Here is a 54,601-nt window from a genome sequence, read left to right as displayed (position 1 = left end):
TGCACGGAAAAGACGGCGCGCAGCTCTTCAAACGGGCCTTGCTCCTCGAAACGGGAGGTGCCGTTGAAGGCGTGGAACTGCCAGTCGGACTGGGCGACGCCGAACTCGAGCTCGCCGCCCCGGATCGCGTTGATGTTGAAGACCGAGCCGCCAGTGGACTCGGCGCCGCAGCGGATGCCGTGATCCGCGCGGCCCGGGCGCAGCATCCGGCAGATGGCGCCGCCGGTGGGATAATAGACCCCTGTCACGCCGCCGGTGCCGATGGTGATGAAGGTCTCCTGGGCAGATGCGACGCCCGCACCAAAGAAGGTGGCGGCAGCGACGAGCGCTCCGGTGAGATGCTTGTTCATTGGATTCTCCCTAGTGAACTTGTGTCACGGATGTGACGAGCGTGACGCAGAATCCCGTCGCACGTCAACCAGCGCGCCTCGGGGCCAAGGCAGCCGGGGGGGCAAACACATGGAAAATCGGGCACTTGCGCGGAAAGCGTGCAGCGGTCGGGCGCGATTCGCGTCACTCGTGCTGCTCAGGTGCCGGGGTCTTGGCCCAGTCCAAGCGTCTCCTCCCGCAGCCAGCTCACGAGGCCCCGCGGGTCTGCGGCCCAGCGCGTCAGCGCGTCGCCGCTGAACGGCGCCCCGATGAAGGGGCGCTGCGGCCTGTCGAGGGCGTGCTTCACCTCGTAGAGCAGGAGCCCTTGCCGAAGGGTCTGCGAGGTGAGGCTGGCGATCTGGTAGGCGCGGCTGTTCTGCCCGGGAAAGCGTACGGGCAGCACGGTCGCGCCGGAGCGCTGGATCATCTTGGCCGTGAAGGCGCTCCATTCTCGCTCGATTGCCGGGCCGAGAAAGCGATCCGCCGAGGCCACCACACCTGCCGGGAAGAGCACGACCGCCCCGCCATCCCGGAGGTGATCCATGGCGAGCTTGCGCATTTCCACGCTCTTTTCCACCGCGTCCGGATCATGGGCGAAGGGCACCGGGATCATGAACCGGTCGACCTCGCCCACACCGGTCAGCAGAGACCGTGTCAGGATCTTGTAGTCCTGCCGCACCCGTCCGATGAGCTCGGCCAGCACCATGCCGTCCACGAGCCCATGGGGGTGGTTGGCAGTGACGATGAGGGGGCCCGTCGCGGGAATGCGCGCGATCTCGTTCGCGGGCGTCTCCACGGCGATGCCCATGACCTTCAGCGCCTGGGTGAAGAAGGGCTGTCCCTGGGGCACGCCCATTGCTTCGAATTGCCGGATCTTTCGGAGCAGGCTGATCTTCGCCGTGCCGAGCTCGATGGTCCGGATCATCACCTGCTGCCAGGGGTTCGTGAAAGTGGTGGCATAGGAGAGCCGCCGCCCGTCATAGGGCTTGTCGCTCGCGAGAGAGCCGTCACCGACCGCGCTCGAGACCGCGGGCGGCTCCAGCATCATCCCCCTGCGGGGTCGTGTCAGTCGCGCCATGGAGCCAGGTCCTCGCGGGGCCGTCAGCGCTCGGGCCGCTGGATGAGCACGGAGCAGGGCGCGCGCCGGGCGACGCGAGCGGCCGTGGACCCGAGGAAGTAGTCCATGGCGGAGGGGTGATGCGCGCCGACGATAACGAGGTCGGCGCCGATCTCGCCTGCCACTTCCGAGATACGGACGCCCGGCTTGCCCGTCGTCACCATGCAATTGATATCGTCCGCGCCCTCGGCAATCGCCTCGAGCCTGCCGCGGATCTTTGCGGTCAGGTGGTTCTCGGGCTTCACCGTCACCAGCTCCGCGGCGAAGCCTGGGATGCTCTCGAGCACGGTCAGTAGCGTGATGATACCGCCGCGTTCGAGCATCGTGCGTGCGGTGACCAGCTTCATTTCCACCATGCCTTCATGGTCGAGCGCGACGGGGATGAGGATAGAGTTTGGCATAGTACTTGTCCTTTATGCGTCGTGGGGGGCGGCCGCCGTCCTGGCCAGCCTGCGCGCCTCTTCGACAAACGTCGCGGGGATATCGAGGCCGCGGGCCTCCGCCAATGCGCGTGATGCCAGCCGCCGGGCGCCGGGCAGCCGCGCGCCCTCCATGGCACTGATACTGTCGAGCAGCGCGGAGACGCGTGCGAGATAGTCCGCCTGCCCGCCGGGATCGATGGCGATCAGCGTCTGGCCCACGCGGGGCGCAGGGCCCTCGGCGGAGAAAAAAGAGCCCGCCTCCGCGCTGAAGGCACTCCCGGTGAGCGCTGTGGCCATGATCTCCACCATGAGGGCGAGGGCTGTCCCCTTGGCCTCGCCGATGGGGACCATGGTCCCGCCGAGCGCGGCCTCGGGATCTGTCGTGGCGTGGCCTTCTGCGTCGAGAGCCCAGCCTTCGGGAATGTCCTTGCCCGCTTTCCGAGCCGCCATCACCTTGCCCCGGGCCACCCGCGACAAGGAGAGGTCGATCACGAGCGGCGGGCCGTCCTGCCGGGGGGTGGCGAAAGCGATGGGATTGGTCCCGTAGAGCGCGTCGCGTCCGCCCCAGGGCGCGATTGCCTTTGGCGTGTTGGCGACCATCAGGCCGATCAGGCCCGCCTCGGCCACGCGCTCCACCGTTACCGACAGCGCGCCGCAATGATGCGAATTGCCCACCGCCGCGATGGCGATGCCGCATTCCCTCGCCAGAGGAACGACTGCTGCGATCGCCGCGTCGAGGGCTGGGAAGGCGAAACCCTGCCCGGCATCGACCGCGATCGAGGCGGGGCCGTGCTTCCGGATACTAGGCTCGGCCCGGGCGTTGATTTTGCCGCTTTTGACCTGCGCGGCGTAGTCGCCGAGGCGGCTGAAGCCGTGGCCCACTTGCCCCTCGGCTTCCGCGGCCACCAGCGCATGGGCGACCGAGGCCGCCGCCGGCGCGGGCACGCCGATGGCGGAAAAGGCCGCGGTGAGCAAGGCGCGGGCCTCTGGGATCGAAAGATTGACCACTGCCGCCATGGCGTTCGCCGCTCTCCCCCCGTTCCGTTACGCGCTGCGATAGAGCTTTGTCATGGAAAACTCGCGATGCCCGAGCGCTTCCGCAGCCGTGTTGCGTCCGTTGGCTGTGCGCCGGATCATGTCGATGAGCGCGTCGCCGGCCTCGTCGATTGTCATCTCGCGCCTGAGAATGCCGGAGACGTCCACGTCCACATGCTCGCCCATGGTGCGCACGGTGCGGGGATTGGCCGTGATCTTGATGACCGGCACGATGGGGTTGCCCACGACATTGCCCTGCCCGGTGGGGAAGGTGTGCACGACCGCGCCACCGGCTGCCATGAGCGTCACGCATTCGGCTGCCGCCGAAGACGAGTCCATGAAATAGAGACCGTCGCCCGATTTCGGCTGCTCGGCGGGCTCGAGGATGTCGATGTACTGCGAGGTGCGCCCGATCTTCTCGAGGTTGCCTAGCGCCTTTTCCTCGATCGTCGTGAGCCCGCCTTCGATGTTGCCCTTCGTGGGCTGGCTGTCAGAGAGGTCATCGGTCTGATGCGCGAAGATCACGTCGTCCTGGTAGGCCTTCCACATCTTGTACCACCGCTCGCCCACCTCCTCGTTGATGGCGCGCTTCTGGCAGATATGCTCCGCGCCCGTGATCTCGGAGGTCTCCCCGAAGAAGCCGGTGATCCCCTCGGGCAGGAGCTTGTCATACATGTTGCCCACCGTGGGGCAGGAGCCGAGGCCCGTCGTCGTGTCGCTCTCCCCGCACTTGGTGGAGACCCACAGCTCCTTCACGGAGCATTCCTCGCGCTGCACTTCGGTCGCCTTGTGCACGAAATCCTTCGCCGCCCAGGAGGCCGCGCGGATCGTCTCGAAATCGCCCTTCTGCTCGATGGAGAACTCGGCCACTTCCTTGCCGGTCTCGCGGATTCCGTCGGCGATGCGCTTCGTCCAGCCGGGCTCGATCCCGACGACGACTACGGAATGCACGTTGGGATTGGAGCCCGTGCCGATCATGGTCCGGAAATGGAGCTCCAGATCCTCGCCGAATTGCAGGCGGCCATAGGCATGTGGGATCGCGAGCGCGCCCTTCACGTTGTTGGCCACCGCTTCGCAGGCCGCGTTGGAGATGTCATCGACGGGCAGGATCAGGACGTGATTGCGGACGCCCACGCGGCCGTTCTCGCGGCGGTAGCCCATGAAGGTGATGTTCGAGTACTTGCTCATGGGGGCGCTCCTTACCAACGCTTGGTTTTGCAGTTGTGGGTGTGGACGTGGCCGCCCTGCGGCACGTCGGCGATGAACTTGCCGATATCCTCCCCGTACTTGATCGCGGTGTCGCCGTTCTTGATGTCCTTGAGCGCGATCTTGTGCCCGATGGGCACGTCCGCCCCGGCGGTCAGGCGGAAGGTGGAATTGTCGTGCGTGATGCAGCACAGCATGTCGGTGCCAGCGGTCAGGCCCTCGACGACGACCACGCCGACATTGTCGGCCTCTTCGTGAACAAGGAGGTGCGGTATCTCATTGGGGGCGGGGTTGGACATGGGCGTCTCCGGGGCTTGTCATGGTTTGAGAATGATCTTCGGGGCAGGCGCGAGGCCAGCCTTGATATCGGCAAAGGCGCGGGCGCCGTCGGCGAGGGCGCGTTCTTCGTACCAGTCTAGTGCACCGAGACGCCCGCTGAACATGGCCGCGCAGGCATCGCGAAAATCCTGCGCGGTGTAGGTGTAGGTCCCGATGAAGGTGATTTCCTGGAGCGTGAGCCGCCTGATATCGAGGCCGCCCTCGCTGCTGCCGAGGCCGATATGCACGATGACACCGCCCGGGCGCACAGAGGCCGAGGCGGTCGCGCGGGTCGCGGCATAGCCCACCGCATCGACGACGAGCGGCACGCCACCCTGCGGCGCGGTGTCGATCTCGATCCCGCAGCGGTCGCGCAGATAGGCGGCGCGGGTCTCGTTCGGTTCAGCCAACGTCACCGCGTCCACCCCCATCGCCCGCAGCGAGAGCGCCGCGGCCAGGCCGATCGCGCCGCCACCGATCACATGGGCGCGTCCGCGGTCCGCCGGATGCTGCGCCGCGAGCCCCAGTCGCGCCGCGTGCCAGCTCACGGCGATGGGTTCGGCGAGCGCGGCCATCTCCATCGATACGTCGTCGGGGATTGGGACGAGATTGCGCTCGGGTATGGCCACCAATTGCGCAAAGGCCCCCTCGCGCGGCGGCATGGAGATGATCTGCCGCGCAGGATCGAGGTTCTCGCGGCCCGAGCGGCTGGCGGGGCTCTCGGGATCGGTGACAAGGGGATTGATAGCCACACGCCGCCCGTCCCACGGGCCGCCCACCACCACGCCTGCCGCCTCGTGCCCGAGGATGAGGGGCGCGGGGCGTCGGTCATCGTGGCCCAGATAGGCGTGCATGTCCGATCCGCAGATGCCCACCGCCCCGATCCGCACGAGATGCTCGGATGCCCCGGGCGACGGGTCGGGCACCTCGCGCAGCTCCAGTGTTTCCACCGCGGAATAGACCAGCGCTTTCATTTCGCGGTGAACCCTCCGTCGACCATGAGCACCTGCCCGGTAACGTACCGGCACGCATCCGAGCAGAAGAAGAGCAGCGGCCCGTCGAGATCCTCCGGCTCGCCGTTGCGCCCGATGCAGGTTTGCGCCGCATTGCGCGCCGCGCGGTCCGGGTCGTCGAAGACCGCCGCCGTGAGCTCCGTCCGGAAGAAACCTGGCCCGATGGCATTCACGTTGATCCCGCGCGCTGACCAGGCTTCGGCCATGGCGCGCGTGAGCTGAGCGATGCCGCCCTTGGAGGCACCATAGCTCAGCCCGCCGGGAAAGGCGCGGGAGGATTGCAGGGAGGCAAAGGTCACGATGCGGCCCCACCCCTTCGCCGCCATCGCGCCAGCGAGGTGCTGGGACAGGAAGAAAGGCACTGCGAGGTTGAGACCCAGCGTGAGGTCCCAGCCGTGGACTGTGACGTCGTCAGCAGCTTCACGCGTGTTGACCCCGGCGGCATGGACGACGATGTCCGGCGCGCCGAACGGCAGAGCGGCTTCCTCGGCAAGCTCGGTCAGGCGCGAGCGGTCCGACAGGTCCCATGGCAATGCGGAGACGCCTTCCACCGCTTCCAGCGCCTCTGCGCGGCGCGCCACGCCCACCACCGCGGCCCCGGCGCGTGCGAGTACCTCCGCCGCGCGGCGCCCGAGGCCGGAGCTTGCCCCCGTCACGAGGGCCACATGGCCGCTGAGGTCTGGGTGAAGGGCAGACGACATGCTCAGTCTTCGGCGGTCAGATCGAAATTCTCGCCCGGGAAGAACTTGGCCAGCCGGATATCGGCGGTGCGCGCATGGGCCTCCATGCCTTCGAGCCGGGAGATCCGTGCCGTCGCTTCGGCGATGGGCTTCATGGCGTCTGCGTTCGAGCGCTGCCAGGTGACGATCTTCATGTATTTGTGGACGCTGAGGCCGCCGGTATAGGTCGCCGCCCGGGACGTCGGCAGTACGTGGTTTGTGCCCGATGCCTTGTCGCCGAAGGCCACCGTGGTTTCCTCCCCGAGGAAGAGCGAGCCGTAGCAGGTGAGCGTTTCGAGCCACCAGTCGAGGTCTTCGGCCATGACGGTGAGGTGCTCTGGTGCGTATTCGTCCGATGTCGCGGCCATGTCGGCGCGATCAGCGCAGAGGATCACCTCGGCATAGTCGCGCCACGCCGCCGTTGCGTTCTCGCGATTGAGCTCGGGCAGATCATCGATGAGCACGGGCACGAGGCGCATCACCTCTTCAGCCAGCGTGCGGTCGTCTGTGACGAGCCAGACGGGGGAGTTGTAGCCGTGCTCGGCCTGACCCACGAGGTCGGTCGCCACCACCATCGGGTCGGCGGTCTTGTCGGCGAGAACGAGGCTGTCCGTGGGGCCCGCGATCATGTCGATGCCCACGCGCCCGAAGAGGATGCGCTTCGCTTCGGCCACGAACTGGTTGCCCGGGCCCACGAGGATGTTGGCCCTGGGCAGCCCGAAGAGGCCGAAGGTCATGGCGGCGACGCCCTGCACGCCGCCCATGGCCATGATCTTGTCGGCGCCGCAGATATGCGCGGCATAGACGATCGCAGGCGCGATGCCGACGTCCGGGCGGGGCGGGGAGCAGGCGACGATGTGCTTGCAGCCCGCCACCTTCGCCGTGGTCACCGTCATGATCGCCGAGGCGATGTGGCTGTAGCGGCCGCCCGGCACGTAGCAGCCCGCCGCGTCCACCGGGATCATCTTCTGACCCGCGACCATGCCCGGCACCACCTCGACCGAGATATCGGTCATCGATGCCTTCTGTGCCTCCGCGAAGCGCTTCACATTGCCATGGCTGAACTCGATATCGCGCTTCAGCTTCTCGGGCACGCGCGCGATTGCGGCCTCGATCTCCTCGGCGGTCAGGAGAACGTTGCCGTCGTACTTGTCGAACTTGGCCGCGTATTCCATGGCTTTCGCGTCGCCGCCCTCCTCGATGTCACTGAGGATGCCGCGCACGATCTCGTTGACGTCCGAGGCGCCGCTGCGCGCGGTGAGGGAGGCTTTCTTCAGATACTCGCGGGTCATGGGGTCGGGTTCCTATCGATAAACATCGGGAAGAAGAGACGTGGAGAAGGCGGGAATGTAAGCGATCATAAGCGTCACGATCAGCATGAAGAAGACGAAGGGGATGGCGCGGTAGGCGATCTTGAGGATCGACTCCCCCGTGATGCCGGAGACCACGAAGAGGTTGAGCCCCAGCGGCGGCGTGATGAAGCCCACGCCCAGCGCCGTGATCATCATGATGCAGAACTGGATCTGGTTCATCTCGATTTCCTGCGCGAGCGGGAAGAGGATCGGGGCGAGGATCACGATGTTGGGTGTCGTCTCCATGACGCAGCCCGCTGCGACGAGGATCAGCACCATGATGGCGATGAGGGCGTATTCGTTGGATGTCATCGACGTCAGCGCCCCGACGAAGCCCTGCGGTACGCCTATGATGGCGAGCGCCTCGGCCAGCGGGATGGAAAACGCGATGATCGGGAGGATGACGCCGTTCACCTTGGCCGAGCTGACGAGCATGGCGGGGAAGTCGCTGAGCTTCAGCGTGCCCAGCATGAAGCCCATGGCGATGGTGACGACGACGGCGACGGCGCCCGCTTCGGTGGGCGTAAGGCGACCCGAGAAGATGCCGTAGAAGATGATGCCGGGGACGAGGAAGGCGTACCAGCCGCTCTTGAGCGCCCCCCAGAGGTTCGCGCGCCATTCCGCCGCCGTCATGATCCCGCCGCCCTCCCAGAGGTTCAGCCGGTTCATCACCACGTTCGTCACGAGGATAGAGATGAGGATGAGAAGGCCGGGAATGACCGCCGCGAGAAAGAGCGTGGAGACGGCGATCCCGAGGACGAGGCCGATGATGATGTAGGCAATGGACGGCGGGATCAGGATGCCGGTGCAGGCGCCCGCGGCCACAAGTGCGCAGGCATAGGGGCGGGGGTAGCCGCTCTCCACCAGCCGGTCGATGGTCATGCGGCCCACGGCAGCAGCCCCCGCCGCATCAGAGCCCGAGATCGCCGCGAACATTCCGCAGACGAGGACGGTGGCCGAGCCGAAACCTCCCTTGGCCCAGCAGGTCAGCGCCTCGGCCACGTCGAGGAATTTCCGACTGAGCCCCGTTCGGACGAGCACGTCACCTGTCAGGATGAAAAGCGGCACGGCCGTGAGCGCGAAGGCGTCGATGCCGGAGAAGAGCTTTTCGCCGACAAGGCTCAGCGGCAAGGCGCCGGACATGACGAGCATGAGCACAGTGGCGGAGCCGATGGCAGCCCAGACCGGCACGGCCAGCGCCACGAGGACGACGAAGAGAATGACGGAGGCGTAGAAATCCCAGCCAAGTTCGAGGGTCTGCTGCCCGAGTTGCTGCCACATCATGGTCCCGGCCCTCCCTAGTCGAACAGCTTGTCGCCTTCGTAGACGGGGCGCCCGTTACGAAGGTCAGAGATGTCGCGCAGGAAGCCCTGCACGAGGCGGAAGACGACGAGCGCGAAGCCAAACGGCACCGCGAAGAGGAAGAAGTACCGCCCGATGCGCAGGCCATCGGTGACGGACTGGAACTTCCACGAGACATGCAGCGCCTCCCACGACCAGTAGATCGCGATGAGCGCGATGATGAACATCACGATGTCCCCGAAGATGTAGAGCAGCGTCTTCAGCGTCCGCGGCAGGTAATGCATGACCACGTCGATGCGGATATGGCCGCGCTCCTTCACCGCCGCCGCCGCGCCGATCCAGGCGAGGTAGATGAAGGAATACCGCACGATCTCCTCCCCCCAGATGGAGGAATATGCGAAGACCTCCCGCCGCACGACCTCGATGAACATAGTGCCCACGAGCATCACGTAGAAGACGAGGAGGAGCCACCGTTCGGCATTGGCATCTATGGCGCGGTAGATCTGGGACATGGGGGCCTTCCTCCCGCCGCGCAGGCGCGGCCGGGCAAATGTGACGTCTGCAGAGTGGTGTGCGGGCCGGCGCGTAGGGCACGCCGGCCCGCAGGGCGCTTACGCGTCGTGGACGTAGTAGCGGCTCGCCGTACCGGCCGCTTCCTCGAGCTTGGAGAAGGTCTCCATGGAGCCCGCGAGATCGACCTTGAACTGGTCCCATTCGGAACGCTGGAAGCCGCCCGCCTCCTGCCATTCGGCGAGCTGATCGTCGGTCAGGGAGTGGAATTCCACGCCGTTAGCGATGAGCTGCGACATGGCGTAGGAACGCGCCGACGGCACCTTGGCGAGGTTCTGCTGCTGCGTGACTTCGCCTGCGAACTCGATGCCTTCCTTCACGTCCATCGGCATGGAATCGAACCACTCCGCGTTGACGGAATAGACCTGGCTGTCCGGCACGGCCTGCGTGAAGGTCACGTGAGAGAGGATCTCGCCGAAGCCGAAGACATGGAGCGCGCCCACCGACGGGTCGAGCGCATCGGCCACGCCCTGGCGGATGGCCGACGGCGTCTCGCCCCAGGCAACCGGCGTCGGGTTCGCGCCCACGAGGCCATAATACTGCTGAAGCATCGCGGAGCCCGGCACGCGGAACTTCACGCCCGCCATGTCGCCGGGCGTGATGATGGCGTTCCCGCCCTGCCGCACGGCCACGACGCGGGGGTCGATGACGATGTACATCAGCGCCTTGAAGCCCGAGGCCGCGATTTTGGGATCAACCTCGGATTTCCATGCGTCCGACGTCGTCAGGTTCGTAAAGCGCTGATTGGAGCCGCAGAAGTAGGGCAGGTTGATGAGGTCCACGACGCTCGCGAAAGGCGCGAAGTTCGACAGCGAGTGCTGCGCGCACTGGATCGTGCCGCCCTGCACCGCCTGCGCCAGCGCGCCACCGGCGCCAAGCTGTCCGCCGGGGGCGAGCTTCACGTAGACCTTGCCGTTGGTCATGTTCTGGATGTTCTCCTTGAGGTCCAGCTGCATGATCGGGTAGGAGCGCGAGGCCCCAAGCACATAGGCCGTCGCCAGCGTCATGACGTGGTCCGCTGCGGCCTCTCTGTCGCGCTCTTCAGCGGCGGTCTGGGCGGCTGCCTCACTGGACCATAGCGTCCCGCTCGCCCCGGCCAGAACGGCCGCCGTGAACGCGCCGGCCCCGCTGAGCTTCAGGAAATTTCGGCGCTCGGCCGAGGCCAGCTCCTTGTGGGTCTTGTCCATGTCAAATCCTCCCTTTGGACGCTTATTCTGTGTGGTCTTGTTTTGATTTTTCCCGCGCTTCGCTGCGCAGAATTCCGATGGAAAATGCGATGGCGGCCCCGAAGAGGATCAGCATCTCCGCGACGATCCCGACGGGGGCCGAAGGCCCAAAGGCGCCGAGGGCGACATTGGCGACAAAGGCCAGCACCAGCACGGCTGCGATCACGTATGGCATGTATCCTCCCGGACCCCCTGTATCAGGTGAGTCGTGACAAATGTAAGCGCTTACATAAAATCGGGCAAGCGTAACATTCCCCGTGATCGACCCGCCCCTTTTGTGCATAGCTCAGGCGGCGCGATCTGCGCGCAGACACAAGGCGAAGAGATCCATGGCACAGCCGACCTCAGACGGCGCAATCCCCACCCTGGCCGACGTGGCTGCCCGCGCGGGTGTCTCCACGGCCACGGTGTCGCGGTGCTTGAACTCGCCGGACCGGGTCGTGCCGGACACGCGCGAGCGCGTCCTCAAGGCGGTGCGCGATCTCGGCTATGCCCCCAATTTCGGTGCACGCGCGCTCGCGGCCAAGCAGACCAACACCGTGGGCGCGGTGATCCCCACCATGGAAAACGCGGTCTTCGCGCGCGGTCTTCAGGCCTTTCAGGAAGAGCTCGGCCGCCATGGAAAGACGCTCCTTTTGGCCTCCTCGGCCTACAACCAGACCCTCGAGGACGAGCAGGTGCGCGCGCTCGTGGCGCGGGGCGCCGATGCGCTCCTCCTGATCGGCTATGACAGGAGCGCGGAGCTCTACGGCTTCCTCGATACGCAGAAGATCCCGGCCCTCGTGGCGTGGTCCTTCGCCGAGAAAGAAGCGCGCCCGGCCATCGGTTTTGACAACGTGAAGGGGATGGCGGAGCTCGCCCGCTTGGTCCTGACGCGCGGCCACCGTCACATCGGCTGCATCACTGCGCCAACGGAGACCAATGACCGCGCCCGCGGGCGAGTGGAGGGCATCCGGCTGGCGCTCGGTGAGGCAGGGCTCGATCCTGCCTCGCTCGTCACCGTGGAAACCCCTTACGGCATCGAGAACGGCGAGACCGCTTTCCGAGAGGTCATGGCCATGGCCCCCGAGACGACCGTCGTGATGTGCGTCAACGACGTGCTCGCCATCGGCGCCCTGCGCGCCGCGCGCGAGATGGGGCTCAAGGTGCCTGAGGACGTATCGATCACCGGGTTCGACGATATCGAGATCGCAATGCTGGCCAAGCCCTCGCTCACCACGGTCCACGTCCCCCACCGCGAGATGGGCCGCCGCGCCGCCGGGATGCTGATCCAGATGCTACGCTCGGGCGAGGCGGGGCAGCGCATGGAGCTTCCGACCGATATCCGCCTGCGTCAGACCCTCGGCACCGCGCCCTAGCGCGCGACAGCCCGGTCTGGAGGGCGCATACGGGGCAGCCCGAGGCTCATCCGTAACTGCCTCCGCCAACATCTATCATTGCGTCATGACCGTCTCGGTGCCACGCATGATCCTGATCCCCCGCCCTGTATGTTCCGGTGGATCGGAAATGTGGCCATGACCCAGTTTATCGATGCATTTGCCCTGGCCGGCATGGTCGGCGTCTCGTTTTACCTCAGCAGCTATTTCTTGCTGCAGGCCGGCTATATCCGCGGCTCTGGCTTTGCTTATGTCTGGATGAACCTCGCGGCGGCCTCGTTCGTCCTCGTCTCCCTCTTCGCGAATTTCAATCTCTACTCCGCCATCATCCAGGTGAGCTGGATCCTCATTTCGGTCTTTGGTCTCACACGGCTCTTCCTGAGGTCGCGCGCGGTCAAGTTCTCACCCGAGGAGGCCGCCTTCGTGCAAGACAAGCTCGCCCATATGCCGCGCATCAACGCGCGCCAGTTCCTGAACGCCGGGCATTGGCTGGACGTGGCCGAAGAGACCGTCCTCATCGAGGAGGGCGCGCCTTCAACGGCGCTCTTTTATCTCAAGAGCGGCGCGGCCCGCGCAGAGAGCGAGGGCCGCGTGCTGGCCCATGTGGCGGCCGGGAGCCTGCTGGGCGAGATCACCGTGCTGAGCGACGAGCCCGCCACCGCCCGCGTGGTCGCCTCCCCGGGTACGCGGCTTTTCCGGATGAGCCGGACGGCCCTGCGTGCCCTCGTCGACAAGGACCCCGAACTGCGCGATCAGGTCCACGTGGCGCTGACCCTCGACACACGCAGCAAGATGATGGCCGTGAACCAAGCCACCAAGGAGGAGCAGCGCCGTAGCGAGCTGGCCATGGGTGAGCCGAGCCGAAGCGCAACGCCCGAGGCGTGAGCCTTCCAGCCCTTACTCAAAGCCGCGAGCGGGGCGCGCGATTGTGGGCGAGAGGTTGATCGGGCGTTTCTTTCACACTGGCCCACTGGACCCTAGTCAGCCGCGGAGGCCCTCGCTGCCGCCACCTGTTTCATGAGCTGGCGGGCATCGGCCGCAGTGGGCGGCGTGCTGTCCCCGGCGAGCTTAAGTCGGAAGGCAAGGCGCGCCGCCTCCACGTCCGACGCGAGCGCCCGGGCCCGCGCGTCATGGGCCGCGCGACACGCCCTATGGGCCTCCGCCACCCCCGGAAGCGCCATCAGGGCGTCGTAGGTCGCGCGGGTCGCGGGGAGCATCCCCGCGATGCTGCGCTCCTCCAGCATGTTCCAGTTGCGCTCCAGCCAATAGGTCACGCCGATCTCGCGCGCCTCGTGGTTGGGCAGCCCTCGGCTCCGTTTGACCATGAACTCATCCCGGGACCTGAGCGAGTAATGGTTGAGCCACGCCTGCCGTTTGCCGCGTACGAGCCCGTAGAGAGAAATGGCATTCTGCGCCGTGTCGAAGCCGCGGGGAAGGGGGGCACCGTCGGGCCCCGTCCAGACGGTCGCTTCGCCCTTTCGGCCACGCGGGCGGTGCACGCCGGGCTTCTGAAAGGCTGCCGGTCGATGCAGCGTCTTGAAGAGATGCGCGAGGGGGAAGTGCAGATCCTCCGCCGCCCCGCGCAGAAAGCGCTCCGGCGTGAGCCCATCGCGCCATGTCTCTTGCCCACCTGATCCGAAAAGCCGCCAGGGGAGGGCAATGGCATCGCCGCCGAAAGCCTCGATCAGCGCCGCGATGTCCGCCGACCCGTCGAGGCACAGGAATTCGTCCACATCGAAGAAGAGCGCCCAGTCGGCGGACTGGTACTCCGCGTGCCGCGCCGCATGGGCCAGCGCCTGCCACTGGACAGCCTTGCCCAAAGTCCGATCGAAAGGGACATGGGCGATCCGCGGATCGGCCGTGAGCGCATCCATCAGCGCATCTGAGCCATCCGTACAATCGTGGGTCAGGACGAGCATCTTCCCAAAGCCCGCCGCGAGGTGATGCGCCAGCCATTCCACGAGGTAGGGGCCGTCATCCTTCAGACAGGTGAAGCCTAGCGTCTTCACGGCGCGCTCCTTGATTGCATCCTTGCTGCCCCTGACTATGCCCTGCGCGTCCCGAGTGCGCGCACCCCGTCGCGCTGCGCCTCGCGCTGTGGCTTTTTTGTTGCGCCCGCGTGCCGTGCGGGCCGGTGACTGGGTGGCGTGGCGCGGTGCGGAGAGCCACGGCGAGATTGACAGAGGGCTGCCTCTCGCGACACACCTGCCTCCGGCGACCGACCCAACGAGACCAACGAGGCCCCGCATTTTCGCTCGAGTACAGGCACTCCTTCCGGGGATCATCCTCGCCGCCGTCGTTGCGGGGGCGGCGGCGTTCGTCTCCGCCAATGTGGGCGGCCCGGTCATGCTCCTGGCCTTGCTCATCGGCATGGCGCTGGCCCCGGCCATCGAAAAAGGCACGAAACCGAGCGCCGGGGTCCTCTTCGCGTCGAAGCGCATCCTGCGCGTGGGCATCGCCCTTTTGGGCGCGCGTGTCGTGTTGGGGGACGTCGTCGCGCTGGGCTGGAGCGTGGCGGCGCTCGTCATCGGCGGCATGGTCTGCGCGATCGCGATGGGCGTCTTCGCGGCGCGGGCGCTCGGGCATACGCGCCAGTTCGGTGTGCTTCTCGGCGGTGCCACCGCCATCTGCGGCGCATCGGCCGCGCTCGCCATCTCCGCGGTCCTGCCCCGGGGGCCTGAACTCGAACGTCAGACCGCGTTCACGGTCATCATCGTCACGTCGCTTTCCACGGCTGCAATGGTCATCTACCCGTCGCTTTTCCAGCTCTTCGGGCTCGAAGATCGCGCCATCGGGATCCTTCTGGGCGCCACGATCCACGACGTCGCGCAGGTCGTCGGGGCGGGCTTTGCCGTCTCCACCGAGGCCGGCGAGACGGCGACGATCGTGAAGCTTTTCCGCGTCGCGCTGCTCCTGCCGGTCATCTTCATCATCGGGCTCGTCTATGCCGCTTCGCGCGACGGGCCGGCAGGGGACAAGCCGCAGCTCGTCCCGGTCTTTCTTCTTGGCTTTGCCGCGCTTGTCGTCGCGAACTCCATCGGGCTCGTACCCGCCTCCTTCGAGACGGCGCTGCGCACCCTGTCCCAAGCCTGTCTTGTGACCGCCATCGCGGCGGTGGGCCTCGCGACGCCGATCAAGGACGTGACAGAGGTGGGCTGGGCGCCTCTCGGCGCCGCCGTGGCCACCACCGTGGCCCTCCTTGTCTTTTGCCTCGCTGGACTGCTCTTTTTTCTGCCCAGCTAGGGTCGCCGACGCTCCTCCCCGCGGCTCGAGATCGCGCGCGCGATGATGTGGCGCGCGGCGCCTGCGAGGCTGGCCGTACCTGCCAGCGCGAGGAGCGCGTTGCGGGGCCACGCCTCCAGCGTCGCGTTGCCGAGGAGCCAGAGCCCCACGCCGAGAAAGCAGAGAGTGGAGATCATGTCTCCCGTGGAGGGGCGGTGGGATGGGTCTGACACGGGGGGCAGCTCCCTTGCTGATTACCGGGAAGATCGGGACGGTCGGGACGCGGGGCGCCCGAACTCATCGAAGAGCAGCTCCTCGGGCAGGCTCACGGCCGGAAGCGGGCCCGCCATCCCGCGATCGAGGCGCCAGACATGGGCGAGAACGACGGCGACCGCGGCGTAGAGCGCTTCAGGAATCTCTTTCCCGAGGGTCCCGTGGAAGAAGAGCGCCCGGGACAGCGGCGGGACGCGCAGCGTTTTGACCGTCGCGAGACGCCCCCGGCGGATGAGTTCCCGCGCGAGGTCGCCCTTGCCCATGGCCACGATGATCGGCGCCTTGCCGGAGGCCGGATCATAGCGCAGCGCGACCGCGAAATGCGTGGGGTTCGTGATGATGGCGTTGGCACTCGGCACGTCATCGAGGGCCTTGCGCTCCGCGGCCCGGCGCGAGGCGTCGCGCTGTCGCCGACGCTGCTCGGCCTTCTGCTCAGGGGCGCCCTCGGCTTCCTTCACCTCGTCCTTGATCTCTTGCCGCGACATCCGGAGCTGCTGCGTGTTTTGATGGATCTGCCAGACGAGATCGATGGCCGCGATGAGCAGGAGCCCCACGAGCACACCGCCGAGAAGCCGCAGCATGGCCGTCCCGAGCAGGGCGATGGCATCGCCCGTCGATTGTGAGGCGGCGGTCTCGAAGGCCGGGTAGAGCGGCCAGACCGCGATGAGGCCCGCACCCAGAAGCAGGAGCACCTTGAGCGTTGCCTTAGAGAGCTCCACCAGCGCGCGCATGGAGAACATGCGCTGGAAGCCCTTGAGGGGGTCGATCTTCTCGGGCTTGAAGCCGATGGCCTTCGTCGCGAAGTTGAGCCCGCCCACGCCGGCCTGCGCCGCAAGGATCACGGCGATGAGCGGCAGACCGATCGCGGCCGCGGCGGCCGTCCATGCGAGAAGGTAGCCGGTGCGGGCGATCAAAAGACCATCGAGCGCCGTGCCCGGCGAGATCACGAAGCCCTGCGCCCAGAGCCCGGCGAGGCCGGGGAGCTGGGCTCTGCCCACGAGGTAGATGAGCGTGGCTGTCGCTAGCGTCACGAGAACGAAGACCTCCGTCGAGGTCACGACCTGCCCGTCCTTGCGCGCGTCGGCCCGCCGCTTCTCGGTTGGTTCCTCGGTCTTCTCCTGTCCGTCCTGAGCCTCAGCCATCCGCGGCGCCGAGGAAGAGAGCGGCGAGGCGGGCGAGCGCGTCGTCCGTCAAGGCGGCGAAGGCCGCGCCGAGGCCCGTGGCCGTGAGCAGCAGCAGCACGAGGGTGGCGCTCATGGTGAGCGGAAAGCCGAAGGCGAAGATGTTGAGCTGCGGCGCCGAGCGCGTGATGACACCGATGACGATGTTGAGCACGAGGAGGATGCCCACCACGGGCATCATCACGCGTGCCGCCCCGGCAAACATTTCGCGCGCGGCGTCAAGGCCCGCGCCCGTCAGTTCGGCGCCGTTGATCGGCGCGGCGATGGGGATGAGGCGGTAGCTCTCCAGCACGAGCCCTATGGCCGCGAGATGTCCGTCCTGGCTGAGGAAGATCGCCAGCAGAAAAAGCGAGAAGAATTGCCCGATGACCGGGGACTGCGTGCCGGTATTGGGGTCCACCTGCGCCGCGAGGCCCAGACCCGCCGTGTTGGCGATGCGGTCCCCGGCGATGACGGCGATGGCGAAAAGGATGCTGAGCACCAGGCCCGCGCTCAGCCCAAGCGCCATCTCGCGCAGGGCCCAGACCACCGCGCGCGTGCTCGCGAGCGTCTCGGGATCGGGGAGCGGGACGCGCCCCATGAGAGGGAGCGCGAGACAGACCGTCAGAACGATGCGCACCTGCAGCGGAATGAAGCGCGCAGCAAAGAGCGGCGCGGCGAGAACGAACGCCCCGATGCGCAGCATCGCGAAGAAGAATTGCAGCAGCACGCCGGACACCTCGCTCAGGGCGAGGCCGGGAAGGCCGGAGGCACTTGGCGTGAGATCCAGCATCCGCCTCACCGGATCGACGCGATAGTGTCGAATATATGCGAGAAGTAGTCGCTCAGGGTTCCGAGCGTGAAGCTCGACATGAGCGCCATGGTCAGGATCACCACCCCCATCTTCGGCACAAAGGAAAGCGTCGCCTCGTTGATCGACGTGGCCGCCTGCAGGATCCCGATCAGGAGGCCCACCCCGAGCGCCACCAGCAGGACCGGCCCCGCCGTCAGCAGGATGTTCCAATAGGCCAGCTGCAAATGCTCGATATTGGCGTCGAACTCCAAGGCTCAAAGCACCCCCTGAAAGGACGACGCGAGGGAGCCCATCGTGAGCGCCCAGCCATCTACGAGCACGAAGAGCAGGAGCTTGAAGGGCAGCGAGACGATCATGGGCGACAGCATCATCATGCCGAGCGCCATGAGGATCGAGGCGATGACCATGTCGATCACGAGAAACGGCAGGAAGAGCAGGAAGCCGATCTGGAAGGCCGTCTTTAGTTCGGAGGTGATATGCGCGGGCAAGAGCACCGAGACAGGTACCTGCGTCGGATCGGCGAAGGGGCCCGCCTCGCTGAGCTCGGAGAACATGAGCAGATCGTTCTGCCGCGTATTGGCGAGCATGTAGCCGCGCAGGTGGCCCCAGGCCGTCTCGATGGCCACGTCGGCGGGCATCGCGCCGTCGAGATAGGGCGAGACCGCGCCGGTGTAGATGGCGCTGAGCACGGGCTGCATGATGAAGAAGGTGAGAAAGAGCGCGATCGCGATCAACACCTGGTTCGGCGGCGTCTGCATGGTGCCCAGCGCCTGCCGCAGGATCGAGAGCACGATGATGACACGGGTGAAGGCCGTCATGCCGAGCACGAGGCCGGGGAGGACCGTGAGTGCCGTCATCAGCGCGAGGAGCTGGAGCGAGAGCGAATAGGTGGTTCCGCCCTCGCCATCGAGCGAGAGCACGGGCAGGCCGGCTTGCGCGGCGGCAATACCGGGCAGCGATGCGATCAGGGCCGCGCCCACCAGCGGGACAAGATGCCGGGCGATCATTGCGTGCGCTCCGCCAGCCCACCCTCGCAAAGCGCCGGAGCTTCTGCGTCGTCGAGGGCGTGGATCGCCGTGCCCGAACGGGGCCCGGTCACGATGAGGAGCCGCGCGCCATCCACATTGAGCAGGACGGCCCGCGCGTGGCTTCCGAGGCCTTGCACCTCCGCCACCTCGAGCCTCCGGCGCTGCTTCAGGCGCTGGGCGATCGGTGCCCGGTTGAGCCGCACATAGAGCCATACGCCCAGCAGCACGGCCAGGAAGGCAGCTATCGTCAAAAGGCGGTCGGGGCTCAGAACGTCCACGGTGCGGCGGCTCTCTGCAGGGGCGGGTCGATGGCAAGCCTGCAGAGTCCGTGCCATTTGGCGGCAGTTTTAGAGATTTTCGAGGCGTTCTCTCGCTTCCACGATCTCGCCGAAGCGGATGCCGAATTTCTCGCCGACCACGACCACTTCGCCGCGGGCGATCTTGGTCCCGTTGGCGAGGATATCGAGCGGGTCGCCAGCCATGCGGTCGAGCTCGACCACCGCCCCCTCGTTGAGGCGCACGAGGTCCTGCAGGCTCATCTGTGCCTGCCCCACCTCCACGGTGACATTGACCTTCACGCGGGCGAGGAGGCCGATGTCAGGGAAGCGCGGCTTCTGGTCCGGCATGACCTCGCCGTCCTGCAGATCGTTGGGAGCGTCGGGGCTATCGGTCATTCGGGATCCTCCTCGGGGCGTGGGGCATGGCACTTGTGAAGCAGGGAGACGGCCGCTCGGCCGCCCTTCTCGCCGGGCTCCACGTCAAAGAAGGGCATCCCCTCGACGAGGAGCTGCGGGCGCAGGTGAAGATCGATGGGGATGACGAGCCCGGGCGCGATCTCCATGAGCTGCTCGAGCTGGATTTCCGGAGTCGCCAGCCGCGCCGTGACCGTGAGCGGGACCTGCATCACCGCCTGCGTGAGCCGGGACTGCCAGAGGAGATCGGCCGTTGCAGGGTCGGTCTGCATCGGCGACCGCAGCTTCGCGGCGAGGGGCTTGAGCGCCTGCACCGGGTAGATCATGTCGAGCGTGGCGGGCTCGACGCCCGGTAGCTGCACGTTGAACGAGGTCACGACGACCTGCTCATCCGGCTCCACGAAGCTCGTGAACTGCGCGTTGTCCTCGTGGACCGGACGGGAAAACGTGAGGCGGTAGAGGTCAGACCATGCGCTTTCGAGCGCGCGGTGAAGCGCTTCGGTGCAGAGGCGGACGACCCTGTTCTCGCTTGCCGTGAATTCCGAGCGGCGATTGCCGAGATAGGCGATATCTCCGCCATAGTAGCCGTTGGTCATCAGAGAGACGAAGTCGGGCTGGAGCACCGTGAGCTGGCTGTTGCGCAATTCGTCCATGCGGGCGGTCGTCAGGCTCACGAAGCTGCCAAGACCGCGCGAATAGTCGTCGAAGGTCCGGACTTCGGGGGCGGAGGCCGTGATCCGCGGCTGCGTCCGCAAGAACGGGACGAACACGGAGCGCGCGAGGCGGCAGAAGCGCTCGTTGACCATGCGCAGGCCCTGATAGTTGCCCATGACGGCGAGGTCGTCGCTGCCAAAGGTGAAGAGCTCCACCCGCTCGTGCCCGATGGGCTTGGCGCGGTCAGGCGACGTGTCCTTGCTGCGCAGCTCGTCCACGAGCGCATCGAGCTGATCCGTACGCAGGCCCTGCGTCGCGCTGCCCGCGGTCTCTTTTTCCTCATCGGCCATGGCGGCTACTGCATCACGAAGCTCGGGAAATAGACGCCCTCCACGCCACCAAAGCCCTCAAGTGCTTCGAGCCGAATATTCATGGCGTCGCGCAGCGCTTCGGCGAGCGCGTCGCGCCCGTTCTGCCCGGTGACATCGTCCTCGGTAAAGCCACTCATCACCGCGAGCATGTCGGACTTAAGCGCGAGCTCGTGGGTCTCGATGTGGGAAATGACGGTGTCATCGTACTGCGTGGAGATACCCACCCCGATTTGCAGGAAGCGCCGCGAGCCGCGCAGGTTTGTCGTCAGGGGCTCGGCGAATTCATGGTAGCGGGTCTCGAAGGCGGACCGGTCCGGCAGCGCGCGCGGGACCCGCTTGGCGCCATCCGCACCCACCCCGCCTTCGCTTTCGATCAGTTGGAGGATGTCACCGGAGGCAGGCTCCTGCTGCCCCGCATAGAAGATGCCGCCCGCGAAGCCGCCGCCGCCGAAGAGCAGGCCCACAACGAGCACGATGAGAAGCGTCTTGAGGAGCCCGCCCTTCTTCTTTGGCGGCGCGTCGGCGGTGGTATCGGTCATGGTGATCCTCAGGCCAGAAGATTGACGCTGGCTGTGTGCCTTGATGATGCAGTCGCCGCGGCGGAGGGCCCGCCCGGTTGCAGCCGTTCTTGGGTAGCCGTCGCGCTCTCGGGCAGGGCATCTGGGCTTGTGTTTTCGTCGTGGGTGCCGTGATCGCTGCCAGATCCCCCGTCGGCTTGACCATGGTTCTCGCTGGCGCTGCCGTCGTGGCGCGCCTCGTGGTGGCCCAGGGCGAGCCCCGCCTGTTCCAGGGCTTGCGCGAGGCGCGGTTCGGCCTGCTGGAGCGCTGCTGCGGCTTCCGCCGTTTGCGCGAGGATGAAGAGCTGGGCCTGCCCGTTTTCGACCGCGAGCCGAACCTGAAGCGTGCCAAGGCGCTCGGGCGTGAGCGTGAGTGTCAGCGTGTCCCCGTCTGGGGCAAGATGCGGCGCCAGGTCCTGCACGATCGCCTCCGGCCAGTTGGGCGTGGTCAGGTCGAGCGGAAGCGTGGTGCTCAAGGTCGGCGCGGTGCCCTGCGGCACCGGCGGCCCGTCTCCCGTGCCTGCCGGGGCCGCCACCTGCGGTTGCGTCATGTGGAGTGGAGCGTTGGAAGGTTCAGGGTCTTCGCCGGAGCCGATGAGTGCCCCAAGATTGAGTCCCTCCGCGTCTCGCGCCGCGACCTGCGGTGCACCATCCGGCGTGACCACCACATCGCCACCGTTGCGCCCCCTGCTCTCCGGCACAACAGCCCATGCTGCCTCTCCCGCGTCCAAGGCTGCGAGGCGTCCGGCCCTCAGGGGCTCTGATCCCGCCGCGCGGCCTTGGTCGCTCTGCTCGATGGTCGGTGGTCCGCCCGTCGCGAATTCTGAAGCAGGATGCTCCGCCAGGTGCACGCTCGGCCCGGGAGCGTGCGCCGTGCCCTCGGCAAGGGGGCCGTCAATCGGTGGCGCCCCTGCTGGTGCCGCAGCGCTCTCCCGATGCGGGAGCGAAGACAAAGACCCTGCCGTGTGTGAGGGCATCGCATCCGCCAAGACGGTATCGTCGGCCCCTCTGCCAAGCTCCGGACCGCTTGCTGCATGAGCCGTCATCGCGGCGGGCACGATCAGCGCGCCCTCAGTGCCGGGCGATACCAAGGTCGCTGCGGCTTCCTCATGCACCGCAGGAGCTTGAGCGACCTCTTCGGTCAGGCCGCCGAGGATGGCCAGGAAGGACGTCTCCACCGCCCCGTCCTCTCCCGACGCTGCAGCGGGAGGCGCCGTGGAGGGTCCGCCGGAGGGGCTCAAGAGGTTCGAAGGGATCATGGATGCGGCCGCCGAATGGAACTCGTGTCTCCGTGCTCCTGCAAATGCGATGCCAGCCCGCGGTGGGCCGTGGACGCGTCGCCATGGTCGGCGGTTTGGCGCCGGGCGACGCGAAGGGCCTCCGCGCGCTTTTCCTCGAGGGATGTCGCGCGCTGGGCCACGCGGGCGAGTTCCGCCTCCCGCTCAGCGCGCTCGGTCCGGATACCCGCGAGATCCTCCCGTGTGGCGCGAACCTGCGCGCGCAGCGCATGCGCCATGGCCCGGGCAGAGGCCAGAGCGCCCGGTGTAAGTGCACTGGCCTCTTCCTGCGCGATCTCCGCGAGAAGCAGGTCGAGCTGGTCCGCCTTCTCGAAGGTCCGCAGCTCCTGTCGCCGCAGCGCCTCCACCGCGCCGGTGCAACGCCGGAGCTCGGTTTGTGTCTTCAGGTGCAGGAGACGGAGGAGATGGGCATGTCGGCGGCTCATGCCTGTCTTCCCGCGCCGGGCCCCGCAACCGCCTCGAGCGCCGCGTAGCTCTCCTCCAGCGAGACGCGCTCCCCGTGGGCCTGCGCGAAGAATGTCTCGATGCGGGGCCAGGCCTGCACCGCCTCGTCGAGCGCCGCGTCATGCCCGGGCGCGTAGGCGCCCATGAGCATCATGTCCCGGTTTTCGAGGTAGAGCGCGACGAGGCGGCGGAGGCGCGCGGCCTGCGCGTTTACGTCGGCTGGCACGATGTCCTTCATGACCCGGCTCACCGAGGCCGTGAGATCGATGGCCGGATAGATGCCCATCTGCGCCTGCTTCCGCGAAAGGACGATGTGCCCGTCGAGGATCGCCCGCGCCGTATCGACGACGGGATCGTTGGTCGTGTCATCGCCGTCCGCGAGGATCGTGTAGATCGCGGTGATGCTGCCCTCCCCCGCGAGGCCGGGCCCGGCCCGTTCAATGAGTGTCGGGATCATCGAGACGACCGAGGGCGGGTATCCCTTCGCCGTGGGCTGCTCGCCGAGCGCCAGCCCGATCTCGCGGCGCGCATGGGCCACGCGGGTGAGACTGTCCATGATGAGCAGCACGTCGCGCCCCGCCTCGCGAAAGTGCTCCGCGATGGCGGTCGTGCGCTGGGCGGCGCGTAACCGCAGGAGCGGGGAGCGATCGGCCGGCACGGCCACGACGCAAGTGCGCGCCTGCGCCGGGCCGGACATGACCCGGCTGACGAACTCGCCCACCTCCCGCGCGCGCTCCCCGATCAGGCCCACGAGGATCACATCGGCCTCTGTGGATCGCGCGATCATCTCGATCAGGACGGACTTGCCCACGCCTGATCCTGCCACGATGCCCACGCGCTGGCCGCGCCCGAGCGTGAGCGCGGCATTGATGAGCCGCACCCCGCAATCGAGGGGCGTCGTGACCGGCTGCCGGGCCATGGGATTGAGCGCCGCGCCGCGGATCTTGCGGTGCGCGGTGCAGGCCGGCGGCGGCTTTGCGTCTAGGGGCGCGCCATCGGCGTCGATCACCCGCCCGAGCAGCGCTTCACCTACGGGGATGTCGCTGCTGTCCGGCAGCCGGTGGACCGCGCAATTCGTCACGACACGCGCGCCCGGTTCGTCGAGAAAGAGGAGGTTGCGGCCATGGGCAAAGCCCACGATTTCGCCCGTCACGGTGCCGCCATCCTCCGTTTCCACCGCGCAGCGCGTGCCCGGCGCCGCGGAGAAACCGGCGCATTCGGCGATGAGCCCGTCATAGCGCAGGACCCGGCCGCTGAGCGCTGGGCGCGGCGGATGGGAGAGGCGCTCCACATGGTGTGACAGGCGCGACAAGAGGCTCGGGGACGCGGTCACGGGGCCTGCCTCGTGAGCGTGTCCACGCAGATCACATCGCCGAGGATCAAGCGCAGGTCGCCCCGCGCGAGGGTATCATCGGCCTCGAAACTTGCCTCGCCCAGCCCCTTGGCCTTCTCAAGATGGGGCGCGATGGCGGCGAGATCGTCGGGATTGAGCGCGATCCGGGCCTCGGACGTGGCATTGGCCAGATCACGGCAGAGCGTTGCAATGCGCGCGAGGAACGCATCGGGCAGGGCGTCGATCGCCTGCCCCGCTCGGTCGCTGGCGAGGCGGAGGACGGCCTCCTCGATCCGGGCCGCCAGCGTGGTCTCGGCCTCGTGGATCGAAAGCGTGAAGCTCTCCATGAGCGCGGTGAAGGCATCCCGCGCTACCTCCAGGCGAGCCTCGGCCTCTGCCTCCGCAGCGGCGCGGGCGTCTGCGGCGGCGGCGCGCGTTGCGGCGTCGATCTCCGCGAGCGCCAACGTTCGGCCCTCCTCCCGCGCGGCTGCCTTGATGGCTTCGAGATCGAGCGTCGCGGCGGCGGGCTTGGCCTTGAAGTCCGGCTCGCGTTCTTCGGGGTCTGGCGTGCGGGGCGGGGCGGCGCCCGCCTCTGAGGTCGGCGTCGAGGTCTCGAACGTCAGAGGTGTGAACCGGTGGGCGGGCAGCGGCGGCAGGGTGGGGCCACCCTCGGCCGGCGTATCGGGGAAGAAATCGGCCTTGTTGCGCTTCAGAAGCGCCCGGATGTCACGCGTGGAAAGGAGCTCCGGCCCTGATCTGTCCTCTCCGGTGGCCGCGTCCTCGTGGGCGTTCTGCGCGTCTGCCTTCGTCGACATGGCCCCGCGCGCCCTAGATAAGCTTTTCGCCGCCGCGACCGGCGAGCGTGATGGTGCCTGCATCCGACAGGCGCCGCGCGATGGCGATGACCTGCTTCTGGGCCTCCATGACCTCGCTGAGGCGGACCGGGCCCATGGCTTCCATCTCGTCGCGCATGTTGGCCGCCGCGCGCTGGGAGATACAGCCGAGCAGCTTCTCTCGCAGCGCGGGCGCGGCACCCTTGAGCGCGAGCACGAGGACGTCGTTCTCCACCTCGCGCAGCACGGTCTGGAGCGCGCGCTCCTCCGACTTGATGAGGTAGTCGAAGACGAAGAGATTGTCCTGAAGGTCGTTCGAGAGGCCTTTGTCCTGTTTGCGCACGTCCTTCATGATGCGCTCCTCCATTTCCTGGCGAGTAAAGTTCATGATCCGTGCGGCGGCCTTCACACCGCCCATCTGGGAGGCCCGCAGAGTGGTGTTGTCGTTGAACTTGGCCCGCATCACCTCTTCGAGCGAAGCGAGCGCTTCGGGCTGCACGGTGTGGAGCGTGGCGATGCGCTGGATGATGTCGGGCTGGCTTTCATCGGGCAAAAGCGTGAGCACCGCTGCCGCCTGCGCATAGTCGAGGGAGGCCACGACGAGCGCGGTGATCTGCGGGTGCTCGTCCACGATAAGCTCGGCCACGGCGGCGGGATCCATCCAGTCCAAGATCTCGATGGGCCGCTCGCTGTTGCGCGGCACGATCCGGGAGAGGACCGATTGCGCCTTGTGGCTGCCCAGGGCGGTGTCGAGGACGCGCCGGACATAGGTCCCGGTGCCGACGCCGAGGCCGCTCTGGCCGCCAACGAAGGAGAGGAATTCGTCGAGCACGGCGTTCACCGTCTCATGGCCGGCGCCCTCGACGGTGTACATCGCCTCGCCGAGAAGCTGCACCTCGTTGGGCGAGAGCGTGCGCAAGATTTGCGCGGCCGTCTCTTCGCCCACCACCATCATGACGATGGCGGCTTTCTGGACGGCGGTGAGCTCCTCGCCGCCGCGTCCCGAGGGCGCGGGCAGGGCGGCTGTCATCGCGCGGCTTCCTCTTTGGGCGTGAGCATGCCCTTGAAGACACCCGCGATCCGGTTGGTGTCGTCATCGGTGAGCTGGCGGACGACATCGATCTTCTCTTCGTAGCTGAGCGCGCCGTCGAGGTCCTCCACCGTGGGGGTCGCCGTTTCGATCCGACGGCGCAGCGCGCTGAAGCTCTCCCCCCGCTGAACCTCGATGGCGTCGCCATAGGCCGTATCCTCGAGCCCCGGCGCGGGCGGCGGCGGCAGGAGCCGGGTCATCAGCGGGCGGATGATGCCGAGAACGACGATGGCGATAATGGCGATCTGCGCAAGGGCACGGCCCAGGGCCGGGAGCCAGGCCGCCTCGTACCAGCGCGCGCCCGCGACGAGCGGAGGCGCAACGACGAAGGGCGCGGAGGCCACGGTGACCACGTCCCCGCGCGCCTCGTCAAAGCCGATGGCGCTTTTCGTCAGCGCTTCTATGTCGGCGCGCGCATCCGCGGGCGTGGTATCAGGGGGCTCCGTTCCCGCGGTCGCCTCGGCGGGGGCCTCATGGAGCAGCACGGCGGCGTGGACCCGGGTGACACGCGCCACCTGGGGTTGGCGGGTCTCCACGCGGCGGCTCACTTCGAAGTTTCGCGTGGTGGAGCTAGTCGTGTTCATTGCCTGCCGCGCCTCGCCTTGCTCGGCGGCCTCCGCGAGCTCGGGCTCGGGTGGCGGCGTGTTGGCGACGGCCCCCGGGATGCCGATGGCCCCGGGGTTGGAGCTCGATTGTTGGGAGGCCTGCTCGCTGCGCAGCGCCGTGTCGGGCGAGAATTCCTCGCTCGTGATCTCGGAGCGCGTGAAATCCATGTCGAGCGTGATCTCCACGGCCGCATTCCCGGCCCCGACGATGGGCGTCAGCAGCGCCAGGACACGCTCGCGGTAAAGGCGTTCCATACGTTGCCGGTGTGCAAGCTGGCGATCGGCGGCGGCCTGGAGTGGATCGGCTTCCTCAATTGTCAGGAGCGTGCCGGCCTGGTCGACGACGGAGACGTTGCCCCGCGGCATGTCGGGCACAGCGGTCGACACCATGCTGACGATGGCCTGCACCTGGCCCTGGTCGAGGGTAAGGCCCGGGGCAAGCTCGAGCACCACCGACGCGCGGGGCGGCTCGGTATCGCGCACAAAGGCCGTCCGCTCGGGCAGCGCAAGGTGCACCCGCGCTGCTCGTACGGGGCGCAGCTCTGCGATCGTCCGGGCGAGATCGAGCTCCTGCATGCGTCGCAGGCGCGCGGCTTCCACCTGCCGCGACGTGCCCATGGGCATGTTCTCGATCGCTTGGAGCCCGTCGGCACTGCCCTGGGGCAGACCCTCCGTGGCCAGAAGCATCCGGGCTTGATGAAAGCTCGTGGCCGGGACCGTCAGCACGCCCGAGGCCGGGTCGAGCCGCGCGGAAATCCCCGCGGCCACGAGCGTATCGAGCGCGCGGGCCTTTTCCGCGGCGGGCAGGCCTGCCTGCACCTGCACGCGCTCCGGCGGTGCCAGAAGGAGCCACGCCGCGAGGGCCAGCACGGCGGCGCCCAGGACAAGGATCGCGGGCAACGCGCGGCGGAGCGCAGGCTGCGTGATCAAGGCGTCGAGCCGTCGGAACACCGCTGGAGCCCTCGGGCCGAGAAGAGCCGGGGCAGCCGTGGGGACCGCGGCAGGCGGTGTGGGGGATGCGTCCATGGACATGGCGTCTCCGGAAAAGATCGTACGTTGTGACGGCGGCGCGGGGTGCTCAGACCGGCATGTTCATGATGTCGCGATAGGCCGAGAGCGCGCGGTTGCGGACCTGCTTGGTCATCTCGAAGCCCAAGGAGGAAATCTGCTGCTCGACCATCACCGAGACGAGATCGTCCGTGCGCCCGGTCTCGAAATCGCGGGCTGCGGCGCTGGCCCGGAGCTGCTGCGTGTTCACGCTGTCGAAGGCCTGTCCCATCCGCGCGCTGAAGCTCGGCCCTTCGGGGGCCGTGGGCGCCGCAGGGGCCGGCCGGTCGACGGCGTGCAGTGCAGAGACCGCGGGGGAGACACCCGTCAGCGCCATCGGAGCCTCACGCCGCCTCAGCGAGGGCGCGGGCTGCTCCCGCCGCCGTCAGCATGATGTGACAGGCCTCGAGCGGCGCGCCATCGGACAACACGAGCGCGCGCTGAATAACATTCTCGAGCTCGCGCACATTGCCCGGCCAGTCATGGGCGGCGAGCGCGTCGAGGGCGGATGCCGTGAGCAGCGGCGCCGGACCGGGCCCGTGACGCCGGACAAACGCCTGGGCGAGGGCCGGTATATCCGCACGCCGCGCCGAGAGCGGGAGGCTCTCGAGTGGAAAGACGTTGAGCCGGAAAAAGAGATCCTCCCTAAAGCGCCCGGCGACGATCTCCTGCGCCATGTCCCGGTTCGACGTGGCGAGGATGCGGATGTCCACGGCGATCTCCTTCTGGGTGCCGAGCGGTGTAACGACCTTTTCCTGGAGGACACGGAGCAGCTTCGCTTGCAGCGCCAGCGGCATCTCGGAAATCTCGTCGAGGAGGAGCGTGCCGCCATCCGCGGCGCGCAGGTAGCCCTTGTTGGCCCCGGCCGCGCCGGTGAACGCGCCCTTCTCATGCCCGAAGAGCATGGCTTCGAGCATGTTTTCCGGGATCGCCGCGCAGTTCAGCGCCACGAAGGGCGCCTCGGACCGCTTGGAGCAGTGATGAATGTACTTCGAGAGCACTTCTTTTCCGCTGCCCGTGGGGCCGTTGATGAAGACGCTCACGTCATGAAGCGCCACCCGTTTTGCGAGGCCCTTCAGCGCCCGCGCCGCTGGATCGACAGCCAAGACCGGCGAAAGAGGCGTAGCAAGCAGATCCGAGAAGGCGAGTTGGGCGGCGGCGTCCTGCCCGGGCAGATGGACGCGTAGCAGCCGGCCGCCGAGCTCCTCGCTCAGCGTCCAGCGTCCCACGCCGGTGCCGAGGGCAATGATCCGACGTGCCCCTAACGCCTTGGCCTGTGCGACGAGCTGCGCGGGCTCGCCGTCTCCCGGCGCGACGAAGGTATGGCAAGGGGAGTGGCCAGCAGTGCCGGGTCCTGATGCATCCTCCTGCGTGCGGGCATGGGTCAGCCCGCGCGCCTCGAGGGCCGTGAAGACAGGCGCGAGCTCCGCTGCCTTCTCTTCGGCCAGATCGCGATCGAACATGAAGTCGGTCAAGACGTCCTCCCACCAAGGTCACGGAAAAAGGGAAGCAGGGTTCGTGCCAACTGCCCGCAGCTTCCGACGCATCTCCCAAAGCCTGATTTTTCGAGGCGGACACGGCGGCACGGCCAGCGTGAGCGTCGAGATCTCGGCGCGGGATGTCGAGATTTCGACGCTCGCGACGTGATCTCGACACCCAAGATGAAAGTGCCCCGCCTCCCGCGCGAAAAGCGCGGTCCCGCCTAAAAGTTTCTCCGGATCGCCCGTTGCCTCTTTCAGCCCGTGCGCGACACGGAGGAGCCCATGAAGGAAGCAGCGATGAGCTTTGCCCGCACCTTTTACCAAGCCGCCGACCAGGCCCTCGCAGAGCCCGCGCCGCATCCTCACCAGATCGTCTTGGTGACGCTTCGCGAGCTCACCCGCGCCCTCGATGTGCTGGCCACCGCGCAGGCGCAGGGCCGGACTTTCCCGCCTGCGCCGCTCAATCGCGCGCTCACGGCGATCTACATCCTTCAGTCAAGCCTCGATTTCGAGGCGGGCGGTCAGATCGCTGATGACCTCTTCCAGCTCTACGAATTCACGCGTTTTCACTTGCTCAAGGCTTGGCGCGGAGAGGAGGAGGCACGGCTCCCTGAGGCCCGTGATGCGATGGACAATATCCTCTCGGCCTGGGGCGACATCGCGCCGGATGCCGACAAGGTGCCGGCATGAGACCTGCGATCGTGGAGCGCATGCTGGCGGCGTCCTGGGAGGCGCGGATGGAGCGTCTGCTAGAGGAAATCGATACTGCACGCGCGGCCGGTGATGCCGAGCGCGTGGCGCGGCTCGATGCGCTGCTGCGGGCCGAGGCGCGTGCGGGTGGGCGCGCGCTCGAACCGCGCCAGCGCGACGCCGTCTTTGCCCGTCTCATCGAGGCTCTGAAGGCACTGGCCGATGCGACATTGTCGGAGCGTGAGGGACGGCGTGCGCAAGAGGAAGGGGCCTTGGCCTATATCCGTGTCGATCGGCGTAGCCGGTAGCGCGGAGCGGTGGTGACCGACTGCCAAACATGCGCCCGGCTGCGGCTCTTTCTGCCTGCCTCGCTCGCGCTTATCGCTGCGATCTACGCGCAGCCGGACTGGGCCACCAGGCTCGCCGCGCTGATGCCGCCGCCGCTCGCCATCGGTCTTCTTCTGCTGGGCGCGAACGTGGCCGGTGTCGCCTGGGGGCTTTGGCGGTCGCGGGCGCGAGTCTCAGCTGGCGCGCCCGAGGGTATGCGCTGTGCCGCCCTCGCTGGCGGAGCCGACGGCGAGGGGACCGCGCGCAAGGAGCCGCGCGACAGGGGTGCAGGAGATCTCGGGCAGGCCGCCTTGCGCATCAAAGCGTGTGACGCGGATGGCGGGCAGGGCGGGGGTGTCGCGCAGCGCGCCGCCTAGGGCTCTTTGACCGGCGCCCTGCGCCATGGAGGTCGCGCGCATGCTCATAGGGTATCGAGCGGCGTCGAGGATCGCGCATCCCCGCGTGCATGTCCCCAATCCATGATGAGCACTTCGAGGATCTCCCGCGGCGGCTCCAACAAACCGAGCTGGCGGTTCATCTCCGCCCGCAGCGCGTCGGGCAGTTCCTGGCGGTAGAGCGTCAAGTCCGTATCGAGCCCTGGTCCGGCGTCGCGGCGTTCCGCCACGCGTAGCGCCACCTCGGCAAAGCCGCGCTGCGCGGCTTCGAGCAAGGCGGTCCAGTTCTCATCGGAGGTGGCCGGGTCGCTGGCGTCGATGGCCACGGCCAGATCCACACGGACTCTCCCCAGATCGCGTGGGAGCGTGACGTCGAGCGGGATGCGCAGCGGGACATATTCGATGGGGCGCCCGATCACGGCGTCTTCCGCTGCCGCGGCTGTGCCAGGTACCGCGTCCTTTGCGGGATCGGCCGCCAGCGGAGCCGCGGGCGAAGGCGCGCGCAGCGCGAGCATGCTGCCCACGCCCATGAGGAGCGGCAGGAGAAGGGCCGGTGCAGCGAAGAAAGCGATGGCGCGCAGGTTCATGACGACGATGGAGCAAAAAACACGCCAAGTCCCTAAAACGCGGTGCGCCGGGGCCGTTTTCTCCATTGAGACGAGAGCAGGTGAGGATCGTGGCTGAGCAGACAGGGCAGACGCCACCGGACGACAGGACGGTGGCCGAAGAGGAGGCTTGGCCATGTTGAGAGGGCTCACGCGGGGGAGCGCGCCACAGGACGGCGCGGCCCACCGGGGGCACGACCGGCGCAGGGACGACTTCGCATTAGTCCGCCAGGTCACGCGGCTCGAGGATGTGCCGGAGGTGGAACGCCACCTGCCGGACATCCTCGGCCGCGCCATGGCGCGGAGCTGGATCGACGCCGCCTTCGCAAAGGAACTCGCGCGCGATCCGGCGGGGCTTCTCGCCCGCTACAGCGTGCATTTGCCCGAGAGTGTGGCCCTCAGCGTGGAGCATTCAGCCGCGGAGCGCCCCCGGATCGTGGTGACCGAGATTCTTCCCGGCGGCCAGAGGCGCCGCCTCATGTACCTACAGCTTGTGATGATGGCCGGGCGATGATGGTGGCCCCTGGCAGAACAGCCCGCCGCGCGCTGACGGCCTTCATGCTCGGGATGAGCCCCGCGCCCGCGGTCTCCGCGCGCGATCTAGAAACGGCCCTCGATCATGTCCGTGCCGGCGAGGCGGCGGAGGCCGTGGCCATCTTTCGCGATCTCGCCCTGGCCGGAGACAGCGCGGCGCAGGTCAATCTCGCGGTGATGCATGCACGTGGTGAAGGTGTCCCCCTCGACATCGAGGAGGCCAGCTACTGGGCCTGGCGCGCGCGGCTCATGGGCGAGGCCCGGGCCGCTGGGCCGAGCGAGGCGCTCATCGCGCGGCTCCCGGAGCGGCAGCGCGGCACACTCGCGACCCGGCTGGCGGCAGACCTTGAAATGCTGGCCGAGCAAGGGAGGTTTCGTGCCTTCGTCGGGCTGGGCCTTGTGGAGCTCGAGGTCCGCATGCCCAAGGACCCACGGCGCGCGGCGCTGTGGTTCACGCTCGCCGCGGCCTTCGAGGAGCCGCATGCGATCCGTCTGCGGGGATACGCCCTTGCCGAGGTCGCGGAGCCCGATCGGCTCGCCATTCAGGCCGAGGTCCGTACTCTCTTTGCAGAATGGTGCGAGCGGTTGCCCCGCGAGAGCGTCCCCCCAAGCTGCCCGGTGATCATGGCGCGGAACGAACCCTAGGCTTCGTCCCCTGCGCTAGCGGAGCCCTCCGGCGCGGGCAGCATGATGGTGCCTGACTGAAACGGCGCCTTCGCGCGCGGCGCTTCGCGCGCTGATGGGCTGCCTTGCACTCGTTCTGCACCCTCTTCATCCGCATTGGCTGCGTCTGGCGGTGCGTCGCGGTCGGCCGCTTTTGAGGCTCCCTTTTTCGCGCTCTTTCGGGGCGGGGGCTTCAGACCTTCCTCTATCATCTTCAGCCGCAGCTTGAGCGCGAGGTGCCGCGCGGCGCCGCTGGACTGCGCGACGTAGGCCTCTTTCAGCGCGTGGAGCGCCTCGTCTCTCGGCATCCCCTTCAGCCGACGTACCAGCGTGCGAAACGACTGGGGTAGCTCGATTTTCCGGCGCGCGCGCGTGGCTGCCTTGCCAGTCTTTGTCCCGGCCTCTGTCTGGGTCATCGGAGCGCTCCTCGTGTCACTTGGCACCGCCTTTGCAGACTGCCCTCGGAGACAGCTTGCCTGTGCGCTTCCGTGCAAGACGCGCGCCAAGGCAGCCGAGATGAACGAGGGACCCGCCATAGATGGAAGCCACCTTTCGAAACCACCTCAGCGTCTTTGCCCAGGCGCTCTCGCTGCGCGAAACCCGCGGCCAGATGCTGGCCTCCAACATCGCCAACGCGGCGACACCGGGCTTCAAGGCGCGCGATATCGACTTCAAGACCGAGCTCGCCGCCCGGACCGGTGACGGTGATCTGCGCGTCAGCCACGCCCGACACTTCGCCACCGCGCAACCGGCCGCTTTGGGCGCCGCGTATCGCAAGCCGGTGAGTGCCTCGCTCGACAGCAATACCGTCGAACTCGCCGTCGAACAGATGGAATTCGCCGAGAATGCCCTGCGCTACCAGACGTCCCTGACGCTGCTCAACAGGCGCATCTCCGGCGCGCTCAATGCCATGAGAGGGGAGTGACCCATGGAAATCGGAACGATCTTTGACGTGGCGCGCCATGCCATGTCCGCCCAGATGGTGCGCCTGAATACGGTATCCTCCAACATCGCCAATGCAGGTTCGGTCAGCACGACCGAGGAGGGCGCCTACCAGCCCATGCGCCCGATCTTCGAGACGGTCTACGCCGATCAGCACGGCCAGTCCGGCCTGTCGACGACGCGCGCGCGGGAGGTGGTGACGCTCGACCGCTCCCCCAACCGGCAGTTCCGCCCCGACCACCCGATGGCCGATGAGGAGGGCTACATTTTCCTGCCGCAGGTGAACCCGGACGAGGAGATGGTCGAGATGCTGGAGGCCAGCCGCCAGTACCAGAACGTGCTCGAGACGGTCTCGACCATGCGCACACTGATGGCGCGCACGGTCAAGATGGGCCAGGGCTAGGAGGGCCAGAGGTGACTGACGTGACAGTGCTTGGCACGGCCCCCGCCACGCCTACGGAGCCAAGGCCCGTGGAAGCCCCAGATCTGGGGCAGGCGGATTTTCTGAAACTCATGACCGCGCAGCTGGAAAACCAGGACCCGTTCAAGCCCATGGAAAACGGGGAATTCCTCGGACAGATGGCGCAATTCTCGACCGTCTCGGGCATCGAGCAGCTCAACGCGACGATGGAAGACATCGGCGCCGCGTTGGGCGCGGGCCGCGTGAGCGACAGCGCGAGCATGATCGGGCGCGAGGTCCTCGTACCGGGGACCGTGGCCCGCGCAGGCGCAGACGGCACCCTCCGGGGCTCTATCGTGCTCGATGCTCCGGCGGAGGCGGTCACTGTCCGCTGGAGCGATGCGCAGAGCTTCGAGACCCTCGCGGAGACGACGCTCGGGCCGCAGCCCGCCGGGCGCCTCGACCTGGCCTGGAGCGATCCGCCCGCCGACATCGTCGATGCGCGCCGGGGCGTCCGCATCACCGTGGAGGCCATGGGCGCAGAAACGCGCGAGCCCCGCGTCTTTGCGCGCGTCGATGCCGTGAACCTGCCGGCCTTCGAAGGTGCGCCGTTGGTCTTCGACGTGGAGGATTATGGTCTCCTGAACGAGCCGGACATCGCGTCTATTCGCTGATCCGGCCACGACACACTCATCTGGAAAGGGAGACATCCCATGAGCTTCTTCACCGCACTCTCGGGCCTCAACGCCGCCCAGCAAGACATCTCCGCCACCTCCAACAACATCGCGAACGTGGCGACGCTCGGCTTCCACGGCAGTCGGCCCGAATTCGTCGATATCTTCTACTCGAGCCCGCAGAGCCAGCCTGCCCGGCAGGTGGGCGCGGGCGTCAATATCAGCCGCATGGCCAGGGATTTCGGCGCTGGGGCGACGATCTCCACCGGCAACGTATTCGACCTCTCCCTGCGCGGGCAGGGCTTTTTCCTGACCCAGATCGGCAGCGATGACGGGGCCGAGATCGGGTATACCCGCGCGGGTGCGTTCAACATGCTGGCCGATGGCCGCGTCTCAAACGCCACGGGCAACCTGCTTCACGTCTTCCCGACGGCCGAGAACGGCGAACCGCTCAGTACCCGCATCACGGAGCCATTGCAGATCCCGCAGACCTTCGGGGTCCCGGAGGCGACGACGGGCATCGACATCGCGGTGCAGGTGTCGCTTACAGATAATGGCGGCCTCGGCACTCAGGCCGCGCTGCCCGCCGCCGCCTTCGATCCAGCCGATCCCACGACCTATGCGTTTTCCACCGAGGTCCCCGTCTTCGACGATACCGGCGTGTCCGTCCCGGCACAGGCCTTCCTCGTCCTCGAGACCGCGCCCACTCCCGCGGATCCCAGCATCGCCTACAGCATCCAGCTCGTCCGCAACGGTGAGGTCCTCGCTCCGCCCGCCCCGGCGGAGACCCTCTCCTTCGATGCGGCGGGCCTGCAGACCGGCGCGCTCACGCCGCAGGCCTTCACCGATGCAGGCGGCGGCACGCTGAGCCTGAATTTCGGCAATTCCAACGTGACGCGTGATGACTTTGCGGTCACCGATATCTCGGGCGACGGTGCCCAGGAGATGCGCCTTTCCTCGGTCGACGTCAGCGATGACGGCACGGTCTTTGCCAATTTCGGCGCGGAGGCGAGCTTTGCCGTGGGCAAGATAGCCATCGCCACCTTCACCAACCTTCAGGCGCTCAACAGCATCGGCAGCTCCACGTATCTTGCGACGCAGGACGCCGGCGAGGTGCGGCTGGGCATAGGCGGCACCACGGGCTTCGGTGCGGTGGAGTCTGGCTCGGTCGAGCAATCCAATGTCGACCTCACCGAAGAGCTCGTGCATCTCATCATGGCCCAGCGCAACTACCAGGCCTCCGCAAAGGCGCTGGAGACGAACGGCACGCTGGCCGAGACCGTCATGAACATCCGGACCTGAGGCAGCATCGGGAGCGGGCCATGGACCGGATGATCTATACCGCGCTCAATGCGCTCGCCGTGGCGCGCAACGAGCAGGTCAAGGGCGCCCAGAACCTCGCCAACCAGAACGTGCCGGGCTTCCGGCGCGACTTGCCCGACGATGGCGGGTCGCGGTTTCTGTCGCAGCTGGAGGGCCTGACCACGCGCGCCTTCCAGCTGGAGACGGGCCCCGCCCGCTTCTCGGATGCCACGGGGTTTCTCGAGGCCACCGGACAAGAGCTCGACGTGGCAATAGCGGACCGTGGCTATTTCTATGTCGAGGCCGAGGACGGCACGCCCGCGCTGAGCCGCCGGGGAGATCTACGTCGGGAGGTGGACGGCGTTTTGCGCAACGGGGCCGGGGAGGCCATGCTCGGCCCCGATCTCGCGCCGGTGGCGATCCCCGAATTCGTGTCGCTGCGTATCAGCGATATCGGGGAGATCTTCGCGGATCCAGTGGACGAACCCGGCACGGCGCAGCGGCTCGTGGGCCTTCTTGCCACCACCATTCCTGATCCCGAGCTTGTGCTGACCAAGGGTGTCGACGGGCAGATCCGCGACGTCGAGGGGCAGGTGCCGCCCCCCAATCAGCAGGCCCGCGTGCTGGCCGGCACCCTCGAGGGGTCAAACGTGAACCCCGTGGAAGAGCTGCTCAGCACCATGGAGATCCAGCGCAGCTTCGAGCGGGGCCTGCGCCTCGTAATGACAGCGCGCGAGATCGACGAGAATGGCGCGCGTATCCTGCAGGCTCCGGAAGGCTAGATCCGCGCAGCGCCCGTGTTCTGGCATGGGCATTGCACAAACGTCCACGACACACCGATTTTGAAAGGGGTCTCTCGCATGTCCTCGAACGTGATGCATGTCGCCAAGACCGGCCTGAACGCGCAGCAGATGCGCATCCAGGTGATTTCCAACAACCTGGCCAATGTGAACAGCACGGGCTTCAAGCGGGACCGGGCCAATTTCGAGTCGCTCCTGTACCAGACCTACCGGCCCGCTGGCGCGCAGACCTCTGAAGCCACGGCGTCGACGTCGCCCAACAATCTCGGCACTGGCGTGCGCCTTGTCAGCACGGAAAAGATCCACAGCCAGGGCACCGTGACCACGAGCGAGAACGCGCTCGACCTCGCCATCGAGGGCAATGGCTTTTTCCAGGTGCTGCTGCCCGACGGGCGGATCGGCTATACGCGCAACGGCACGTTCTCGCAGAATGCAGAGGGCACCGTCACCACGACGAGCGGCTACGTGCTGCAGCCAGAAATCCAGATCCCTCAGGGCGCGCTGTCGATCTCCATCTCGCGCGATGGCATCGTGAGCGTCGTGGAGCCGGGCGGCGTCGGCGCCCGGGAGGTGGGGCAGATCACGCTCGCTGCTTTCACCAATCCGCGCGGCCTCGCACCCGTGGGAGAAACCTTTCTCGTCGAGACCCCCGCGAGCGGCGCGCCCGCAGTGGGTGCCCCCCTCGACGACGGGCTGGGCGACCTGATGCAGGGCGCGCTCGAGACCTCCAACGTCAACGTCGTGCAGGAATTGGTGGAGATGATCGAGGCCCAGAGGGCCTACGAGATCAATTCGCGATCGATCTCCGCCTCCGACGAGATGATGAGCTACCTGGCGAACAAGCTGTGAGGCGGAAGACGAGGCATTGCGCGCTGCTTCTCGGCGCCCTCGCGTTGGCCGGATGCTCGACGCAGATCGAGGAGGCGGAGAGCGAGTTCTTCGCGCCGGTCTTCCCGGTCGCGCCCGCCGCCCTCGACCAGGGTCTGCCCACGGGGGCCATCTACGGCTCGGGTGCCAAGGGTCTCTTTGCCGCCGATCGCCGCGCCAGCGCCGTGGGCGATATCCTCACGGTGGACTTCCAGGAGGCCTTTGCCGCGTCCAAGAACCAGGCCGCCGGATCGAACAAGACCGACAGCTTCGCCGTGGACATCCCCGACATCCTGCCGCTGCCCTTCGATGACGAGGATCTCACAGGCTCCACCACGCGGACCTTCTCCGGAGATGGCAGCGCCACGCAGTCGAACTCGCTCACCGGGCGGGTCTCGGTCTCCGTGGTGCGCGTCCTCCCGGGGGGCAATCTCGAGATCTGGGGCCAAAAGAAGCTCACGCTCAATAACGGGCACGAATACGTGCGCCTGCGGGGCATCGTGCGGCCCTCGGATATCTCCGCTGACAACGTCGTGCCCTCCGATCGTATCGCGAATGCGGAGATCAAGTATGTCGGCGCGGGCGACGTGGCCGACAGCGCGCGCAAGGGCTGGCTGCGCCGGGGCCTCGACGCGGTGTCCCCGCTGTGAGGCGCGTGGGCATACCCTTGCGTGTCCTCGGTCTCTGCCTGTCGCTCCTCGCGACCGGGGTGCAGGCCGACAGGCTCAAGGACCTCGCTGACGTCGCCGGGGTCAGGCCCAACCCGCTGGTGGGCTACGGCCTTGTTGTGGGCCTCGTGGGCACGGGGGATGGCAATTCCGACCTCACGCGCCAATCGATCCGGTCCATCGTCTCCCGTCTGGGCCTCGAGACGGATCCCGACAGTTTGGACGCTCGCAACACCGCGGCCGTCATCGTCACGGCGGAGCTCGGACCCTTCCTGAAACCCGGCCAGCCCGTCGACGTGACGGTGTCCACCGTCGGGCGCGCGCGCTCGCTGCAGGGCGGGCTCCTCCTGATGACGCCGCTTCTCGGGGCCGATGGTGAGGTCTACGCCATCGCGCAAGGCAATCTCGTCGTGGGCGGTCTCGGGGTGGCCGGGGGCGACGGGTCCTCCGTCATCGTCAACGTGCCCACCGTGGGCCGCATTCCCGGCGGTGGCACGGTTGAGCGCCTCGTGGAGACCGCCTTCCTCGAAACCGATTTCTTCCTGCTCAATCTCCGCCGCCCGGATTTTTCGACGGCGAGCGCGGTGGCGGAGGCGATCAACGAGACCTTTGGTGCCGGGGTGGCGATGCCCCTCGATGCGAGCTCCGTGCGCGTGCGCGCGCCCCATGAGCCGGGCGCGCGGGTCCCGTTTCTCGGCCTACTCGAGCAGATCGAAATCGAGCCCGCCACGCCCCGCGCGCAGGTCATCGTGAACGCGCGCACGGGCACGGTCGTGATCGGGGGTGAGGTGCGCGTCACCCCTGCCGCGGTGTCCCACGGCTCGCTGACGGTGCGCGTGAACGAGGACTTCAACGTCGACCAGGGCACCACCGTCGTCACGGGCCCCGATGGCAATGTCGCGGTGCCGGGCGATGTCGTGGTCACGCCCGACACAGAGATCGAGGTGGAACAGGAAAACAATCCCGCCTTCGTCTTCGACCCGGGCGTCTCGCTCTCCTCGCTGGTGGACGCCATCAACGCCGTGGGGGCCAGCGCGGCGGATCTCGTGGCGATCCTCGAGGCGCTGCACCGCGCGGGCGCGCTCCGCGCAGAACTCATCGTCATCTGAAGGAGGTCGCCATGATCGATCCCGCCTTGCCCGGTCTTCACGTCCACAGAGCCCCCGAGGCCGCCACGCGCGCAACGCAGGCGCTGCAGCCGGACCTGCTCGAAGCCGCGCGCGGCTTCGAAGCGCTCTTTCTCACGCAGGTTCTAAAAACGGCGCGCTCGGCGTCGTTGGGAGAGGCATTGGGAGAAGGTCAGGGGATGGACACCACACGCACACTCTTGGATCAGGCGCTGGCCGATGCGGGCGCGCAGCGCGCGGGCCTCGGCCTCGCCGAGGCGATCCACCGGCAATTCGCCGGGCGCGGGTAGGGCGGCCAGGTGTCGGACATCATCAATATCGGGCGAAGCGGCCTGCTCGCCGCGCGCACCGGCCTCGCCGTCACCGGGGAGAACATCGCGAACGTGGAGACCCCGGGCTATGCGCGGCGCGACATGCTCACGCGCGCACAGCCCGCAGGCGGCGGTGTCGAGGTGCAGGACATCCGCCGTGCGTTCGACGGGCTCCTCGCAGACCGGCAGCGTGACGCGGTCTCGACGCAGGGCGCGGCCCGGGCCTATCAGTACCATGTTTCGAGCCTCGAGGACCGCCTGCTGCCCGGGCCAGGCGGCATTCCGGACACGCTCGACAGCGTCTTCGACGCGCTCGATGCCCTGGCCCAGAGCCCGCAGGACGAGGGCCTGCGCCTCGCCTTCATCGGCGCGGGGGAGGCGCTTGCCACCCAGGTGAATGATCTCGACGCCGGGTTTCAGGCGCAGTCACGCGGGATAGAGGCCGAGCGAGGCCTCGCGGTAAACGAGGTCAACGAGCTGCTCGACGGGCTCGCCGTGCTCGAGGTGGAGATCGAGCGGACGCCGGAGCCCGCCGATCGCAATCCGCTACTTGACCTGCGCGAGGCGAAGTTCGCCGAGTTGGCCGACCTCCTCCCCGTCAGCGTCGAGACCGATAACAGGGATCTCGCCACCATCCGGATGGGTCCCGGAGGGCCGCTCCTCCTGTCCGATGGCCGCGCCGCGCGGCTTACGCTGGCCGAGGAGGGCCGCGTGACCTTGATCGCGGCTGAAGAAGACGCGGCGCCCGTCTCGCTGCGGCCTGCCAACGGGCGCCTCGCGGGCCTTGCCGACGCGGCGGATGTCGCGGCCGAGGCGCGGCGTGACTTCGGGTCCTGGGCGGCGGAGCTGGCCGATGAGTTCAATGCCATTCACGCCACGGGCCTCCAACCCGACGGCACCGCCGGCGGCCCGCTCTTTCTCGCGCGCGGCTGGGATGCCGCGCTCGGCGCACTCACGCGGGGGGATCCGGTGGCGGATGTGCGGGTCCTCGACGAGGCGCTGATGCCCGACGGCCCGGTGACGCTCATCTACGATGATGTGACGGCCGCTTGGCAGGCCGTGGATGCAGGCGGCACCCGGCTGGGCGAGGGGACGGACCGCATTCTCTTGCCGGGGCTCGAGATTGCGCTGTCGGGCGCGCCGCTCAATGGGGACCGCATCACGCTCAGCCAGAATGCCAATGCGGGCTTCTTCCGCATGGCCCTCGCCGACCCCGACGAGATCGCGGCGGGAGCGCCCTGGATTACCGGCGCCAATGCCGGCAATGTCGGAACAGCGCGGCTTTCCGCGGCCACGATCGAGGCACCGCCCGGTGCGGCAGCCCTCGCCGACCTGGCGGCAGAGCTCGAGGCAGGCGCGGTGAGCTTCGTGAGCGACGGGCCTGTCGGGGTCATTCCCCGCGGCATCGGCGCGGCGGAGCTCAGCGCACAGGCACGCCCCGCCACCATGGAGTTTGCTCCCCTTTCTGGCGCGGATCTCACCGCGCTGTCCGTCAGCATCGGTCCCGACACGTTCACGTTCACGCCGCCGGGCCCGCTCTCGCCCGGTGACCTCGTGTCGGCCCTCAACAGCGGCGCGTTGCGGAGCGGCACTGACGAGGCTTTGGACGATCTGGGTTTCGTGGCAGCCTTCGACGGGGCGGGCGCCGTCACGCTCCTCTCCCGCACGGGCGCCTCGCCGGACAGCGCGGACCTGACGACGACGGCGAGCACGCTCCCCGGCATCGAGATCGCCACCGCCGCTGACGCCGCCGAAATCGCGCTCTTCACGCGGGACGGGCGCCAGATCTCCGGCGCGCCGCTCTCTCCGGCGGAGGCCGCCGCGCTGCTGCGTCCGGAAAACGGCTTCGCGGAGGATGCCGTCTATGTCCCGCCCGGGGCAAAGGCCGCGGGGCTCAGCCGCACCAGCGGACCGGGAGATTTCGCGCTCCGTGTGCCGGAGGCGGGCAGCGGCATCGCGACCTGGCCTACCGGTACCGCCCGCCCGGAGACGGCCGCGCGTAGCTTTTCGCTCGATGACGGCCTCGCCAGCACCGCGATCGACGCGCCCCCCGGCGCCAGTGCGGCGTGGCTCGCGGATCTCCTGAGCGCCAGCGGCGCGGTGACGGCCCAGGCAGAGACGCGGGTCGCGCTCGATGTACCGCCGGCGGGACAGCTCGATTTTGCCTTGGCCGGTCAGAACGGGACGGGCGTGCCCCTGAGTGTCGATCTCTCCGGCGGTCCCGGCGCGCTGGCGGCGGCCGTGAATGGGCAGACGGGCACCACGGGGATCCGGGCCGAGCTTTCCCTCGACGGCGCGCGCGTGGAGCTCGTCCAGGCTGGCGGCGCGGATATACGCTTCGAGGGGCTCACCCATTCGGCAGGCGATCCTGTCACGCTCACGCGGCGCGCGGCGGATGGCGCGGTGCTCGGAAGCGCGACTATCGCGGCCACGGGAGCAGAGAGCGTCGCCATAGCCGGGTCCGTCACGCTCAGCCGGGGGTCCGCCTTTTCTCTCGGCGAGGGCGGCACTGTCACGGCGGCGGCGCGGGACGCGTCCATCGGCGGCCTCGTCGACGTGTCGCGGCGCGCCGCCGGAAGCGAGGCCACGCTCACCCTCGCGCTCGCGCTCAGCGATGATATCGCGCTCCGCGAGGTCGTGATCACCGGGGCGGATGGACGCCTGCGGACCGCCTCCGGCGATCCAGCCTCCGGCACCACGCTCGCCGCGAGCCTTGCCGCCGACCTCCGCGAGACCTCGCCGGCCAGCCGCATCGAGGGCGCCGTCCTCGGCGCGCCGCCGGAAGACGGGGCGCGCATGGTGGTGGGCCTCGGCTCCCAGAGCTACCAGATCACCATGCGCGACGGCGCGCCCGTGGTAGAGGGCCCCGAGCCCGACCGCATCACCGCCCGCTTCGACACGTCCGGACGCTTCGTCATCGAGACGGTGGGTGGCCATCTCGACGGCGCGGCCCTCCGCCTCACGGATGCCGCGGGCGAGGCCGCGCGCTTTGGCATGGGGCCGGTGGACGCCCCGCAGACCACCGTCATCGGGCAGCCGTTCGACGCCGCCAACCTTCCGGCAAGCTTCGAAGTCGTCCTCGCGGGTACGAGCTACACCGTGAGCGTATCGGCGGGCGCGGTCGTGCTGCCGCCCACCTTCCCCGGCACGGGCTACATCAACACCGGGTTTGGACGCGTGGAGATCGCCTTCGATGCCCGGGAGGGGGCATTCCGCGTCCCGGCCGACCCCGCGGGGGCCGATGCCGGATTTGACACGCTGGGTGCGGAAGCGTCCGTCACCGAGGCAGCTCTGGATCTCGTGGCGACTGACGGGCGCGCCCTGGAGATCGCGCCGCAGGCCTCGGGGACAGGCACATCGCTCCGTCTCACGGCGCTCCCCGATGAAGATGTGATCGTCGTTCTCGACGGGGCCGCCAACCTGCGCCTCGCGGGGTCCTTCATCGAAGGCCCGCCCAGCGCGCCGGAGCGCGAGCTCCGGGTGCTCGACGCCGAAGCGGGCCTCGTCGGACTTTTCGATACGCAATCCGGAGAGAGCCTCGGCACCCGGACGCTCGACGCGGCTGGTCGCGCGAGCTTCGGCGCACTCGAGGTCACTCTCGAAGGGGCCGCGGAAACAGGAGATGCCTTTTCCATCCTGCCCGGCGATGGCCGCCCGGGCGACGGGCGCACCATCGGCGCGCTCGCAGCGCTGCGGTTGGAGGACGCCGCCACCGGAACAGGGGGCTACGGCGCGGGCTTTGCTGCGCTCCAGCAGGATGTCGGCGCGCGCGTGGCGACGGGCGAGATCCGCATGGCCAGCGCGGAGAACGCGCTCGAGGCGGCCGATCGTGCGGTCTCCTCCCTCAGCGGGGTCGATCTCGACGAGGAAGCGGCGCGCATGATCCAGCAGCAACAGGCCTACCAGGCCAATGCGCAGGTCATCGGCGTCGCGCGCGACATCTTCAACACGCTCCTGCAGGCCCTGTGAGGAGGCACCTAGACCATGACCATCGGCACCTCCCTCTTTCATAGCATCTCCCGGGCGGACATGACCCGCCTGAGCGCGGAAATCTCCGAGATGCAGGCGCAGATCTCCTCGGGAAAGAAGGATCCGCGCCCGTCCTCCGATCTGGTTTCCGCACTCAGGCTCTCCGCCGCCAAGACACGGGAGGACGCGCTCGACAGCTACGCCTCCAACGTCGATCGCGCCAGGTCGCGCCTTGACCAGACGGATATCGTTCTCGGAGAGGCCACCAACATCCTGCGCCGCATCAGCGAGCTCGCCATTGGCGCGTTGAGCGACACGGCCTCGCCTGGCCAGCGGGCCAGCGTCGTGGCCGAGGTAGAAACCCTGCGCGGCGCGCTGCTCGGGGCCGCCAATGCGCGTGATGAGACCGGGCGCGCGCTCTTCGGCGGCTTCTCGGATGCACAGGATCCCTACGTGGACCAGCGCGGCGTCGTGACCTTCGCAGGCGACGCGGGGCAGGCGACGCTGCCTGTCTCGGAATCGCTCCGGCTCGCCACCGGCGTGAACGGTCAGGATGTCTTTGCCAGCGGAGAGGCGCGGGGAGCCTTCGAGGCCGTGGACGCCTTCCTCACGCTCCTGAAAACCGGGGTCGATGCACCTGGGGAGATCACCGTGGCGGGACCCGCCACTCTGGATTTCGGATCCGGCACGGCGCCGGAGGCTTGGCAACTCACTCTTGAAGGACCGGCTGGCACGGCCCGGATCGGGGCCACCATCGCGGAGGGTGCGCAGGAGGGCATCGTGGCCGCGATCAACGCGGAAAGCGCCGCCACCGGAATTTCCGCGAGCCTCGACCCCGTTTCGGGGGCCGTCGTGCTCAATGCCGCGGGCGAGATCCGGATTTCTGATATCCAGCGGCCTGACGAGGTCCGCGGCACGCGCCTTACCGTCACCGATGGCGCTGGCGCGCGGGAGGCCTTGGTGGCCGATGCCGACACCCGCGAAAGCGTGCTCACCCGCCTCGCCGCCGGGACGGAAACCATCATCGACCAGCGCACCCGCGTTGGGGCGCTTTCCGCCGATGCCGGGCGGCAGCGCGAGATCATCACCTCGCGCCAGACGGAGATGGAGGCCGCGATATCGGGCCTCGAGGATCTGGACCTCGCTGCCGCGCTCACCCGGCTGCAGGAGGCCTTGCTCACGCGGCAGGCCTCGCAGCAGACCTACGCGCAGATCACGCAGCAGAGCCTGTTCGACTTCATCCGGTAGGCACATTCTTAAGGCTTTGCGCGTACCGCCTGGTCCGAGCGGCCAGGAGGAACGCCCATGCGTGATTTGCAGACAGAGGATGTGAGCCGACACCTGATCGGGGAGAGCCCGCCCATGGCCACGTTGAAGGCGCGCATCGCAGCGGTGGCACCGTCTCGAGCGCCGGTGCTGGTCACAGGCCCCACCGGCGCGGGGAAGGAACGCGTGGCCGAGGCGGTGCATGCCGCATCCGGGCGCGGCGGCGCTCACGTGGCCATCAATTGCGGGGCGCTGCCGCCCGACCTGCTCGAGGCAGAGCTCTTCGGCCACGAACGCGGCGCCTTTACCGGCGCCGTGGCGCAGCGGATCGGCCTCATCGAGCAAGCGGACGAGGGGACGCTCTTTCTCGACGAGGTGGGAGAGATGCCTGCCGCCCTGCAGGTGCGGCTTCTGCGCGTGCTGGAGACGAAGACGTTCACTCGCGTGGGGGGTCGCATGACACTGGCCTCGGATTTCCGCCTCCTGGCTGCCACGCATCGTGACCTCCGCGCGGCGGTGGCTGACGGGCGCTTTCGCGAAGACCTGCTCTACCGGATCGACGTGCTACGCCTCGAGGTCCCAAGCCTTGTGGCCCGCAGCTCGGACATCCCGGACCTCCTCGCGCATCTTGCTGCCGAGGCCGGGCTACCCCCGCTTCGCATCACGGCGGCGGGGCTCGAGACGTTGCAGCGCCATGCTTGGCCGGGCAACGTGCGCGAGCTGAGAAACGTGCACGACCGCGCGCAGGTCCACTACCGGGGGCAGGACATGGGGGCGGTGGAAGTCTCCGAGGCGCTGGGCACGGAGCATTCGTCACCGAGACCGGCAGCGCCTGAGCGGGCGCAGGCGGACCTGCGAACCGTCCTCGCGGAGACGGAGGCGACGCTCATCAGGCAGGCGCTCGAGGATGCGGACGGCACGATCGCCCGTGCCGCGCGCCGCTTGGGGCTCAAGCGCACGACGCTCCTCGGGCGCATGGCGCGGCACGGGATAGAGGCGCCCGCGCGCCCCTGATGCGCTACCCTGAGCCGCGTCGCGAAACGTCGCTGGGCACCGTGGCATGGATCGTGCAGGCCCCCTCACGACGCGGCGCACCCTGCGCCCATGAGAAGGACGCCGCCCATGGCAAAGAATTCGCCGGACATCGCAGAGAGTATCCAGCTCGCCATCGATGCCGCCTCGGCCGCCAATGACAGCGCCGCGGAGCTCGACGGCGTGCGAGGTCAGACGGTGGCCGCCGCCGACAGGCTCGACGCGCTCGGCAAGAGCCTGAAGCCACTGATGCTCGGCACGGTCGCGGGGGCCATCGTGGCCATCGGCATCGGCGGCGCGGTCTACCTCCACGCCCTCTCGAGGTTGGGCGCGGCCACCGCCACGCAGGAGGCCACGGCGCAGACCGTGGCGGAGTCCATCGCGTCTCTCTCCGCGCGGCTCGATAGCTTCGAGGGACTCGACGCACAGCTCACCGCGCTCACCGAGGCCCGCAGCATCGACGAAGCGCTGATCCGTGGCGCCGTCGCTGCCGAGCTGCAGATCGTGAAGGAGGCTGAGGTCGCGGAGATGGCCGCGACGCTGCCCTCGGTACTGTCGCAAGTCACGCAGGCCACTGAGGAGGAGCACGCCGATACGCGAGACCTCGTTGTCTCGAGCATGTCCGATCTCCAACTCGCGCTCACCCGTATCATCGCCGAAGGGCCCGCGACAGTGGCGGGTGCTGGTGCGTCGGCGCGGGCCTCTGCCCCGGCAGTGGCGCCTGCTGCGGCCACGCCCGCGGCGCCGCAGGCTGCGCCCGCGCAGCGCCGGCCCGCCGCCGTGCGCCGTCCGGAGCCAAATCCGTTTTCCTATCCCTGAAGGGCGCTCGCGGCGTGTCAGACGATCCCGAACACCCTTACGCGGCGTTGCGGCTCGAGAGCGTGCGCCCCGCCGGGCGCGCACTGGGCCTTCAGGCCGGTGACACTCTCGTGCGTATCGACGGGGCATGCTTCGACGGAAGCCGTGCGACGCTGAAGGCGCTGGTGGCCATGGCGGGCTCGCGGGGCTGCCTGCTGGGCTTCAGCCGGGCGGGGCTGCTGTGGCAGGTCGCCAGTGACACGGCCCGGCTGGGTCGGTGGCGCCATGTGCCGCTTCCGGAGGGCTTTGACATCGCGCCGCAGGAGATCACCGGCCAGCAGAACTGGGATGTCTGGGTAGACCCGGATGGTGCCTACGATGCGCTCCCGGCCAAGCGCGACGGGTTCGCGCTCCTTGTACCGCTCAACCTGATCCGGCTCCGGCTCTGGTCTGCGCTTGCGCTCTGGGGGGCGCTGCTCGCCGTGTCCATCATGCTCGGCCCATGGGTCGGCACAGCAGTGCAGGTGGTCGTGTGGATCTATTTCTGGCGCATCACGCCAGCGCTCGTGCGGCAGGACTGGGTGGCGCGCGGGTTCCGGCTCTGGAAGGTCATGGCGGCGCGGTCCGAAACTGCGCTCCATGCCGAGCTGGCCGCGCGCGTCCCGCAAATCCGCTTCGTGCACGCCCGGCCCGGGCGCTGAGGCACCTTACGCCGCCCGGAGACGCGCCCGGCGCCTGCGCTCGAAGGAGGATGGGATGCCCAGCATCGTGCGGTATTTCGCGACCGTGCGGCGCGCCAGGATAGGCCCGCCATCGTTGAGCATGCGCGCCAGCGCGTCATCGCTGAGCGGACGGGCAGGATCCTCCGCGCGCACCAGCGCCTCGAGGCGGTAGCGCACCGCAGCCGCCGAGGTTGCATCACCGGTCTCGCCGGAGGCCTGCGCCAGCGCCGTGCTGAAGAAGCGCTTGAGCGGCATCGTCCCGTGCGGGGTGACCATGAGCACGCCCGTGGTCACCCGGCTCACCGTGCTCTCGTGAACCCCGACAGTCTCGGCCACATCCGCGAGGGTCAGCGGTGCGATCCGGGCGGGTCCGTGATCGAGGAAGGCTTTCTGCCGCCGCACGATCTCGGCGGCCACGGCAAGGGTCGTCTTGTTGCGATGCTCCACCGCGCGGCGCAGCCAGCGCGCCGTGCGCAGACGCTCGCACGCGAAATCTGCGGCGGCTTCGTGCCGACGCATCACGTCGGCGCCCGCCTCGTCGATCATGACGGCGGGCAGCGTGGAGCGGTTGAGTTCCACCTGCCAGTCGCCCGCCGCGCGAGACAGGATGAGATCAGGCTCCCGCTCGGAGAGGTCGACCTCCGCGAAGCGCGCACCGGGCTTCGGCTCCAGCGTCTTGAGCGAACGGAGCGCGCCGCTGAGCTCCGCCATGGAGCAGCTGCAGGCCCGGCAGAGCCCTTCGAGATCCGCCGCCGCCACGCGTGGCAGCTCCCCGAGCAGCCGCGCAAGAAGCGGGCTGAGGAGGCCTCGCTCGATGGCCTGAAGGCGCAGGCACTCAGAGAGGTCGCGGGCAAAGAGCCCCGTGGGCTCCACACCCTGCACCTCCGCCAGCATCTCTTCTGCGTCCGCAAGGGACAGCCCTGCCGCAACGGCGATCTCCTCGAGCGGATCGTCGAGCCACCCATTGCTGTCGAGCGCCGTGAGAAAGTGATCCGCCGCTGCGCGCCGCGCAGGATCCGGAAAGAGGCTGTCGAACTGTCGCGAGACATGGACCACGAGAGAGGCGGCATGGTCCGGCACCTGGCCGAGGAACTCATCCGTCCCGCCGCCGCCGCCGGAAAACGGTAGGGCCGGCCCCGGGCGGTCTGTCTCGATAAACGGGTTCTCCTCGGCTTCGCGCTCGATGTAGCGCTGGAGATCGAGATTGGAGAACTGCAAGAGGGAGATGGCCTGCTGCATCTGGCCCGTCATGGTCAGGCCGTGGCTCATGCGCTGCGAAATCTGAAGGTTCATTATTTTTCTCCGGCTTGGCTCTAAAAGCCTTGAGCCGGGCGCCGTTAAAAATCCGTGTAGTGAAGCCGGCCCTCCTGAACATGAGGGCGGTTTTTGTCTCCTGATTCGTTTTGAATTTGAGAAAAACGGAAAGGGCCCCGGCGCGATGCCGAGGCCCAACCCATTGATTGCGTTTGAATTAACGCAGCAGGCTCAGGAGATTCTCGTTGGAGCTGTTGGCCTGGGCGAGCATGGAGGTGCTCGCCTGGGACAGGATGTTCGCTTTCGCGAGCTCCGAGGATTCCTTGGCGAAGTCGGCATCCATCACGCCCGAGCGCGCGGCTTCTACGTTGACCGAGATGTTGGTCAGGTTGGAGATCGTGCTGTCGAGGCGGTTGGACACGGCACCGAGATCGGAGCGGGCTTGGGAGATCTTGTCCAGCGCCACGTCGATCACCTTGAGTGCGTCAGCCGCGCCCTGCTGCGTGGACAGGTCGATCTCGGCCACGGAATCGAGCGTGGAGGTGTTCGCCGCCGTCTCGAAGAAGACCGTGCCCGCAACCACCACGTCGGTGCCCACGGCGAATTGCTGCGCCGAGCTGATCTCGATCTGGCCAGACACGGCCACGTCGTTGTCGGTGTCATCGAGCGTGGCGGTATGCACGCCGGCGGTGGCGCCCGCGGGCGTCTCATCGGCATTGAGTGCCGTGGCGTCGAGCGTGGTGGTGCCCGCGCCGGAGGCGAAGTCCTCGATGATGATGTCGGCGCCGGACGCGTCGGTCAGGATGATGGAGGAGTTGTCGTCGCCCATCGTCGCGGAGACCCCGGTGCGGCCCGTCTCGTTGTTAATGGCGCTCGCGATGCTGCTCAGATCCGTGGGGTCGGACACGGCCGCCGCGCCGATCGTCACCCCGTTGAGATCAAAGCTCACCGTGTCAGCCGCCGAAAGCCCGGAAAGCTCGACCTTGGTGACCGCGGTTGCGTTTACGCCGGTGGAGGCGGAGACCTCGTTGATCGCCAGCGCGAGCTCTTCGGCCGACTGTCCTGCCGTCGTGGTGAGCTCGGAGCTGCCCGCATAGCCCGTGATGTTGATCGTCGTGCCCGCGGCGATCCCGGTATCGGCCACGGCGGCACCGGCGGCGAGGGACACGTTGGAGGTAATGGTGTTGGCGCCGATATCGGTGGCGGCCGCGCTGTCGACATTCACGTTCAGGACCTGGCCGGCATCGGCGCCGATCTGGAACTGCTTGCCCGTGAAGGTGCCGTCGAGGACGTTCATGCCGTTGAAGGTCGTGTCCTGTGCGACGCGATTGATCTCGGTGATGAGCTGGTTGGTTTCGGCGTTCAGGTTCGAACGGTCCGAGGCGGTGTTGGTGTCGTTCGACGACTGCACCGCGAGCTCCCGCAAACGCTGAAGCATGTTGGAGATCTCGACATGGGCGCCCTCTGTGGTGTCGATGAGGTTCTTGCCGTCGGTGGCGTTCCGCACCGCCTGGTTGAGGCCCATGATCTGCGAGGTCATTTTTTCGGCGATGGCCATGCCGGCCGCGTCGTCAGAGGCCGCGTTGATCCGCAGGCCCGAGGACAGGCGGTTCATGGCCTGGTTCATGTCTTCGTTGACACGGGACATATTCGCTTGCGCGGTAATCGCCCCGATATTGGTGTTGATGACGTTCATGGTGGTCCTCTCTCTTTGCACTACCCGCGCCGTTCAGCGCTCGAGCAAGGAAACGACCCACCCCGAAATTCTTTAGACGTCTCCGTTGATTTGACCCTAAGCCGCTGTCTTCACGAGATATTTTCGAGAGCTCGTTTGGTACGGTTCTTGCGTCTTTCCTCCTGAGGCGCCCCGGCTCGGGCGTGAGAGGAGGGATGAAGCATGGATCTCGCGTCACTGTTTGGGCTCATCGGTGCCGTGGGCATGGTCGCGGGCGCCATGATCACCGCCGGCGGCCTCGGCCCCTTCATCGACGTGGCTTCGATCCTCATCGTGCTGGGCGGCTCGTTCTTCGCCGTCATGCTGAAGTCGAAGATGCCGATCTTCCTGGGCAGCTTTAAAGGCATGAGCAAGGCCTTCCTCGGGAAGCCGCCCGACACCGAGGCGCTGATCACGCGCATGGTGGAGCTGTCGGATGTCTCCCGCAAAAGCGGGCTCATGGCGCTCGAAGGGCAGGAGGTCCCCGACACGTTCTTCTCCAAGGGCCTGCAGCTTCTCGTGGACGGGGCCGACGAGATGAAGCTCGTCGATCAGCTCAAGCAGGAGATCAAGGGCATGAAGGTTCGCCACAACGACATCCACGAGGTCCTGCGCGGCTGGGTGGATATCGCGCCCGCCATGGGCATGATCGGCACCCTCATCGGCCTCGTGCAGATGCTGGGTAACATGGCCGATCCCAAGGCCATCGGTCCGGCTATGGCCGTGGCCCTCCTGACGACGCTTTACGGCGCGTTCCTCGCCAACGTGATCTTCGGCCCCTTGCTGGCCAAGCTCGAAAGCGCCTCGGCCAACGAGGTGCTTTACCGCGAGATGGTGATCTCGGGCCTGCGCAACATCAGCCGGGGCGAGTCCGGGCGACAGATTCAGGAAAAGATGGTGGCCTCCATGCCGCCGAAGATGCAGACGAAGCTGATGGCAGCCTAGGGCGCGCGCGATGGCCTCGAAACCTATCCCCATGCCGGTGCCCATCGAGGAGCCGCCGGAGGATCAGCAGAAATGCCCGCCCAAGGGCGCGCCGGCATGGATGTCGACCTTCGCCGACATCGCGATCCTGCTCATGGCCTTCTTCGTGCTCATCCTCTCCTTCGCGGAGTTCAACCAGCCGAAGTTCAAGCTCGTGTCAGGCTCCCTGCAGATGGCTTTCGGCATCCAGCGTGAAGTGCCCGTGGCCGAGCAGCCCAAAGGCACCACCATCCTCGAGCTCAATTTCAGCCCCTCGCCCGAGATCGCGATCACCGAGGAAAACCGACAGGACACGACCGATGTCACCCAGCCGGAGGTCCTGTCGCGCAACGAATCGAATGATGACGGGACTGGCCGCGATGGCAGCGCCGAGGGAGAGGGCGGGGGCAGCCCCGCGCCGACCGAGGCCGTGCAAGCGGCGGCGCGCGCCATCGCGCAGGCCCTCGAGACCGCCCTCGCGCAATCTGACATGCAGGTGGAGGCCGGGCCGGGAGGCGTGCGGGTCAATTTCGAGGACGTGGATCCCGAAGACGTGCCTGACCGCCTCGCCGAGCTCGCCGATGCGCTCGACGACATCGCCGCCGAACAGGTGCCGCCGGAGGCGGAGCCCGAGCTGCAACTCGAAGGCCTGACCGAGGACTTGCGCGATCTAGCGCGCGCGGCGCAGGAAGATGCCGAGGAGGCGGAGGCACTCGAAACCGCCGCGCGCCGCGCGGCCATCGCCGAAGCCGAGCTGCGCGTGGCGCTGCGCGAGCAGCTGGGCGAAGGGCTCGTGACCGTGGCGCAGGAGGATGACAAGGTCATCGTCACCGTCGGGGCCGGGGGCGCATTTCCCTCGGGCGATGCCGATCTGACTTTTGAGGCCCGAGAGATCATCTCGCGCATCGCCTTCGCCGCTCTGGACGATGCCAGCGACATCGTGGTGACCGGGCACACTGATTCCGTGCCGCTCGCCCCGTCCTCCCCGTTCCGCGACAACTGGGGCCTCGCGGCGGCACGCGCCTCTTCGGTCGTGCGCGAGCTGCAATCGGCCAATGGCATCGCCGGGGCCCGCATGAGCGCCTTGAGCCGGGGCGAGTCCATGCCCGTCGCCAACAATGCCACCGCCGCCGGGCGGGAGCGCAACCGGCGCATCGAGATCGAGTTCCAGTACTGAGGCCCGCGCGGCGGCGGCTAAAGAAACCCGAGACGGGACCGTTCTCGTGGAGGAACGAGGGAGGGATCATTGCCCACAGATTTTCTCACGGCCCTGAATTCAGGCGGCAGCGGCATCAATATCCGCGAGCTCGCCGAGACCCTCACCGAGGCCGAGATCGCCCCGCGGCGCACGCTCGTCACCGATCGCATCGACCGCGCGGAGCTTCAGCTCACGGGCTATGCCCAGCTGCGAGGCCAGGCGGAACAGGTCTCCGAGGCGCTCCGCCTCATCAGCAGCCTTGCGCCCTTCGCAGTCTCCAGCGGCAGCGATGACGTGGGTGTGACAGTGCTCGATGCCGCTGCCGTGGCCGAGGGCGCCACATCCATCGAAGTGACGCAGCTCGCGACGGCGCAAGTGCTGAATTTCGGCGGCTTCTCCGATCCGACCGCCCCCTTGGGCGCCGGTGCGCTCACGGTCGATTTCGGCGCGTGGTCTGCGGATGTGCCGCCCGTCTTTATCGCCGATGTGCCCCGCGGCCAGACCCTCGATCTGACCGCCGAGGCCACCCTCGATGATCTCGCCAGTGCGCTCTCGTCGCTCAGCGGTGTCTCCGCGCAGGTGATCGACGTGGGCGACGGCACCTTCACCTTGGGCGTCATATCCGAGACCGGCGCCGAGAATGCGCTGCGCATCAGTGTAGACCCCGCCGCCGACCCCGCGCTGCAGGCCTTCAATTTCAGCGCCGATCCTGGCCCGGTTCAGGCCCAGGCGGCGGGCAACGCGGAGCTGTCGCTCAACGGGATCGCGGTGACGCGCGCGAGCAACCAGGTCGATGACCTTCTCCCCGGTGTCAGCCTCGATCTCAACGCGGTCACGGAAGCGCCCGTCTCGGTCACGGCGGAGGCCAATATCGAGGGCGCGGTGGAGGTGATGCAGGGCTTCGTGGAGATCCTCAACGCCACCGAGCGCCTCGTCACGTCGCTGACGGCGCGGGGCTTCACGGGCGAGGAAGAGGCGGGCGCACTGGCCGGAGACCAGGTCGCCGACCGCTTCATCCGGCAGTTCAACGCGGCCCTCGCCCAAGGTTTCGGCAGCAGCGAGGGGAGCTCCGGAACATTCCTCGCCGATCTTGGCATCCGCACGGAGCGCGACGGCACCTTCACGCTTGATGACCGGCAGCTCACCGCCGCGCTCACCCGGGACCCAGCGGCTCTGGCTCCGCTCCTCACCGACACCGTCACCGGGGAAGGCGCCACCGTGAGCGGCACGCCGCTCGATGCCGCCGCGGCCGGCCGCTACGCCTTCGTGCGCGACCCCGATACCGGCAGCGCCCGGCTCGGCACGACGGAGGTCTTCGGATCCGAGCAGGACGACGGCACCTGGCTCTACACGGTCTCAAGCGGCCCCCTGCGCGGCATTTCGATCAGCGTGGAGGCAGATACCCGCCTTGCGCAGGTGGATTACGGCCCCAGCATGATCAGCGCGCTTGAAACCGAGCTCTCGAGCCTTCTGGAGGGCAACGGCGCCCTGTCGCTGCGCAACGATGCCCTCAATGCCTCGATCAGCGAGGAGGAGGAGGCGCTCGACGCGCTCACCCGCCGCGCCGAAGAGGTCGAGGCGCGCTACCTGACGCGCTTCACGCAGATGGAGCAGATCATCACCCAGCTCAATGCCACCGGCGAATACCTCGAGGATCTCATGGCCGCCTACAACAGAGACCGGCCCTAAGCCTCTCCCAGCCGCGCCGTCATGGTCTTCCTCAGACGTTCGATCGCAGCTTTCTTGAGCTGCGAGACGCGGCCCGGCGTGACATCGAGAACCGCCCCCATCTCGTAGACGTTGAGCTCCTCGACATAGCAGAGCTGAAGCACGAGCGCCTCCCGCTCGGGCAGGGCTTCGATGGCCTCGCGAAGGAGGCTCTTGAGCTCTGAAAGCTCGGTCTGGCGCTCGGCGCTGGCTCCCATGTCGCCGAAGAGAAGCGACTGGTCGGTGTAGATCTCATCGAGCGATTGCAGCTGGTTCACCTGGAACCGCGCCTCCCAGTCCTGCAGCTCCGGCACGGTGATCTCGAGATCGGCGGCAAGCTCGGCCATGTCCGGCTCCCGGCCTAGCCGCTGAGTGAGCTTGCCGCGTGCCTTGGCCACGGTCTGGCGCATGAGCACAGTCTTGCGGCAGAGGTTGGAATTGCGCCGTAGGGCGTCGAGGATCGCGCCTCGTACGCGGATCGCGGCATAGGCCCCGAAGGTCACACCTTCTTGCACGGTGTAGCGGGAGGTGGCTTCCACCAGCCCGACATATCCAGCCTGGATCAGGTCATCGACCTCTACAAAGCGGCCCACGCGCCCGTGGAAATGCCACGCCAGCCGATGGACGAGCGGCATATGCTCGGCCACGAGCCGCTCGGGCTCCGGGCGCTGCTCTCGGTAGCCATGGGGTGCGATCATGGCGCGTCGCGGTCCGCGGAGGCGTTCGTGGGGGCGTCGGCGCGGACG

At 67.8% G+C, this 54,601-nt stretch carries 63 protein-coding genes (2 of these 63 cut by a window edge); 26 read left to right on the top strand and 37 right to left on the bottom strand.

The window, feature by feature from the left end; all coding sequences use genetic code 11:
• The 13 genes from AAFM92_10100 to AAFM92_10040 all read right to left on the bottom strand — a co-directional run.
• Positions 1-350: the 5' end (the start) of a TAXI family TRAP transporter solute-binding subunit gene (locus AAFM92_10100; GenBank protein ID MEL7300723.1), read on the bottom strand. 619 nt of this gene lie to the left of the window's left edge; only the first 350 of its 969 coding nucleotides appear in the window; the start codon lies at positions 348-350; its stop codon lies beyond the left edge, outside the window.
• A gap of 176 nt (positions 351-526) precedes the next feature.
• Positions 527-1,414 (bottom strand): lysophospholipid acyltransferase family protein, encoded by an 888-nt coding sequence (locus tag AAFM92_10095; GenBank protein ID MEL7300722.1) that lies wholly within the window; start codon positions 1,412-1,414, stop codon positions 527-529.
• 56 nt (positions 1,415-1,470) lie between these two features.
• The gene (locus AAFM92_10090) at positions 1,471-1,887 is read right to left on the bottom strand and encodes a universal stress protein (protein ID MEL7300721.1); all 417 of its coding nucleotides are present in this window, start codon (positions 1,885-1,887) and stop codon (positions 1,471-1,473) included.
• 12 nt (positions 1,888-1,899) lie between these two features.
• A complete protein-coding gene (locus AAFM92_10085; GenBank protein ID MEL7300720.1) occupies positions 1,900-2,925 on the bottom strand; it encodes an Ldh family oxidoreductase in 1,026 nt (341 codons plus the stop codon).
• Between the two features lie 27 nt (positions 2,926-2,952).
• Entirely contained in the window at positions 2,953-4,131 is a 1,179-nt protein-coding gene (locus AAFM92_10080; GenBank protein MEL7300719.1) for a UxaA family hydrolase, read from the bottom strand.
• A gap of 11 nt (positions 4,132-4,142) precedes the next feature.
• Positions 4,143-4,448 carry a UxaA family hydrolase gene (locus tag AAFM92_10075; GenBank protein ID MEL7300718.1) on the bottom strand — a complete coding sequence of 102 codons (306 nt, stop codon included), beginning with the start codon at positions 4,446-4,448 and terminating at the stop codon, positions 4,143-4,145.
• A gap of 18 nt (positions 4,449-4,466) precedes the next feature.
• Entirely contained in the window at positions 4,467-5,441 is a 975-nt protein-coding gene (locus AAFM92_10070; protein MEL7300717.1) for an alcohol dehydrogenase catalytic domain-containing protein, read from the bottom strand.
• Positions 5,438-6,181 carry an SDR family oxidoreductase gene (locus tag AAFM92_10065; protein ID MEL7300716.1) on the bottom strand — a complete coding sequence of 248 codons (744 nt, stop codon included), beginning with the start codon at positions 6,179-6,181 and terminating at the stop codon, positions 5,438-5,440. Before AAFM92_10065 ends, AAFM92_10070 begins: the two co-directional genes overlap by 4 nt.
• A 2-nt stretch (positions 6,182-6,183) precedes the next feature.
• Positions 6,184-7,491 (bottom strand): histidinol dehydrogenase, encoded by a 1,308-nt coding sequence (gene hisD / locus AAFM92_10060; protein ID MEL7300715.1) that lies wholly within the window; start codon positions 7,489-7,491, stop codon positions 6,184-6,186.
• A gap of 12 nt (positions 7,492-7,503) precedes the next feature.
• A complete protein-coding gene (locus tag AAFM92_10055; protein MEL7300714.1) occupies positions 7,504-8,835 on the bottom strand; it encodes a TRAP transporter large permease in 1,332 nt (443 codons plus the stop codon).
• 14 nt (positions 8,836-8,849) lie between these two features.
• Positions 8,850-9,365: a TRAP transporter small permease gene (locus AAFM92_10050; GenBank protein ID MEL7300713.1), complete on the bottom strand. Its 516-nt coding sequence runs from the start codon at positions 9,363-9,365 to the stop codon at positions 8,850-8,852.
• Between the two features lie 99 nt (positions 9,366-9,464).
• Positions 9,465-10,610: a TRAP transporter substrate-binding protein gene (locus AAFM92_10045; protein MEL7300712.1), complete on the bottom strand. Its 1,146-nt coding sequence runs from the start codon at positions 10,608-10,610 to the stop codon at positions 9,465-9,467.
• Between the two features lie 22 nt (positions 10,611-10,632).
• Entirely contained in the window at positions 10,633-10,824 is a 192-nt protein-coding gene (locus AAFM92_10040; protein MEL7300711.1) for a hypothetical protein, read from the bottom strand.
• A 154-nt stretch (positions 10,825-10,978) separates the two neighbouring features.
• On the opposite strand from AAFM92_10040, the gene AAFM92_10035 reads away from it, so the two are divergent.
• Entirely contained in the window at positions 10,979-12,007 is a 1,029-nt protein-coding gene (locus tag AAFM92_10035) for a LacI family DNA-binding transcriptional regulator (GenBank protein MEL7300710.1), read from the top strand.
• Positions 12,008-12,163: 156 nt separating this feature from the next.
• The gene (locus AAFM92_10030; GenBank protein MEL7300709.1) at positions 12,164-12,910 is read left to right on the top strand and encodes a cyclic nucleotide-binding domain-containing protein; all 747 of its coding nucleotides are present in this window, start codon (positions 12,164-12,166) and stop codon (positions 12,908-12,910) included.
• 92 nt (positions 12,911-13,002) lie between these two features.
• Here the strand turns inward: AAFM92_10030 and AAFM92_10025 are convergent, their stop codons facing one another.
• Complete coding sequence (locus AAFM92_10025) at positions 13,003-14,034, bottom strand: glycosyltransferase family 2 protein (protein MEL7300708.1); 1,032 nt, start codon at positions 14,032-14,034, stop codon at positions 13,003-13,005.
• Positions 14,035-14,272: 238 nt separating this feature from the next.
• Here AAFM92_10025 and AAFM92_10020 point away from each other — a divergent pair, with 238 nt between their 5' ends.
• Complete coding sequence (locus tag AAFM92_10020; protein ID MEL7300707.1) at positions 14,273-15,268, top strand: putative sulfate exporter family transporter; 996 nt, start codon at positions 14,273-14,275, stop codon at positions 15,266-15,268.
• On the opposite strand, the gene AAFM92_10015 is transcribed toward AAFM92_10020, so the two are convergent.
• From AAFM92_10015 to AAFM92_09935, 17 genes are all read right to left on the bottom strand, one after another.
• The gene (locus AAFM92_10015) at positions 15,265-15,480 is read right to left on the bottom strand and encodes a hypothetical protein (protein ID MEL7300706.1); all 216 of its coding nucleotides are present in this window, start codon (positions 15,478-15,480) and stop codon (positions 15,265-15,267) included. The two genes, AAFM92_10020 and AAFM92_10015, sit on opposite strands and share 4 nt — an antisense overlap.
• 21 nt (positions 15,481-15,501) lie before the next feature.
• The gene (locus AAFM92_10010) at positions 15,502-16,662 is read right to left on the bottom strand and encodes an EscU/YscU/HrcU family type III secretion system export apparatus switch protein (GenBank protein ID MEL7300705.1); all 1,161 of its coding nucleotides are present in this window, start codon (positions 16,660-16,662) and stop codon (positions 15,502-15,504) included.
• Complete coding sequence (fliR, locus tag AAFM92_10005) at positions 16,655-17,473, bottom strand: flagellar biosynthetic protein FliR (protein ID MEL7300704.1); 819 nt, start codon at positions 17,471-17,473, stop codon at positions 16,655-16,657. The genes AAFM92_10010 and fliR overlap by 8 nt, the downstream gene beginning before the upstream one ends.
• A 5-nt stretch (positions 17,474-17,478) precedes the next feature.
• Positions 17,479-17,745: a flagellar biosynthesis protein FliQ gene (gene fliQ / locus AAFM92_10000; protein ID MEL7300703.1), complete on the bottom strand. Its 267-nt coding sequence runs from the start codon at positions 17,743-17,745 to the stop codon at positions 17,479-17,481.
• A gap of 3 nt (positions 17,746-17,748) precedes the next feature.
• Complete coding sequence (fliP, locus tag AAFM92_09995) at positions 17,749-18,501, bottom strand: flagellar type III secretion system pore protein FliP (protein ID MEL7300702.1); 753 nt, start codon at positions 18,499-18,501, stop codon at positions 17,749-17,751.
• Positions 18,498-18,800, bottom strand: coding sequence for a flagellar assembly protein FliO (locus AAFM92_09990; GenBank protein ID MEL7300701.1), 303 nt, complete (start codon positions 18,798-18,800; stop codon positions 18,498-18,500). The genes fliP and AAFM92_09990 overlap by 4 nt, the downstream gene beginning before the upstream one ends.
• Positions 18,801-18,869: 69 nt before the next feature.
• Positions 18,870-19,148 (bottom strand): flagellar motor switch protein FliN, encoded by a 279-nt coding sequence (gene fliN / locus AAFM92_09985; protein ID MEL7300700.1) that lies wholly within the window; start codon positions 19,146-19,148, stop codon positions 18,870-18,872.
• A 44-nt stretch (positions 19,149-19,192) separates the two neighbouring features.
• Positions 19,193-20,218 carry a flagellar motor switch protein FliM gene (fliM, locus tag AAFM92_09980; protein MEL7300699.1) on the bottom strand — a complete coding sequence of 342 codons (1,026 nt, stop codon included), beginning with the start codon at positions 20,216-20,218 and terminating at the stop codon, positions 19,193-19,195.
• Positions 20,219-20,223: 5 nt separating this feature from the next.
• Positions 20,224-20,778 carry a flagellar basal body-associated FliL family protein gene (locus AAFM92_09975; GenBank protein MEL7300698.1) on the bottom strand — a complete coding sequence of 185 codons (555 nt, stop codon included), beginning with the start codon at positions 20,776-20,778 and terminating at the stop codon, positions 20,224-20,226.
• Positions 20,779-20,786: 8 nt separating this feature from the next.
• Positions 20,787-21,647, bottom strand: a complete 861-nt coding sequence (locus AAFM92_09970) for a flagellar hook-length control protein FliK (GenBank protein ID MEL7300697.1) — start codon at positions 21,645-21,647, stop codon at positions 20,787-20,789.
• A gap of 404 nt (positions 21,648-22,051) precedes the next feature.
• Positions 22,052-22,519: a hypothetical protein gene (locus AAFM92_09965; protein ID MEL7300696.1), complete on the bottom strand. Its 468-nt coding sequence runs from the start codon at positions 22,517-22,519 to the stop codon at positions 22,052-22,054.
• Positions 22,516-23,871 carry a FliI/YscN family ATPase gene (locus AAFM92_09960; GenBank protein MEL7300695.1) on the bottom strand — a complete coding sequence of 452 codons (1,356 nt, stop codon included), beginning with the start codon at positions 23,869-23,871 and terminating at the stop codon, positions 22,516-22,518. Before AAFM92_09960 ends, AAFM92_09965 begins: the two co-directional genes overlap by 4 nt.
• Positions 23,868-24,686: a FliH/SctL family protein gene (locus tag AAFM92_09955; GenBank protein MEL7300694.1), complete on the bottom strand. Its 819-nt coding sequence runs from the start codon at positions 24,684-24,686 to the stop codon at positions 23,868-23,870. The genes AAFM92_09960 and AAFM92_09955 overlap by 4 nt, the downstream gene beginning before the upstream one ends.
• 13 nt (positions 24,687-24,699) lie before the next feature.
• Positions 24,700-25,734, bottom strand: a complete 1,035-nt coding sequence (fliG, locus tag AAFM92_09950) for a flagellar motor switch protein FliG (GenBank protein ID MEL7300693.1) — start codon at positions 25,732-25,734, stop codon at positions 24,700-24,702.
• Positions 25,731-27,425: a flagellar basal-body MS-ring/collar protein FliF gene (gene fliF / locus AAFM92_09945; GenBank protein ID MEL7300692.1), complete on the bottom strand. Its 1,695-nt coding sequence runs from the start codon at positions 27,423-27,425 to the stop codon at positions 25,731-25,733. The genes fliG and fliF overlap by 4 nt, the downstream gene beginning before the upstream one ends.
• Before the next feature lie 52 nt (positions 27,426-27,477).
• The gene (gene fliE / locus AAFM92_09940; protein ID MEL7300691.1) at positions 27,478-27,783 is read right to left on the bottom strand and encodes a flagellar hook-basal body complex protein FliE; all 306 of its coding nucleotides are present in this window, start codon (positions 27,781-27,783) and stop codon (positions 27,478-27,480) included.
• Between the two features lie 7 nt (positions 27,784-27,790).
• On the bottom strand, positions 27,791-28,909 hold the full coding sequence (locus AAFM92_09935) for a sigma-54 dependent transcriptional regulator (GenBank protein MEL7300690.1): 1,119 nt from the start codon (positions 28,907-28,909) through the stop codon (positions 27,791-27,793).
• Between the two features lie 55 nt (positions 28,910-28,964).
• On the opposite strand from AAFM92_09935, the gene AAFM92_09930 reads away from it, so the two are divergent.
• The 4 genes from AAFM92_09930 (at position 28,965) to AAFM92_09915 (ending at position 30,321) form a co-directional block, all read left to right on the top strand.
• Positions 28,965-29,093, top strand: coding sequence for a hypothetical protein (locus tag AAFM92_09930; GenBank protein ID MEL7300689.1), 129 nt, complete (start codon positions 28,965-28,967; stop codon positions 29,091-29,093).
• A gap of 116 nt (positions 29,094-29,209) precedes the next feature.
• The gene (locus tag AAFM92_09925; protein MEL7300688.1) at positions 29,210-29,617 is read left to right on the top strand and encodes a flagellar protein FliS; all 408 of its coding nucleotides are present in this window, start codon (positions 29,210-29,212) and stop codon (positions 29,615-29,617) included.
• A complete protein-coding gene (locus AAFM92_09920) occupies positions 29,614-29,925 on the top strand; it encodes a hypothetical protein (GenBank protein MEL7300687.1) in 312 nt (103 codons plus the stop codon). Before AAFM92_09925 ends, AAFM92_09920 begins: the two co-directional genes overlap by 4 nt.
• A gap of 12 nt (positions 29,926-29,937) precedes the next feature.
• Positions 29,938-30,321 carry a hypothetical protein gene (locus AAFM92_09915; GenBank protein ID MEL7300686.1) on the top strand — a complete coding sequence of 128 codons (384 nt, stop codon included), beginning with the start codon at positions 29,938-29,940 and terminating at the stop codon, positions 30,319-30,321.
• A 44-nt stretch (positions 30,322-30,365) separates the two neighbouring features.
• Here AAFM92_09915 and AAFM92_09910 read toward each other — a convergent pair whose 3' ends face one another.
• Positions 30,366-30,926: a hypothetical protein gene (locus tag AAFM92_09910; protein ID MEL7300685.1), complete on the bottom strand. Its 561-nt coding sequence runs from the start codon at positions 30,924-30,926 to the stop codon at positions 30,366-30,368.
• A gap of 154 nt (positions 30,927-31,080) precedes the next feature.
• On the opposite strand from AAFM92_09910, the gene AAFM92_09905 reads away from it, so the two are divergent.
• Positions 31,081-31,458, top strand: coding sequence for a hypothetical protein (locus tag AAFM92_09905; protein MEL7300684.1), 378 nt, complete (start codon positions 31,081-31,083; stop codon positions 31,456-31,458).
• Complete coding sequence (locus AAFM92_09900) at positions 31,458-32,123, top strand: sel1 repeat family protein (GenBank protein MEL7300683.1); 666 nt, start codon at positions 31,458-31,460, stop codon at positions 32,121-32,123. The genes AAFM92_09905 and AAFM92_09900 overlap by 1 nt, the downstream gene beginning before the upstream one ends.
• On the opposite strand, the gene AAFM92_09895 is transcribed toward AAFM92_09900, so the two are convergent.
• Positions 32,120-32,557 (bottom strand): hypothetical protein, encoded by a 438-nt coding sequence (locus tag AAFM92_09895; protein ID MEL7300682.1) that lies wholly within the window; start codon positions 32,555-32,557, stop codon positions 32,120-32,122. The genes AAFM92_09900 and AAFM92_09895 overlap by 4 nt on opposite strands.
• A gap of 122 nt (positions 32,558-32,679) precedes the next feature.
• Here AAFM92_09895 and flgB point away from each other — a divergent pair, with 122 nt between their 5' ends.
• From flgB to AAFM92_09825, 14 genes are all read left to right on the top strand, one after another.
• Positions 32,680-33,066, top strand: coding sequence for a flagellar basal body rod protein FlgB (gene flgB / locus AAFM92_09890; GenBank protein ID MEL7300681.1), 387 nt, complete (start codon positions 32,680-32,682; stop codon positions 33,064-33,066).
• A gap of 3 nt (positions 33,067-33,069) precedes the next feature.
• The gene (flgC, locus tag AAFM92_09885) at positions 33,070-33,486 is read left to right on the top strand and encodes a flagellar basal body rod protein FlgC (GenBank protein MEL7300680.1); all 417 of its coding nucleotides are present in this window, start codon (positions 33,070-33,072) and stop codon (positions 33,484-33,486) included.
• Between the two features lie 11 nt (positions 33,487-33,497).
• Entirely contained in the window at positions 33,498-34,157 is a 660-nt protein-coding gene (locus AAFM92_09880) for a flagellar hook capping FlgD N-terminal domain-containing protein (protein ID MEL7300679.1), read from the top strand.
• 39 nt (positions 34,158-34,196) lie between these two features.
• A complete protein-coding gene (locus AAFM92_09875; protein MEL7300678.1) occupies positions 34,197-35,459 on the top strand; it encodes a flagellar hook protein FlgE in 1,263 nt (420 codons plus the stop codon).
• Positions 35,460-35,479: 20 nt separating this feature from the next.
• A complete protein-coding gene (locus AAFM92_09870) occupies positions 35,480-36,241 on the top strand; it encodes a flagellar basal body rod C-terminal domain-containing protein (protein MEL7300677.1) in 762 nt (253 codons plus the stop codon).
• Between the two features lie 78 nt (positions 36,242-36,319).
• Complete coding sequence (flgG, locus tag AAFM92_09865) at positions 36,320-37,108, top strand: flagellar basal-body rod protein FlgG (GenBank protein ID MEL7300676.1); 789 nt, start codon at positions 36,320-36,322, stop codon at positions 37,106-37,108.
• On the top strand, positions 37,105-37,776 hold the full coding sequence (locus AAFM92_09860) for a flagellar basal body L-ring protein FlgH (protein ID MEL7300675.1): 672 nt from the start codon (positions 37,105-37,107) through the stop codon (positions 37,774-37,776). Before flgG ends, AAFM92_09860 begins: the two co-directional genes overlap by 4 nt.
• An 11-nt stretch (positions 37,777-37,787) precedes the next feature.
• A complete protein-coding gene (locus tag AAFM92_09855; GenBank protein ID MEL7300674.1) occupies positions 37,788-38,903 on the top strand; it encodes a flagellar basal body P-ring protein FlgI in 1,116 nt (371 codons plus the stop codon).
• 11 nt (positions 38,904-38,914) lie between these two features.
• Entirely contained in the window at positions 38,915-39,211 is a 297-nt protein-coding gene (locus tag AAFM92_09850; protein ID MEL7300673.1) for a rod-binding protein, read from the top strand.
• Positions 39,212-39,220: 9 nt separating this feature from the next.
• Positions 39,221-43,201 carry a flagellar basal body rod C-terminal domain-containing protein gene (locus tag AAFM92_09845; GenBank protein MEL7300672.1) on the top strand — a complete coding sequence of 1,327 codons (3,981 nt, stop codon included), beginning with the start codon at positions 39,221-39,223 and terminating at the stop codon, positions 43,199-43,201.
• A gap of 15 nt (positions 43,202-43,216) precedes the next feature.
• On the top strand, positions 43,217-44,449 hold the full coding sequence (flgL, locus tag AAFM92_09840) for a flagellar hook-associated protein FlgL (protein ID MEL7300671.1): 1,233 nt from the start codon (positions 43,217-43,219) through the stop codon (positions 44,447-44,449).
• A 57-nt stretch (positions 44,450-44,506) separates the two neighbouring features.
• Positions 44,507-45,481 carry a sigma-54 dependent transcriptional regulator gene (locus AAFM92_09835; protein ID MEL7300670.1) on the top strand — a complete coding sequence of 325 codons (975 nt, stop codon included), beginning with the start codon at positions 44,507-44,509 and terminating at the stop codon, positions 45,479-45,481.
• A gap of 108 nt (positions 45,482-45,589) precedes the next feature.
• A complete protein-coding gene (locus AAFM92_09830; protein MEL7300669.1) occupies positions 45,590-46,318 on the top strand; it encodes a hypothetical protein in 729 nt (242 codons plus the stop codon).
• A gap of 14 nt (positions 46,319-46,332) precedes the next feature.
• Positions 46,333-46,998 carry a hypothetical protein gene (locus tag AAFM92_09825; GenBank protein ID MEL7300668.1) on the top strand — a complete coding sequence of 222 codons (666 nt, stop codon included), beginning with the start codon at positions 46,333-46,335 and terminating at the stop codon, positions 46,996-46,998.
• A 6-nt stretch (positions 46,999-47,004) separates the two neighbouring features.
• Here AAFM92_09825 and rpoN read toward each other — a convergent pair whose 3' ends face one another.
• Together rpoN and AAFM92_09815 are read right to left on the bottom strand one after the other, a co-directional pair.
• Positions 47,005-48,312 (bottom strand): RNA polymerase factor sigma-54, encoded by a 1,308-nt coding sequence (gene rpoN, locus AAFM92_09820; protein MEL7300667.1) that lies wholly within the window; start codon positions 48,310-48,312, stop codon positions 47,005-47,007.
• A 178-nt stretch (positions 48,313-48,490) separates the two neighbouring features.
• Complete coding sequence (locus AAFM92_09815; protein ID MEL7300666.1) at positions 48,491-49,969, bottom strand: flagellin; 1,479 nt, start codon at positions 49,967-49,969, stop codon at positions 48,491-48,493.
• Between the two features lie 201 nt (positions 49,970-50,170).
• Here AAFM92_09815 and AAFM92_09810 point away from each other — a divergent pair, with 201 nt between their 5' ends.
• From AAFM92_09810 to fliD, 3 genes are all read left to right on the top strand, one after another.
• Positions 50,171-50,932 carry a MotA/TolQ/ExbB proton channel family protein gene (locus tag AAFM92_09810; protein MEL7300665.1) on the top strand — a complete coding sequence of 254 codons (762 nt, stop codon included), beginning with the start codon at positions 50,171-50,173 and terminating at the stop codon, positions 50,930-50,932.
• A 10-nt stretch (positions 50,933-50,942) separates the two neighbouring features.
• Complete coding sequence (locus AAFM92_09805; GenBank protein ID MEL7300664.1) at positions 50,943-52,127, top strand: OmpA family protein; 1,185 nt, start codon at positions 50,943-50,945, stop codon at positions 52,125-52,127.
• Positions 52,128-52,196: 69 nt separating this feature from the next.
• Positions 52,197-53,837, top strand: coding sequence for a flagellar filament capping protein FliD (fliD, locus tag AAFM92_09800; GenBank protein MEL7300663.1), 1,641 nt, complete (start codon positions 52,197-52,199; stop codon positions 53,835-53,837).
• Here the strand turns inward: fliD and AAFM92_09795 are convergent.
• Positions 53,834-54,553 (bottom strand): FliA/WhiG family RNA polymerase sigma factor, encoded by a 720-nt coding sequence (locus AAFM92_09795; protein MEL7300662.1) that lies wholly within the window; start codon positions 54,551-54,553, stop codon positions 53,834-53,836. The genes fliD and AAFM92_09795 overlap by 4 nt on opposite strands.
• Positions 54,550-54,601, bottom strand: the final stretch of a protein-coding gene (locus AAFM92_09790) for a hypothetical protein (protein MEL7300661.1). 284 nt of this gene lie beyond the right edge of the window; 52 of the gene's 336 nt are visible here — the last part of the coding sequence; its start codon lies off the right edge, out of view; the stop codon is at positions 54,550-54,552. Before AAFM92_09790 ends, AAFM92_09795 begins: the two co-directional genes overlap by 4 nt.

It is taken from the genome of Pseudomonadota bacterium (assembly GCA_038533575.1).
Taxonomy (GTDB): Bacteria; Pseudomonadota; Alphaproteobacteria; order Rhodobacterales; family Rhodobacteraceae; genus Shimia_B.
Note: the sequence above shows the minus strand (reverse complement) of the source record. Positions and strands in the feature narration are given on the sequence as shown.

Coding starts and splice junctions, on each gene's coding strand:
- AAFM92_09875 (MEL7300678.1), top strand. CDS start 34,197: ATGAGCTTCTTCACCGCACTCTCGGGCCTCAACGCCGCCCAGCAAGAC.
- fliP (MEL7300702.1), bottom strand. CDS start 18,501: ATGATCGCCCGGCATCTTGTCCCGCTGGTGGGCGCGGCCCTGATCGCA.
- fliR (MEL7300704.1), bottom strand. CDS start 17,473: ATGCTGGATCTCACGCCAAGTGCCTCCGGCCTTCCCGGCCTCGCCCTG.
- AAFM92_09910 (MEL7300685.1), bottom strand. CDS start 30,926: ATGAACCTGCGCGCCATCGCTTTCTTCGCTGCACCGGCCCTTCTCCTG.
- AAFM92_09955 (MEL7300694.1), bottom strand. CDS start 24,686: ATGTCGACGAAGGCAGACGCGCAGAACGCCCACGAGGACGCGGCCACC.
- fliG (MEL7300693.1), bottom strand. CDS start 25,734: ATGACAGCCGCCCTGCCCGCGCCCTCGGGACGCGGCGGCGAGGAGCTC.
- flgL (MEL7300671.1), top strand. CDS start 43,217: ATGACCATCGGCACCTCCCTCTTTCATAGCATCTCCCGGGCGGACATG.
- AAFM92_10085 (MEL7300720.1), bottom strand. CDS start 2,925: ATGGCGGCAGTGGTCAATCTTTCGATCCCAGAGGCCCGCGCCTTGCTC.
- AAFM92_09895 (MEL7300682.1), bottom strand. CDS start 32,557: ATGACCCAGACAGAGGCCGGGACAAAGACTGGCAAGGCAGCCACGCGC.
- rpoN (MEL7300667.1), bottom strand. CDS start 48,312: ATGAACCTTCAGATTTCGCAGCGCATGAGCCACGGCCTGACCATGACG.
- AAFM92_10055 (MEL7300714.1), bottom strand. CDS start 8,835: ATGATGTGGCAGCAACTCGGGCAGCAGACCCTCGAACTTGGCTGGGAT.
- hisD (MEL7300715.1), bottom strand. CDS start 7,491: ATGACCCGCGAGTATCTGAAGAAAGCCTCCCTCACCGCGCGCAGCGGC.
- fliM (MEL7300699.1), bottom strand. CDS start 20,218: ATGGCCGATGAGGAAAAAGAGACCGCGGGCAGCGCGACGCAGGGCCTG.
- AAFM92_10010 (MEL7300705.1), bottom strand. CDS start 16,662: ATGGCTGAGGCTCAGGACGGACAGGAGAAGACCGAGGAACCAACCGAG.
- AAFM92_10065 (MEL7300716.1), bottom strand. CDS start 6,181: ATGTCGTCTGCCCTTCACCCAGACCTCAGCGGCCATGTGGCCCTCGTG.
- fliF (MEL7300692.1), bottom strand. CDS start 27,425: ATGGACGCATCCCCCACACCGCCTGCCGCGGTCCCCACGGCTGCCCCG.
- AAFM92_10045 (MEL7300712.1), bottom strand. CDS start 10,610: ATGGACAAGACCCACAAGGAGCTGGCCTCGGCCGAGCGCCGAAATTTC.
- AAFM92_10080 (MEL7300719.1), bottom strand. CDS start 4,131: ATGAGCAAGTACTCGAACATCACCTTCATGGGCTACCGCCGCGAGAAC.
- AAFM92_09830 (MEL7300669.1), top strand. CDS start 45,590: ATGGCAAAGAATTCGCCGGACATCGCAGAGAGTATCCAGCTCGCCATC.
- fliN (MEL7300700.1), bottom strand. CDS start 19,148: ATGCCGGACCAGAAGCCGCGCTTCCCTGACATCGGCCTCCTCGCCCGC.
- AAFM92_09805 (MEL7300664.1), top strand. CDS start 50,943: ATGGCCTCGAAACCTATCCCCATGCCGGTGCCCATCGAGGAGCCGCCG.
- AAFM92_09925 (MEL7300688.1), top strand. CDS start 29,210: ATGAAGGAAGCAGCGATGAGCTTTGCCCGCACCTTTTACCAAGCCGCC.
- AAFM92_09920 (MEL7300687.1), top strand. CDS start 29,614: ATGAGACCTGCGATCGTGGAGCGCATGCTGGCGGCGTCCTGGGAGGCG.
- flgB (MEL7300681.1), top strand. CDS start 32,680: ATGGAAGCCACCTTTCGAAACCACCTCAGCGTCTTTGCCCAGGCGCTC.
- AAFM92_09900 (MEL7300683.1), top strand. CDS start 31,458: ATGGTGGCCCCTGGCAGAACAGCCCGCCGCGCGCTGACGGCCTTCATG.
- AAFM92_10040 (MEL7300711.1), bottom strand. CDS start 10,824: ATGCCATACGTGATCGCAGCCGTGCTGGTGCTGGCCTTTGTCGCCAAT.
- AAFM92_09795 (MEL7300662.1), bottom strand. CDS start 54,553: ATGATCGCACCCCATGGCTACCGAGAGCAGCGCCCGGAGCCCGAGCGG.
- flgC (MEL7300680.1), top strand. CDS start 33,070: ATGGAAATCGGAACGATCTTTGACGTGGCGCGCCATGCCATGTCCGCC.
- AAFM92_10090 (MEL7300721.1), bottom strand. CDS start 1,887: ATGCCAAACTCTATCCTCATCCCCGTCGCGCTCGACCATGAAGGCATG.
- AAFM92_10095 (MEL7300722.1), bottom strand. CDS start 1,414: ATGCTGGAGCCGCCCGCGGTCTCGAGCGCGGTCGGTGACGGCTCTCTC.
- flgG (MEL7300676.1), top strand. CDS start 36,320: ATGTCCTCGAACGTGATGCATGTCGCCAAGACCGGCCTGAACGCGCAG.
- AAFM92_09815 (MEL7300666.1), bottom strand. CDS start 49,969: ATGAACGTCATCAACACCAATATCGGGGCGATTACCGCGCAAGCGAAT.
- AAFM92_09965 (MEL7300696.1), bottom strand. CDS start 22,519: ATGAGCCGCCGACATGCCCATCTCCTCCGTCTCCTGCACCTGAAGACA.
- AAFM92_10075 (MEL7300718.1), bottom strand. CDS start 4,448: ATGTCCAACCCCGCCCCCAATGAGATACCGCACCTCCTTGTTCACGAA.
- AAFM92_09935 (MEL7300690.1), bottom strand. CDS start 28,909: ATGTTCGATCGCGATCTGGCCGAAGAGAAGGCAGCGGAGCTCGCGCCT.
- AAFM92_09870 (MEL7300677.1), top strand. CDS start 35,480: ATGGACCGGATGATCTATACCGCGCTCAATGCGCTCGCCGTGGCGCGC.
- AAFM92_10035 (MEL7300710.1), top strand. CDS start 10,979: ATGGCACAGCCGACCTCAGACGGCGCAATCCCCACCCTGGCCGACGTG.
- AAFM92_09975 (MEL7300698.1), bottom strand. CDS start 20,778: ATGACCGATACCACCGCCGACGCGCCGCCAAAGAAGAAGGGCGGGCTC.
- AAFM92_09850 (MEL7300673.1), top strand. CDS start 38,915: ATGATCGATCCCGCCTTGCCCGGTCTTCACGTCCACAGAGCCCCCGAG.
- AAFM92_10050 (MEL7300713.1), bottom strand. CDS start 9,365: ATGTCCCAGATCTACCGCGCCATAGATGCCAATGCCGAACGGTGGCTC.
- AAFM92_09835 (MEL7300670.1), top strand. CDS start 44,507: ATGCGTGATTTGCAGACAGAGGATGTGAGCCGACACCTGATCGGGGAG.
- AAFM92_09905 (MEL7300684.1), top strand. CDS start 31,081: ATGTTGAGAGGGCTCACGCGGGGGAGCGCGCCACAGGACGGCGCGGCC.
- AAFM92_10070 (MEL7300717.1), bottom strand. CDS start 5,441: ATGAAAGCGCTGGTCTATTCCGCGGTGGAAACACTGGAGCTGCGCGAG.
- fliE (MEL7300691.1), bottom strand. CDS start 27,783: ATGGCGCTGACGGGTGTCTCCCCCGCGGTCTCTGCACTGCACGCCGTC.
- AAFM92_10030 (MEL7300709.1), top strand. CDS start 12,164: ATGACCCAGTTTATCGATGCATTTGCCCTGGCCGGCATGGTCGGCGTC.
- AAFM92_09810 (MEL7300665.1), top strand. CDS start 50,171: ATGGATCTCGCGTCACTGTTTGGGCTCATCGGTGCCGTGGGCATGGTC.